General features: G+C 67.1%; 48 protein-coding genes and 2 pseudogenes (1 of these 50 running past the window's edge). 15 read left to right on the forward strand and 35 right to left on the reverse strand.

Annotation, left to right across the window (positions count from 1 at the left end):
• Positions 1–9,073: hemagglutinin repeat-containing protein (locus CHC02_RS03100; protein ID WP_089390056.1), on the forward strand; the 9,073-nt coding region annotated here is incomplete at its 5' end.
• Entirely contained in the window at positions 9,070–9,666 is a 597-nt protein-coding gene (locus CHC02_RS03105; protein ID WP_089390057.1) for a hypothetical protein, read from the forward strand. The genes CHC02_RS03100 and CHC02_RS03105, both read left to right, overlap by 4 nt.
• Before the next feature lie 50 nt (positions 9,667–9,716).
• On the opposite strand, the pseudogene CHC02_RS30460 reads toward CHC02_RS03105, so the two are convergent.
• Positions 9,717–10,046: pseudogene (locus CHC02_RS30460) on the reverse strand (IS4 family transposase); the annotation flags it as partial.
• 487 nt (positions 10,047–10,533) lie between these two features.
• Between CHC02_RS30460 and tnpB the strand changes: the two are divergent.
• The 8 genes from tnpB (at position 10,534) to CHC02_RS03140 (ending at position 15,149) form a co-directional block, all read left to right on the forward strand.
• Positions 10,534–10,746 carry an IS66 family insertion sequence element accessory protein TnpB gene (gene tnpB / locus CHC02_RS03115; RefSeq protein WP_244906817.1) on the forward strand — a complete coding sequence of 71 codons (213 nt, stop codon included), beginning with the start codon at positions 10,534–10,536 and terminating at the stop codon, positions 10,744–10,746.
• A 93-nt stretch (positions 10,747–10,839) separates the two neighbouring features.
• Entirely contained in the window at positions 10,840–11,307 is a 468-nt protein-coding gene (locus CHC02_RS29825; RefSeq protein ID WP_139210169.1) for a hypothetical protein, read from the forward strand.
• Between the two features lie 184 nt (positions 11,308–11,491).
• Positions 11,492–11,953 (forward strand): hypothetical protein, encoded by a 462-nt coding sequence (locus CHC02_RS29830; protein ID WP_139210168.1) that lies wholly within the window; start codon positions 11,492–11,494, stop codon positions 11,951–11,953.
• Between the two features lie 207 nt (positions 11,954–12,160).
• Positions 12,161–12,442 carry a type II toxin-antitoxin system ParD family antitoxin gene (locus tag CHC02_RS03120; protein ID WP_089390058.1) on the forward strand — a complete coding sequence of 94 codons (282 nt, stop codon included), beginning with the start codon at positions 12,161–12,163 and terminating at the stop codon, positions 12,440–12,442.
• Entirely contained in the window at positions 12,439–12,804 is a 366-nt protein-coding gene (locus CHC02_RS03125) for a type II toxin-antitoxin system RelE/ParE family toxin (protein WP_089390059.1), read from the forward strand. Before CHC02_RS03120 ends, CHC02_RS03125 begins: the two co-directional genes overlap by 4 nt.
• Positions 12,805–13,410: 606 nt before the next feature.
• A complete protein-coding gene (locus CHC02_RS03130) occupies positions 13,411–14,088 on the forward strand; it encodes a CsgG/HfaB family protein (RefSeq protein WP_089390279.1) in 678 nt (225 codons plus the stop codon).
• Positions 14,089–14,112: 24 nt separating this feature from the next.
• Positions 14,113–14,490, forward strand: a complete 378-nt coding sequence (locus CHC02_RS03135; RefSeq protein WP_425262372.1) for a DUF4810 domain-containing protein — start codon at positions 14,113–14,115, stop codon at positions 14,488–14,490.
• Positions 14,490–15,149, forward strand: a complete 660-nt coding sequence (locus CHC02_RS03140; protein WP_089390060.1) for a DUF799 domain-containing protein — start codon at positions 14,490–14,492, stop codon at positions 15,147–15,149. The genes CHC02_RS03135 and CHC02_RS03140 overlap by 1 nt, the downstream gene beginning before the upstream one ends.
• Before the next feature lie 259 nt (positions 15,150–15,408).
• Here CHC02_RS03140 and CHC02_RS03145 read toward each other — a convergent pair whose 3' ends face one another.
• The 4 genes and pseudogenes from CHC02_RS03145 to CHC02_RS03155 all read right to left on the reverse strand — a co-directional run bounded on the left by CHC02_RS03145 (position 15,409) and on the right by CHC02_RS03155 (position 19,435).
• Positions 15,409–16,926, reverse strand: a complete 1,518-nt coding sequence (locus tag CHC02_RS03145; protein ID WP_089390061.1) for a hypothetical protein — start codon at positions 16,924–16,926, stop codon at positions 15,409–15,411.
• 175 nt (positions 16,927–17,101) lie between these two features.
• The gene (locus CHC02_RS30890; RefSeq protein WP_425320247.1) at positions 17,102–17,974 is read right to left on the reverse strand and encodes a methyl-accepting chemotaxis protein; all 873 of its coding nucleotides are present in this window, start codon (positions 17,972–17,974) and stop codon (positions 17,102–17,104) included.
• Positions 17,975–18,004: 30 nt separating this feature from the next.
• A pseudogene (locus CHC02_RS30895) lies at positions 18,005–19,021 on the reverse strand (methyl-accepting chemotaxis protein); the annotation flags it as partial.
• Positions 19,022–19,189: 168 nt separating this feature from the next.
• Entirely contained in the window at positions 19,190–19,435 is a 246-nt protein-coding gene (locus CHC02_RS03155) for a DUF6868 family protein (protein WP_089390281.1), read from the reverse strand.
• 251 nt (positions 19,436–19,686) lie between these two features.
• On the opposite strand from CHC02_RS03155, the gene CHC02_RS03160 reads away from it, so the two are divergent.
• Positions 19,687–20,988: an MFS transporter gene (locus CHC02_RS03160; RefSeq protein WP_089390063.1), complete on the forward strand. Its 1,302-nt coding sequence runs from the start codon at positions 19,687–19,689 to the stop codon at positions 20,986–20,988.
• A gap of 69 nt (positions 20,989–21,057) precedes the next feature.
• On the opposite strand, the gene CHC02_RS30900 is transcribed toward CHC02_RS03160, so the two are convergent.
• On the reverse strand, positions 21,058–21,657 hold the full coding sequence (locus CHC02_RS30900; protein WP_089390064.1) for a phage infection protein: 600 nt from the start codon (positions 21,655–21,657) through the stop codon (positions 21,058–21,060).
• A 300-nt stretch (positions 21,658–21,957) separates the two neighbouring features.
• The gene (locus CHC02_RS03170) at positions 21,958–22,491 is read right to left on the reverse strand and encodes a ferritin-like domain-containing protein (RefSeq protein WP_089390065.1); all 534 of its coding nucleotides are present in this window, start codon (positions 22,489–22,491) and stop codon (positions 21,958–21,960) included.
• Positions 22,492–22,700: 209 nt separating this feature from the next.
• Here CHC02_RS03170 and CHC02_RS03175 point away from each other — a divergent pair, with 209 nt between their 5' ends.
• Positions 22,701–24,773, forward strand: coding sequence for an AsmA family protein (locus tag CHC02_RS03175; RefSeq protein ID WP_089390066.1), 2,073 nt, complete (start codon positions 22,701–22,703; stop codon positions 24,771–24,773).
• 1 nt (position 24,774) lies between these two features.
• On the opposite strand, the gene CHC02_RS03180 is transcribed toward CHC02_RS03175, so the two are convergent.
• Positions 24,775–25,230: a GyrI-like domain-containing protein gene (locus CHC02_RS03180; RefSeq protein ID WP_089390067.1), complete on the reverse strand. Its 456-nt coding sequence runs from the start codon at positions 25,228–25,230 to the stop codon at positions 24,775–24,777.
• 113 nt (positions 25,231–25,343) lie between these two features.
• Here CHC02_RS03180 and CHC02_RS03185 point away from each other — a divergent pair, with 113 nt between their 5' ends.
• Positions 25,344–25,598: a hypothetical protein gene (locus CHC02_RS03185; RefSeq protein ID WP_089390068.1), complete on the forward strand. Its 255-nt coding sequence runs from the start codon at positions 25,344–25,346 to the stop codon at positions 25,596–25,598.
• A 17-nt stretch (positions 25,599–25,615) separates the two neighbouring features.
• Here the strand turns inward: CHC02_RS03185 and osmE are convergent, their stop codons facing one another.
• The gene (gene osmE, locus CHC02_RS03190) at positions 25,616–25,966 is read right to left on the reverse strand and encodes an osmotically-inducible lipoprotein OsmE (RefSeq protein ID WP_089390069.1); all 351 of its coding nucleotides are present in this window, start codon (positions 25,964–25,966) and stop codon (positions 25,616–25,618) included.
• Between the two features lie 458 nt (positions 25,967–26,424).
• Positions 26,425–27,690, reverse strand: a complete 1,266-nt coding sequence (locus CHC02_RS03195) for an Hsp70 family protein (protein WP_089390070.1) — start codon at positions 27,688–27,690, stop codon at positions 26,425–26,427.
• A 216-nt stretch (positions 27,691–27,906) separates the two neighbouring features.
• On the opposite strand from CHC02_RS03195, the gene CHC02_RS03200 reads away from it, so the two are divergent.
• Entirely contained in the window at positions 27,907–28,770 is an 864-nt protein-coding gene (locus CHC02_RS03200; RefSeq protein ID WP_089390071.1) for an isocitrate lyase/PEP mutase family protein, read from the forward strand.
• Positions 28,771–28,773: 3 nt separating this feature from the next.
• Here the strand turns inward: CHC02_RS03200 and CHC02_RS03205 are convergent, their stop codons facing one another.
• Together CHC02_RS03205 and CHC02_RS03210 are read right to left on the reverse strand one after the other, a co-directional pair.
• Entirely contained in the window at positions 28,774–29,427 is a 654-nt protein-coding gene (locus CHC02_RS03205; RefSeq protein ID WP_089390072.1) for a hypothetical protein, read from the reverse strand.
• 112 nt (positions 29,428–29,539) lie between these two features.
• Positions 29,540–30,211, reverse strand: a complete 672-nt coding sequence (locus CHC02_RS03210) for a hypothetical protein (RefSeq protein WP_089390073.1) — start codon at positions 30,209–30,211, stop codon at positions 29,540–29,542.
• A 167-nt stretch (positions 30,212–30,378) separates the two neighbouring features.
• On the opposite strand from CHC02_RS03210, the gene CHC02_RS03215 reads away from it, so the two are divergent.
• Complete coding sequence (locus CHC02_RS03215; protein ID WP_089390074.1) at positions 30,379–30,645, forward strand: DksA/TraR family C4-type zinc finger protein; 267 nt, start codon at positions 30,379–30,381, stop codon at positions 30,643–30,645.
• 9 nt (positions 30,646–30,654) lie between these two features.
• On the opposite strand, the gene CHC02_RS03220 is transcribed toward CHC02_RS03215, so the two are convergent.
• The 23 genes from CHC02_RS03220 to CHC02_RS03330 form a co-directional block, all read right to left on the reverse strand.
• Positions 30,655–31,908, reverse strand: coding sequence for an ABC transporter substrate-binding protein (locus CHC02_RS03220; RefSeq protein ID WP_089390075.1), 1,254 nt, complete (start codon positions 31,906–31,908; stop codon positions 30,655–30,657).
• A gap of 278 nt (positions 31,909–32,186) precedes the next feature.
• A complete protein-coding gene (gene ureC, locus CHC02_RS03225) occupies positions 32,187–33,887 on the reverse strand; it encodes an urease subunit alpha (RefSeq protein ID WP_089390076.1) in 1,701 nt (566 codons plus the stop codon).
• 274 nt (positions 33,888–34,161) lie between these two features.
• Positions 34,162–34,467: an urease subunit beta gene (locus CHC02_RS03230; RefSeq protein WP_089390077.1), complete on the reverse strand. Its 306-nt coding sequence runs from the start codon at positions 34,465–34,467 to the stop codon at positions 34,162–34,164.
• Entirely contained in the window at positions 34,464–34,970 is a 507-nt protein-coding gene (locus tag CHC02_RS03235; RefSeq protein ID WP_089390078.1) for a GNAT family N-acetyltransferase, read from the reverse strand. Before CHC02_RS03235 ends, CHC02_RS03230 begins: the two co-directional genes overlap by 4 nt.
• A gap of 50 nt (positions 34,971–35,020) precedes the next feature.
• Complete coding sequence (locus CHC02_RS03240) at positions 35,021–35,323, reverse strand: urease subunit gamma (RefSeq protein WP_089390079.1); 303 nt, start codon at positions 35,321–35,323, stop codon at positions 35,021–35,023.
• 1 nt (position 35,324) lies between these two features.
• The gene (locus CHC02_RS03245; RefSeq protein WP_089390080.1) at positions 35,325–36,158 is read right to left on the reverse strand and encodes an urease accessory protein UreD; all 834 of its coding nucleotides are present in this window, start codon (positions 36,156–36,158) and stop codon (positions 35,325–35,327) included.
• 321 nt (positions 36,159–36,479) lie between these two features.
• Entirely contained in the window at positions 36,480–37,178 is a 699-nt protein-coding gene (gene urtE, locus CHC02_RS03250; RefSeq protein WP_089390081.1) for an urea ABC transporter ATP-binding subunit UrtE, read from the reverse strand.
• Positions 37,179–37,299: 121 nt separating this feature from the next.
• Positions 37,300–38,145, reverse strand: a complete 846-nt coding sequence (gene urtD, locus CHC02_RS03255) for an urea ABC transporter ATP-binding protein UrtD (RefSeq protein ID WP_089390082.1) — start codon at positions 38,143–38,145, stop codon at positions 37,300–37,302.
• A complete protein-coding gene (gene urtC, locus CHC02_RS03260) occupies positions 38,142–39,221 on the reverse strand; it encodes an urea ABC transporter permease subunit UrtC (protein WP_089390083.1) in 1,080 nt (359 codons plus the stop codon). Before urtC ends, urtD begins: the two co-directional genes overlap by 4 nt.
• A gap of 121 nt (positions 39,222–39,342) precedes the next feature.
• A complete protein-coding gene (gene urtB / locus CHC02_RS03265) occupies positions 39,343–40,929 on the reverse strand; it encodes an urea ABC transporter permease subunit UrtB (protein WP_089390084.1) in 1,587 nt (528 codons plus the stop codon).
• Positions 40,930–41,101: 172 nt separating this feature from the next.
• Positions 41,102–42,370: an urea ABC transporter substrate-binding protein gene (urtA, locus tag CHC02_RS03270; protein ID WP_089390085.1), complete on the reverse strand. Its 1,269-nt coding sequence runs from the start codon at positions 42,368–42,370 to the stop codon at positions 41,102–41,104.
• A 260-nt stretch (positions 42,371–42,630) separates the two neighbouring features.
• On the reverse strand, positions 42,631–43,227 hold the full coding sequence (locus CHC02_RS03275) for a MarC family protein (RefSeq protein WP_089390086.1): 597 nt from the start codon (positions 43,225–43,227) through the stop codon (positions 42,631–42,633).
• A gap of 215 nt (positions 43,228–43,442) precedes the next feature.
• Positions 43,443–46,208, reverse strand: a complete 2,766-nt coding sequence (locus tag CHC02_RS03280; protein WP_425320248.1) for a hybrid sensor histidine kinase/response regulator — start codon at positions 46,206–46,208, stop codon at positions 43,443–43,445.
• 186 nt (positions 46,209–46,394) lie between these two features.
• A complete protein-coding gene (gene purD, locus CHC02_RS03285) occupies positions 46,395–47,684 on the reverse strand; it encodes a phosphoribosylamine--glycine ligase (RefSeq protein WP_089390088.1) in 1,290 nt (429 codons plus the stop codon).
• A gap of 101 nt (positions 47,685–47,785) precedes the next feature.
• Positions 47,786–49,393, reverse strand: coding sequence for a bifunctional phosphoribosylaminoimidazolecarboxamide formyltransferase/IMP cyclohydrolase (purH, locus tag CHC02_RS03290; protein WP_089390089.1), 1,608 nt, complete (start codon positions 49,391–49,393; stop codon positions 47,786–47,788).
• A gap of 88 nt (positions 49,394–49,481) precedes the next feature.
• On the reverse strand, positions 49,482–49,802 hold the full coding sequence (gene fis / locus CHC02_RS03295; RefSeq protein ID WP_009613305.1) for a DNA-binding transcriptional regulator Fis: 321 nt from the start codon (positions 49,800–49,802) through the stop codon (positions 49,482–49,484).
• Complete coding sequence (gene dusB, locus CHC02_RS03300; protein ID WP_089390090.1) at positions 49,799–50,797, reverse strand: tRNA dihydrouridine synthase DusB; 999 nt, start codon at positions 50,795–50,797, stop codon at positions 49,799–49,801. The genes fis and dusB overlap by 4 nt, the downstream gene beginning before the upstream one ends.
• Positions 50,798–51,024: 227 nt before the next feature.
• Positions 51,025–52,557 (reverse strand): DUF3426 domain-containing protein, encoded by a 1,533-nt coding sequence (locus tag CHC02_RS03305; RefSeq protein ID WP_089390091.1) that lies wholly within the window; start codon positions 52,555–52,557, stop codon positions 51,025–51,027.
• A 75-nt stretch (positions 52,558–52,632) separates the two neighbouring features.
• Positions 52,633–53,511: a 50S ribosomal protein L11 methyltransferase gene (gene prmA / locus CHC02_RS03310; protein WP_089390092.1), complete on the reverse strand. Its 879-nt coding sequence runs from the start codon at positions 53,509–53,511 to the stop codon at positions 52,633–52,635.
• Between the two features lie 139 nt (positions 53,512–53,650).
• Positions 53,651–55,000: an acetyl-CoA carboxylase biotin carboxylase subunit gene (gene accC, locus CHC02_RS03315; protein WP_089390093.1), complete on the reverse strand. Its 1,350-nt coding sequence runs from the start codon at positions 54,998–55,000 to the stop codon at positions 53,651–53,653.
• 17 nt (positions 55,001–55,017) lie between these two features.
• Positions 55,018–55,488: an acetyl-CoA carboxylase biotin carboxyl carrier protein gene (accB, locus tag CHC02_RS03320; protein WP_089390094.1), complete on the reverse strand. Its 471-nt coding sequence runs from the start codon at positions 55,486–55,488 to the stop codon at positions 55,018–55,020.
• Between the two features lie 25 nt (positions 55,489–55,513).
• Positions 55,514–55,957: a type II 3-dehydroquinate dehydratase gene (gene aroQ, locus CHC02_RS03325; RefSeq protein WP_009613296.1), complete on the reverse strand. Its 444-nt coding sequence runs from the start codon at positions 55,955–55,957 to the stop codon at positions 55,514–55,516.
• Between the two features lie 141 nt (positions 55,958–56,098).
• Positions 56,099–56,507, reverse strand: partial view of a protein-disulfide reductase DsbD gene (locus CHC02_RS03330; RefSeq protein ID WP_089390095.1) — the 3' end only. 1,448 nt of this gene lie beyond the right edge of the window; the window shows 409 of its 1,857 coding nt (coding positions 1,449–1,857); its start codon lies off the right edge, out of view; the stop codon is at positions 56,099–56,101.

Genomic DNA, 56,507 nt, shown 5'->3' on the forward strand with positions numbered 1-56,507 from the left:
GATCGCCGTCGAAGGCGCCGGGCTCAACGCCAGCAACCTCGACCGCTTCGAGCTGATCACCCGCAGCGCCAGGCTCAACGCCGACCTGTACGCCAAGCAACTGACCGTGGTGGCCGGGCGCAACCAGGTGGATGCCGAGACCCTGGCCGCCAGCGCCAAGGCCGACGACGGCCGCGCCAAGCCGCAACTGGCCATCGATAGCGCGGCCCTGGGCGGCATGTACGCCAACACCATCCGCCTGGTGGGCACCGAGCAGGGCGTGGGCGTGAAGCTGGCCGGCAACATGGCGGCCAGCGCCGGCGACATCCGCATCGACGCCAACGGCAAGCTGGAACTGGCCCAGGCCGCGGCCAGCGGCGACCTGGCCCTGAAGGGCCAGGACGTGGCCCTGAACGGCCCGGCCTATGCCGGCGGTAGCGCGAGCGTGCAGGCTGGTGGGGCGTTGAGCAATGCGCAGAGCCTGGCCGCCAGGCAGGGCGTGCAACTGCGGGCCGGCGCCCTGAACAACGATGGACAGATCGTCGCCGGCATCGATGGGGAACAGCGTATCCCCGGGCAGGGCCTGGATATCGTCGCCGAAAGCGTCGGCAACCGTGGCCGGCTGGACGCCACCGGCAACCTCAGCGTGGCCGCCGGCACGCTGGACAATACGGGGCAGGCCTATGCCGACCGCATCGGCGTCGACGCCCGCCAGCAACTGGATAACCGCGGAACACTGCAGGGGCGCGAAGTCTCGCTGCGCACCCGCCAGTTCAACAACCTTGGCGCCAGCGCGCAGCTGATCGGCGAGCAGAGCCTGCTACTCGACGCGCCCGCCATCGTCAACCTGGGCGGGTTGGTCCGCTTCGGCGATGGCCAGGCTGCCGGCCTGAACTTCACCAGCCTGGACAACCGCACCGGTCGCCTGGAAGTGAACGGCGGCAGCCTGACGCTCGCCGGCGGCACGCTGGATAACCGGCAGGGCCGCATCGTCGCTGGCAGCGCCCGTATCGATGCGCAGCGCATCGATAACGCCGATGGTCTGATCGGTACCAGCAGCGGCGACCTGGTCCTGAACAGCCAGGGCGCGCTGAACAACGCCAGCGGCAAACTCCAGGCCGCGCAAGACTTGCGGGCGACAGCCGGGGCCGTGGACAACCGGGCGGGAACCCTGGTCGGCGACTCCATCGAACTCGCCGGCAGCAGCCTGGACAACCGCCAGGGTGGCGTGCTCAGCGCGGAGCAGGGTGACCTCGACCTGCGCCTGAGTGGCGCGTTCGACAACGGAACAGGCCTGGGACAGGCCAGCGGCACCCTGCTGCTGGATGTCGGCAGCGTCGCCAACGCCGCCGGCAAGCTGCTGGCGCAGACGCTTGAACTGACCGCCCGAGGGGCTGTGGACAACAACGGCGGCAGCCTGGCCGCCGAGCGCCTGAGCCTGAATGCCCAGGCCTTGGCCAACCGCAATGGGCGGGTGCAGGCCGACTCGGCCCTGGTCCTCGCCGCTGGCGATCTCGACAACGCCAACGGCCTGCTGCTGGGTGGCACATTGCAGGCCGACCTCGCCAGCATCAGCAGCAACGCCGGCGGCACGCTGAGCGCCGACGGCTTGCTGAAGCTGACCGTGGCGCAGGCATTGAACAACGCACTGGGGCGCCTGCAATCGGTGCAGGGCAACCTGGATGTCACGGCAGGCAGCCTGGACAATCGCCAGGGAGCCCTGGCCGGCGCCCAGTTGCTGCTGCGCGCCGGCGGGACGCTGGACAACCGCGGCGGCCGTATCGTGGGCGACGGTGTCCAGGCGAATGCCGCCAGCATCGACAACAGCGACCAGGGGTTGCTGGTGGCGGGCGCGGAAGGCCTGGTGCTCACGGCGCAGCAGCGCCTGTCCAACGACCAGGGCCGTATCCAGAGCGATGCGGGCCTGCGGCTCGTAGCGCCGCAGCTGGAAAACCGTGGCGGCGTAGTGCTTGGCCAGCGCGTCGAGCTTGAGGGCGGCAACCTGGACAACAGCCAGGGCGGTGCCGTGGTTGGCAATGGCGACCAGGTACGCCTCAGCCTCGATGGCGTCCTGGACAATTCCACCGGGCTGATCGATGCAGGCGACCAGGCCCTGCTGTTCACCCAGGCCGTCGACCAGTTGGACAACCGTGGCGGCACCCTGCGTGGCGAGCGGCTCGAGGTGCTTGCCGGCAGCGTCGACAACTCCGCGTCCGGCCGCTTGCTGGCGGGCGCCGCGGGCCTTTCCCTGACGGCCGCTTCGCTGAACAACCAAAGGGGCCTGGTCCATGCCCAGGGCGGCGACGTAACCGTCGAGCTGGGGGCGGGCAGCCTGCAGAACCAGGCAGGGACCGTGCAGGGCGACAGCGTCGCCATCACAGCCGCGAACCTGGACAACAGCCAGGTCAATGGCGAGGCCGGCATCATCGCCAGCCTGCTCGGCAAGCTCGAACTGGTGGTTGGCAACCTCGTCAACCGGGGCGGCCAACTGTTCGGCGAAGGCGACCTCAGCGTCACCGGCAACACGCTGGACAACGGCGGTGGCCAGCTCAGCGGCAGCCGTGTCGTGCTCGCCAGCAGCGGTACGCTGAACAACCAGGGCGGCCTGATCGAATCGGCCACCACCCTCGAGCTGGACAGCGGGGCCCTGGACAACAGCCAGGGCGGGCGCCTGCGCGCGCTCGGCGGCGACAGCAGCCATATCCGCAGCACCGGCCAGCTGAACAACCAGGGCGGGAACATCGGCATCGCCAGCCAGGCCTTCGAACTGAACAGCGGCACCACCCTGCTCAATGGCCAGGGGCAGATCCAGCATGCCGGTACCGGCCTGTTCCGCCTGGGGGCGGGCAGCCTGGTCGGTGCGGGTTCGCTCACCGGCCTGGGCAACGGGCAATGGCAGCTCGGCAGCCTCTCTGGCGTTGGCCAGATGCGCCTGAACGGCGCCCTCGACCTGCACGTGGACCAGGGGCTGGACCTCGCCGCCGGCGAGCGCATCGCCAGCGCCGGCGGCCTGACCCTGACGGCCGCCTACCTGAACAACCAGGGCGAACTGCTCAGCGATGGCGACCTCGGCCTGACCCTCAGCGGCGACGCCTACAACGCCGGCCTGCTTTCCGCCCAGCGCAACCTCACCCTGAACGCCGGCAACTTCACCCAGCTGGGCGGTCGCCTGGCCAGCGGCCTGGATACCCGGCTCAGCCTCGCCGGCAACCTGAACAACCAGGGCTGGCTGATCGCCAACCAGGCCCTGCGCGCCAGCGCCGCGCAAGTGAACAACAATGGCACCCTCGGCGCCCTGGGGACGCTGGAACTCACCAGCCAGGGCATCGCCAACGGCGCCGACAGCCTGCTGTTCAGCGGCGGCGACATGACCCTGCGCGCGGCCAGCCTGAGCAACCGCTACGGCGACCTCTACAGCCAGGGCAACCTCAGCTTCGCCGGCCAGGACGGCGGGCGGGCGCAGAGCCTGAGCAACCGCTCCGGCACCATCGAGGCGCAAGGCGACATTCATCTCGACGTGGCGAGCCTGGAAAACACCCGCGACGTCTTCGCCTTCGAACAGACCACCAGCTTCGGCGAATTCGACGTGCAGTGCGGCCAGCACTGCGGCGGCCACGACTCCTTCAAGCGCGGCAAGATCGACGTCAGCGAAACCATCGAGGAACGCATCACCCAGAACAGCCCCGCCGCCTGGCTGACCGCCGGGGGCAACCTGACCATCGATGCCGATGCGGTGGAAAACCGCAACAGCACCATTGCCGCCAACGGCGACCTGACCATCAACGCCAACTCGCTGCTCAACCAGGGCAACACCTCGCGCACCGGCAACAAGGTGGTGGTCATCAACGTGGTCCCGGGCGACTACGGCAAGATCCCCACCGGCCAGTGGGATGCCATGGAAAACCTGGCCCGCGCCTTCAACAACAAGATGGCCGCGGGCACCTTCGACCAGGACCTGTACGACCAGCTCTGGGCCATCTACAACGGCGACCGCTGGGCGATCGGCACCCCGGTCGTCAGCTGGAGCGAAGACGGCGCCCAGTCCGCGCCGGCCACGCTGCAGGCCGGCAACCGCGTTACCCTGAACGTGGCGCACAACCTGCAGAACGGCACCGTCAGCGAATACAGCCAGGCCCAGCTCACCGGCCAACTGGCTGGCAGCCTGCTGGGCGGGCAGCTCGGCACGGTCAACCTGACTCTCAACAAGCAGTCCAGCGACGCCCAGGCGCGCGGGCCGCAAACCGTGCAAAGCGTGACGCACACGGCCGCCGACGGCAGCCAGCAGGTCAGCTTCATCCCGGTCGACTACACCGGCGTGCCCTTCGCCGCCGTGGACCCGACGGCGGCCGACACCTTCCGCCTGCCCCAGGGGCAGTACGGGATGTTCATCCGCAGCCCGGACCCGCAGAGCCACTACCTCATCGAAACCAATCCGGCGCTCACCGACCTGGGGCGCTTCCTCAACTCCGACTACCTGCTCGGCAAGCTCGGCTTCGACCCGGACCAGGCCTGGAAGCGCCTGGGCGACGGCGCCTACGAGACCCGCCTGATCCGCGAAGCCATCCAGGCCCAGACCGGCCAGCGCTTCCTCGACGGCCTGACCAGCGACTACGACCAGTTCCAATACCTGATGGACAACGCCCTGGCCGCCAAGGACGCGCTGCAGCTGAGCGTCGGCGTGGGCCTCTCCGCCGAACAGGTGGCGGCGCTGACCCACGACATCGTCTGGATGGAAACCCGCGTCGTCGACGGCCAGCAGGTGCTGGTCCCGGTGGTCTACCTGGCCCAGACCGACGCGCGCAACCTGCGCGGCGGCAGCCTGATCCAGGGCCGCGACCTCAACCTCATGGCCGGCGGCGACCTGACCAACGTCGGCACCCTGCGCGCCAGCGAGGACCTCACGGCGACGGCGGGCGGCAGCATCCTCCAGGGCGGCCTGGTGGATGCCGGTCAACGCGTCAGCCTGCTGGCCGGCGACAGCATCCGCAATGCCCTGGCCGGGCAGATCCGCGGCGACCAGGTCGACCTCACCGCGCTCAAGGGCGACATCGTCAACGATCGCACCGCCGTTACCGCCGGCATCGGCGGCGACGAGTACCGCAGCTTCCTGGACGCCGGCGCGAGCATCAGCGCCCGCAGCGAACTCAGCCTGGACGCCGGCCGTGACATCACCAACCGCGGCAGCCTCGCCAGCGGCGGCGACAGCTACCTCGGCGCCGGCCGCGACATCAGCCTGCAAGCCGTGACCGACGCCAGCCGCCTGCGCGATGTGCAGCAGGGCGGGCACCACGTCACCACCACCACGGTCGCGCAGAACCACGGCTCCAGCCTGATGGCCGGAGGCGACCTGATACTGGATGCGGGGCGTGACCTGAACGTCGTGGGCAGCCAGGCGAGCGCGAAGGGCGACCTGACCGCCGCCGCCGGCCGCGACATCAACCTCCGCGCTGTCGAAGACGCCGCCAGCGTCGAAGTCCGCAGCAAGACCAGCAGCACCCGCACCGTCGAGCAGACCGGACAGACCCGCCAGCTCGGCGCGCAACTGACGGCGGGCGGCGACCTGGTGGCCAGCGCCGGGCAGGACCTGAACCTGACCGCCAGCACCATCAGCGCCAGCAACGAGGCCTACCTTTACGCCACCCGTGACGTGAACCTGCAGGCGGCGGCGGAAACCGACAGCCATGCGCTGAGCAAGACCAAGCGCAGCCATGGGCTGCTCTCCAGCTCGGAGAAAAAGACCGAGGACACTTCCCTCTACACCACCCAGCAAGGCTCGCTGGTCAGCGCCGACAAGGTGGCCATCCGCGCCGGCCAGGACATCGGCGTCAGCGGCAGCGACGTGGCTTCCACCAATGGCACCAGCCTGCTGGCCGGGCGCAACGTGCTGATCGACGGCGCCACCGAAACCAGCGAGACCAGCCACGCCGAGTCGAAGAAGAAATCCGGCGTGATGAGCAGCGGCGGGCTCGGCTTCACCCTCGGTTCGGCCAGCACCCAGGCCACCCAGACCAACCACAACGAACAGACCCGTGGCAGCACCATCGGCAGCGTGCTCGGCAACGTCGACATCCAGGCCGGCAAGGACCTGACCATCCGCGGTTCCGACGTGGTCGCTGGCAAGGACATCAACCTCATCGGGCAGAACGTCGACATCCTCGCCGCGCAGAACGAGAACCGCAGCGAGCAGACCTACAAGAGCAAGACCAGCGGCCTCACCCTGGCGCTCTCCGGCAGTGTCGGCAGCGCCATGGATTCGGGCTACCAGACCGCCAAGCAGGCCAAACACGAGGACGACAGCCGGCTCTCCGCGCTGCAAGGCATCAAGGCCGGGCTGACCGGCGTGCAGGCCTGGCAGGCGGCGCAGCAGGGCACTGAAGGGGGCGGCGTCAGCCAGTTCTTCGGCATCAGCGCCTCGCTTGGCTCGCAGAAGTCCAGCTCGAAGCAGACCCAGGAGCAGAGCGTCAGCCAGGGCAGCAGCCTGACCGCGGGGAACAACCTCAACATCCTCGCCACCGGCGCGGGCAAGGTGGGCCAGGACGGCGACATCCGCATCCAGGGCAGCCAGCTCAAGGCCGGCAACGACGTGCTGCTGGCGGCCAACCGCGACATTATCCTGGAAGCGGCGGCCAACACCCAGAAGCTCGACGGCAAGAACAAGAGCAGCGGCGGCGCGGTTGGCGTGAGCGTGGGGTACTCCGCGGACAACGGGGTGGGCCTGAGCATCTTCGCCAACGCCAACCAGGGCTCGGGCAAGGAAGTCGGCACCGGCACCACCTGGACGGAAACCACCCTGGACGCCGGCAACCAGGTCAAGCTGGTCAGCGGCCGCGACACCACGCTCAAGGGCGCCCAGGTCAACGGCGAGCAGATCATCGCCAACGTCGGCCGCGACCTGACGCTGCAGAGCCTGCAGGACAGCGACTACTACGACGCCAGGCAGAAGAACGTCTCCGCCGAGGCGAGCGTGGCGATCATCGGCTCCGGCGGCAGCGCCAGCGTCAGTGCCAGCCAGAGCAAGATCGACTCCAACTACAAGAGCGTGCAGGAACAGACCGGCCTCTACGCCGGCAAGGGCGGCTTCCAGATCGACGTGGGCAACCACACGCAACTGGACGGCAGCGTCATCGCCAGCACCGCCGAAGCCGACAAGAACCACCTGAGCACCGGCACCCTGGGCTGGAGCAGCATCGACAACAAGGCCGACTACAAGAGCCAGCAACAGAGCGTCAGCCTCAGCAGCGGCAGCGATGGCAGCGGCAAGTTCATCAGCAACATGCCCAGCGGCATGCTGGTGGCCTACAACCACGGCGACAGCGCCAGCGGCACCACCGGCTCGGCCATCTCCAACGGCAGCATAGAAATCCGCGACCAGGCCAACCAGCAGCAGGACGTAGCGAGCCTGAGCCGCGACGTCGAGCACGCCAACGGCAGCATCAGCCCGATCTTCGACAAGGAGAAGGAACAGAACCGGCTGAAGCAGGTGCAGTTGATCGCCGAGATCGGTACCCAGGCGATGGATATCGTGCGGACGCAGGGGGAGATCAAGGCCAGTGATGCGGCGAAAGAAGAGCTAGCCAAGAGTGGGATCCATAACCCGACCCGGGAGCAGATCCAGAACAGTGCTGCCTACAAGGCAGCAATGCAGGACTTCGGCACTGGCGGCAAGTACCAGCAGGTGGCTCAGGCAGTCACGGCGGCGCTGCAAGGGTTGGCTGGCGGCGATATCGGTTCCGCACTGGCCGGAGCCTCAGCGCCATACCTGGCTACCGTGATCAAGGAGCAGACCGCAGGCAACGACGCCGCGAGGATCATGGCCCAGGCGGTATTGGGTGCTGTCGTTGCCCAGGCGCAGGGAAATTCTGCCTCGGCTGGTGCTGCTGGTGCTGCAACCGGCGAGTTAATTGCCGCCCAGCTGTATCCAGGCAAAAAAACCGAGCAATTGACAGAAAGCGAAAAGCAGACGGTCTCGGCGCTTTCTTCCCTCGCCGCCGGATTAATTGGCGGGGCTCTGACAGGTGATAGTGCTGGCGCGATAGCGGGAGCTCAGGCTGGCAAGAATGCAGTGGAGAACAATCACCTTTCCACTGACGAGAAAATCAGCCTGAACCTGAAGGAGGTGCAGTACCAGCGCGATTGCCAGGGAGGTGCGTCTAACAGTGGCCTTTGCCAGCAACTGCGCAAGGACATCCAGGCCCTGCGGGAAAAAGGTCGTAGTGTGTTGGAGACTGAGCTACTCGCTCCCGCGTCAGATATGGGGCCAGAGAATACGGTCAAGACCACGCCTGGGAATATCATTCGTTGCGTGGGTTCGTCGAATGGCTTCTGCCAGGTAACAGACCAAGTGCTGACTACCGATCAGGGCAAGGAGTGGCAACTGGTCCCGGCTTCGGACGAACAGGCTCAGATAGAGGCAGCACGCCAGCAGAGTGTTAGTGCTCAAGCAGATGCTTCTCTTAAGCAATGGACTGCGGATGCATTCGATGTTGGCTGCGGTGGTTTTGGCGTAGCAGCGGTAGCTTGTCAGATTTACCGTGCAGCGGGGGGAGCGAATCCTATATCCGGTGCGGTGCCTAGCACTGGTGAGCAGGTGTTGTGGGGAGCTACGGCTATCCTCAACGGGTTGGGGATTTATGGGACGGTAGCTGATGGTGTCGTAGTAAGCTCGGGGCGACCAAAGACTGAGAAGTATTTCAGGGTTGAAGGTGGTGGTTCGGGAGTGGCCTCAAGTCAGAATCGTATTACAGTTAATGCTGATGGTAGTATAAGAATCAATCCTGGGTGTTCCGGGCAGCTTTGTGTAAGTGTCGGGAACTCTGATCATGCTACCTATTTTTTAAGTAACAAACGTCCGGACGGAACAGTGGTGGTGTTTGAAGTAGATGCCGAGCTTCATAATCAAATAATGTCCAGCGCGATACCTCAACGACCTGTCCCGGGGATCCCGCGAGACCCATCGGCTCCTAAAATTGTGGATCCAAATCAACCGGGCGTTGCATTAGAGCTCCCCAAGGTATGGGAAGCAGTTCTTGAAAAACACTCAAGTAATGCACGTGTGTACTCTCATGATGAATTCTTGCGGGAGTTTGGCAATTGATGAATTGGAAAAAGTTACATGAGGAGTTGTGGAATGGGGAAAAAAGCATTTGCTTTTTTGTTCATTCAGGTAAGTGTTTCTGGGTCGTTGATGAGAAGTTTAATTTTAGCTTGGATGCTGAGAAAGAGTATCGTGCGTATCTAGAAAAGGGTTATATAACTAATGAGCAGTATTCTGAGGCATGTGTGAATTTTAGAGGGGGAATTCTTAAGCTTACTGCTGATAATTTTCTGAGTTACCTGATGGGAAAGGATCGACAGGTGTTATCCTTGGAGGATATTGGGAACTTGTTTCTTCAAAGCGGGTTGAGTAAAGATCTGCATAGAAGGGTTGAGGGCTATCTCTTGTCTGGTGTTGAATTAAGTCAAAAAGATTTTTCTAGTGTGAACTCTGTTGCAGTCGCCCTTCCGAGTTTCTATGTGAATTTTGATAGAGAGATATTTTTCCATATGGATTATGGTAGAGTTCATGAGGACTTGGCTCATTCTGGTTGGAGTGCGAAGTATATAGATTTTTGCTATTTGATCCCTGATGGCGAGAGGTACTGGATGGTTGATGGGAGTGATTACTGGAAGTTTCGCTTCATGCAATAGTTTCTTGGTCAAAACGAAAATTGCCGAAAAGAGGCAGATTTGAATGGCGCTTACTTAGCCCGCCTTGGGTGACCGCTTCGCCTGATTTTGGCGCGCTCAGATTGGCGTGTATGGGTCAGCAATGGATAAGGTTTCGACCTTCGCTTGAGAGCTCGTGGCTCAACCCGCCCAGGCCGCCTGCCAACGCGCTGCTGGGCGATTAAAATGAGTAACCTCTGAAGGCTTTCGTCCATATCCGGACCATCGAACTGTCGCCATGCCAGCCATAGCTGCAGGCTGTGCTTGAAGCTCAGTTCACGCGGCAAATAGTCCGCCATTAATGCCGATTGCACCATGAGTAGCCGGATCAGGTTGTGTGCCAGCAGGTAAACCCAGATTTTAATGGTGCTTACTTAAGCATTAATTGATTGATCCTGAAGAAGAAAAGCTGCTCTTAGTCTACTGTGATAGTTGAAAGAACATACCGAGCCCAAGTAGGAAAGCTGTAGGAGCTGAATGCAACAGGGGGCATCGAGTTGAGCTTTCAAATAGGCACTGCTCTTTAAAAACAACTCAGAGATAAAGACAAAGCCAACTGACTGATCCAGGGCCGTGATGTCAGCCTCACCCTGGCGCTCTTCGGTAGTTCGGGCTACCAGACCGCCAAGCAGGCCAAGCACGAGGACGACAACCGGCTCTCCGCGCTGCAAGGCATCAAGGCCGGCAACGACATGCTACTGGCCGCCAACCGCGACATCACCCTGGAAGTGGCGGCCAACACCCAGAAGCTCGACGGCAAGAACAAGGTAAGCGCTCCACAAACCCCACCTTCATTTGAACTGTCCGCTTGCGGATGCTGGGCTCCCATTTTCCCAGTGAAGCTCCGTCATGATGCGTCCGGACGCCAAGGTCAAAGCTGTCTATCTCTATCCGAAGCCAGTGGACCTCCGTAAGTCCATTGATGGTCTGGCGGCCCTGGTGGAGTTGGATATCAAGGTGGCCGTGTTTGACCCGGTGTTGTTCGTCTTCCTGGAAAGGGGGCCGCTTTATTTTTCCTACTCTAAAGCTGATCACTCAGGCAGGATTAGAGTGCTTAAATAAATCTGTCCCCTTTTCTCGTCCCCTTTTCTCTGGTGGGTGACTTAGAGAAGGTGCTAACTGGTAAAGCCGTTATTGTGAAGGGTAAATAACTCCATGGTTTCTGAAATTTGTGACTTGTATGTTGGACCAGTAGTCGGATCAAAGACTATGTCGCTTGTTAAGCTATTTGACAGGGAATTCATTTTTGACTCTCAGAAATGCTACTCTGGTTACTTGGGGGTGAATGTTGAGAGATTTAGATTGGTGCGAGTGGTTGTTGATCTGCGCAATGAGGGGGTTCGAGTGCTTAGTGTCCCTGTACGATACCGAGATAGCTTGAATATTGATAGGAGGGAGGCATTGGTTTTGGCTAAGGAGTATGCAGAGGCTAAGGGCTTTAAGGTGGCGGGGAATGACTTGAGAGTAGGTAATTTCACTCCGTTGTATTGGAGTTTTTCTATCTCGGATCCTACAGGGGAGAGGGCCGGGGGAAAAATTAGGGTGGATAGAGTGGACGGCCATGTTTGGAGTATGGACGAGTACGACAAGTATATGTATGACTATAATTGTATTTTTGCGTGAGTATGAGCGGAAAGAGGGCGGGTTTATTTTCCATGCTCTAAAGTCAACTGGTTGGGCTGGATTAGAGTGTGAAAAATAAATCTGTCCCATTTTAAAATATTATTGAGCGTGGCTATGACCCTGGACAGGTTGAAGAGGCAATAAAGAAGATCATTGATAGGAGCCGTCAGGCTGGAGTTGTAAAGTGATAAGTGTATGGGATAAATCTATAGCTGCTATTGGTAAGGTTGAGAGATCATCCGATTTTTTAGAGTTGGAGAAAGTTATTGGGGAGGTTCCATGTATTTCGTCTGATCCTGATGAGTATAATGACCCGATAGGGGCGACAAAGTACTATAAATTTACTCGCTCGGGAGTTGAGGTGGGTTTCAGAAGGAAATTACTAAATCATATAAATTTTTATGTTGAGGCTAGTGATGGATACTCTGCCTTCAATGGAGAGTTGTATGGGGGGTTGAATGGTCTATCTACTTGTCAGAGTGTTTTGAGTTTTCTTGGCCAGCCTGCAATGGCAGGTGGTGGAAAAAAAGATTTATTAATTGGCTATGTAGGGAAGTGGCTAAGGTATCAGAAGTGGGGGGTTGTGGTTAATTTTCAGTTTAATGAGAGTGATCTTTTGTGCCGGGTTACAGTCGCTCAGGGGTAAGTGGAGAAGGATAGCGAAAAGAGGATAGATTTATTTCTTCTACTCTAAAACTGATCGGTCAGGCAGAATTAGAGCGCTTAAATAATTTTCTCCTTTTCTCGTCCCCTTCTCTCCCGAAAGGCACCGTGATATAAGGCATACGCCGTTTTTGCATTCCCATAAGCTTCATGGCATAAAACGCCATAGTCGCTTTCCTTGGAGAGTGTCATGGCCACACACAACGTCGTTCTGCCTCAGTCCATGGAGAAATCCATTGATGACCTCGTGAGCGAAGGCCGTTACCAGAATTTCAGTGAGGTCGTGCGTGCCGGCCTACGTCTGCTCCTCGAGCGCGAAGCCGAAGAGTCCGCCAAGCTCGTCGCTCTCCGTAACGCAACATCAAGCGGCATCATGCAGCTCGAGACAGGTCGGTTCGTCGAGATTGCCTCCGAAGCACAGCTCGAGGAATACCTGGAAGAGTTGGGCCAGTTGGCGAACTCCAGGCAGTGAGCGCCACCAGATTCCGCCTGCCTCTGGATGCGCAGACTGACCTCATCGATATCCTTCGCTTCACCCAGGTGAAGTTTGGCGAGGACGTGCGCCGTCGTTACCAGGGGCTTCTACGGGCGGCATTCGTGTCGCTGTCGGCAGAGTCCGAGAGGGCCGGGAGTATCGCTCGGGAGCAGTTGGAGACCGGGCTGCGCAGCCTGCACCTGCTCTACTGCCGCTCCGAGGCTCCAAACGGCCGCGTAGACCGTCCCCGCCACGTCGTTTTCTACAGGCTGGGCAACGACCAGGTCATCGAGATCGTTCGTATCCTTCACGATGCCATGGAGGTCGAAAGGCACCTGCAGAAAGTCCCCGCAGGCTGAATGGCCAAATGGCAAATGGGTTGAATGGTTCTCAAGGATAAAGAGAGCCGCAGACGCCGGCCCGCTATCGGCTGATCACGCCCGGAAGTGCTCGGTCCGGCTCTGCCCCGGCTGTGGATAACGGGTGCTACCGAACTGCATTCGCTTGTGCGGCTGGGGATGGCCAGACACTCCTGCCGGTACCGGCCCTTCCTCGGCAGGTTCTCGCCAGCTCCCTTCGAAGGCCGCTATCACCCGCCTTGTCCCGGGCATACCGGGAATTTCTTGAGACACTTCTGATTTCAGGCACCTGGCATGGATGATGGCGTAATGATTGTGCTCTAATCGCCCACCTCAGGTAACACGATGTTTTCGAAGGATCGACGGGATACGGTTCGTTCCCACAGGCTGGATGCCAGGTCTTGTTTCGCCGCTTCCCGCCCCTCCTGCCGCTACGCCCTGTAACGGCGCCGTTTTCCATCCTCGAGCTTTCCCTTCCTGCGTGTCTTTCGAGCGCGGCTGTGCCGTGCGCAGGAGCTTCGAATCCGTCGTGGCCTTTGACTGGAGGGCGCCGGTGTTTGCCGGCGGCCCGGTTTGGTGGATTTGCGAGGGGAGTGCAACGTGAAGATGAAGATGTCCCAGGGGTTGTTGCTGGGTGTGGCGTCCGCCGCCCTGCTGATGGTCGGCGGTTGTGCCACGGAGAGTTCCAGGGCGCTGCCGGTGCAGCAGGTGGAGAGCGTTGGCAAGCCCTATTCGGGTGTGCGTTCGCCCATTGCGGTGGGCAAGTTCGACAACCGTTCCAGCTACATGCGCGGCATTTTCTCCGATGGCGTCGATCGCCTTGGCGGCCAGGCCAAGACCATCCTGATCACCCATCTGCAGCAGACCAACCGCTTCAACGTGCTGGACCGCGACAACATGAGCGAGATCCAGCAGGAGGCCGCCATCAAGGGGCAGGCCCAGCGGCTCAAGGGGGCGGACTACGTGGTGACCGGCGACGTCACCGAGTTCGGCCGCAAGGAAGTCGGCGACCGCCAGCTGTTCGGCATCCTCGGCCGCGGCAAGACCCAGGTGGCCTATGCCAAGGTGGCGCTGAACATCGTCAACATCAGCACCTCCGAGGTCGTCTATTCCACCCAGGGGGCGGGCGAGTACGAGTTGTCGAACCGGGAGATCATCGGCTTCGGCGGCACCGCCAGCTACGACTCCACGCTCAACGGCAAGGTCCTGGACCTGGCCATGCGCGAGGCGGTGAACAAGCTGGTGAATGCGGTGGACAGCGGCAGCTGGAACCCCGCGCATTAACCCGAGACAGAACAGGGAGTGATGATGTTCATGGGTAGGACCTTTGTTTCCAGGGGCTGCCTCGCGGCCCTGACTTGTGCCGGCCTGGCGCTGCTTTCCGGGTGTTCCTCGCCGAAGACCCTGTACCAGTGGGAAAGCTACCAGTCGCAGGTGCACGACTATTTCACCAGCGATGCCAAGCAAGCGCAGGCCGAGGCGCTGGAGCGCGACCTGCAGAAGATCGCATCCACCGACGGCAAGGTGCCGCCGGGCTACCACGCGCAACTGGGCCTGCTGTATTCGAGCCTGGGCAAGGACGACCAGATGGTCCAGCAGTTCAACACCGAGAAGACATTGTTCCCGGAGTCCGCGGCCTACATGGATTTTCTGCTGAAGAACGCCCGGCAGGGAGGTAGCCAGTGATGTCGAACCCGTTCAAGGCCTTGCTGGCCCTGTTTGCCCTGGTGCTGCTGGCCGGCTGCGCGCCGCAGAAGACCATCGACTATTCCGCGTACAAGCAGGCCCGGCCGCGCTCGATCCTGGTGCTGCCGCCGCTGAACGATTCGCCGGACGTGAAGGCGACCTACAGCATGCTCTCGCAGGTTACCTTCCCGCTCGCCGAGGCCGGCTACTACGTGCTGCCGGTGGCGCTGGTGGCCGAGACCTTCCGCCAGAACGGCCTGGGCACGCCGGCGGACATCCATGCGGTGTCGCCGGCGAAGCTGCAGGAGATCTTCGGCGCGGATGCGGCCCTGTACATCACCGTGACCCAGTACGGCACCAGCTACATGGTGCTGAGCAGCGCCACCGTGGTGACCGCCGGGGCCAAGCTGGTGGACCTGAAGACCGGCGCCACCCTGTGGACGGGCAGCGCCAGCGCCTCCAGCGAAGAGGGCAGCAGCAACAACAACGGCGGCCTGCTGGGCATGCTGATCACGGCGGCGGTCAAGCAGATCATCAGCAGCGCCCAGGAGGATGCGGGCTACCCCATCGCCGGCGTCACCAGCCAGCGCCTGCTCTCCGCCGGGCGGCCGGGCGCGCTGCTGTACGGCCCGCGTTCGCCGAAGTACGGCACCGACTGAGTGATTGCGGGCGTGGTGGCCGCCGCGCCCGCATGACCTGTCGGGGCCTCGCGGTGCCTGGAATACAGGGCCTTGTGGCTTCGCTGCGGTGGGTAAGGACCGGTCCGGCGTCCCTGCCATGGCCGATCCGCTCTCAGCAAGAGCCTGCCCACTTTCGGCCGGGTGGGCTCGTTGGGCAATCAGACGTTTCCGAAGCGCTGCGAAATGGTTGCACGGCCTCTGCGGCAGCTCCGACTGAAGGGCTTGCCGCCCATTCCTCTCATGGGCCCGCTTCGATCCCCAGGGCCAGCCGTCTCAAGCCGAAACAGGGCGCCTCCGCGCCGTTGCCCGTGCTTGCGCCGAGCAGGGCGAGGTAGCGGTCCGCCCCGTCTTCCACCCGCAACTTCTTGCCGCTGGCCAGCGGCAGGCTGGGGCAGAGGATGCGTGTCGTGCCGGCGTCATCCAGCAGCAGGGCGTTGTGGGTGGCGCTTTCCTGCAGCTTGCCGAGCAGGGTGATGCGGCAGGCGCGGGGCTGTTTCGATAGCCAGGCGAGGCTCAGCGTGGCTTGTCCGTTACCCGCCGGGGCCACCTGTTCGACGCGGGCCAGGCGCCAGCCCGCCATGGGCGCGGTGCGGATGCCGAGCAGGTCGCCGGCCGCGGGCCGGGAGGCCGCCTCGCCGCTCCATGTCGCGCAAACGCCCCGGGGACTCTTCGTCATCCCGCTCAGCAGGCCGGGCGGCGGCAGCTCGGGAGTGGTTGGCGTCGATGGGGTGAATTCGATGAGGTCCTCGTGGGGCACCATTTCGTCGAGATCGGCCCGCGTGTTGCCATGGATTGCCCAGACGTCCTGGGGCATGGCCTGGCGGGCGAAGTGGCGGGCATCCAGGGCGGCTTCTTCGCGGGGGGCGCCCAGCTGCGCCAGGATGGCGGCGAAGCCGTGGCAGGCCTCCCAGGTGGGGCCGGGTGCCTCTTCGCTCCAGCAGCGCTGCAGGTGGGCCTTGAGGTCGAAGCCCTGGCCGGCGCCGCCGAAACCCTCGAAATGGCCTATCGCCTCGAGCGCTTCGTCCAGCCGCAGCGCCAGGCGGCCCTCGGGGTTGGCGGGGATGTCGAGGAACGGGCGATCCTGGTCGCTGGCGATGATCCAGCGGTCCGTGCCGCGGGCGCCCGCCAGGCGCGCCGCCGTGGCCAGGGCATCCAGGGATTCGATCAGCCGCCGCAGGCTTTCCCGCGGCATCTCCAGCGGGCCCGAGCCGGCCAGCAGCAGCGCCGCCAGGTAGCCGCGGGCGAGGCTCTGGCTTCGCGCGCCCGGGGCTTGCGGGTCGTCCACCTCGATGGCCTGCAGCGACAACTGGCGGGCCCTGGCGTGCAGGCGGTGGAACAGGCGCCAGAGGCCGGCGGGCGCCTGCTGGCCGTCGAGCAGGGCGCAGCAGTGGATTTCCTGGGCGCTGCGCAGCGCCCGTTGCAGCAGCAATGCGCGCACCTGCGGCTTGGCCCGCTCGGCCTGGGCCAGGCCACAGTAGCCCTGGATCAAGCGGCGGTGCAGGGCGGTGATCAGTTTCGCCGCCTTGTCCGCCCGGCGTTGCTCGCCGACGCCCTGGCGGTGCTGGAGCAAGCCGGCGAGGCCGCGGCCCAGTTCGAAGACTTCCGGCCGCGCGCGCTCCAGCTGCTTCAGGCGCGCGGCTGCCGGAACGGGCGCGGTACACAGGTCGACCAGGTGCTGGTAGAGGGCGCGGGTCCGGTCGGCCAGGTGCTGCCCGTTGAGGGGCGCGGGGTGTCGTTCGGCTGCGTTTTCGTCCATGCGAAGCCCTTGGAATGCGGTTCTCCAGATGCCTTTGGAGACTGCTCGCTTCGCCATGGGCTGGGGTTAGGACGAGTCCGAAAAACGACTGGGAAAGACTCCTTTGTGCTGTGCGTCACGGAACCGGCGGCCGAAAGCGCCACGAGCCCTGGGCTCGTGGCTTCCCTGGCCGGCCTTACACGCGGAAGTGGCTGACCAGCGTCTGCAGCTGCCCGCCCAGGCGCGCCAGCTCCACGCTGGAGGCGGCGACTTCCTCGCTGGCGGCGGCGGTCTGCTCGGAGACGTCGCGCACGCTCGCCACGCTGCGGCTGATTTCCTCGGCCACGGCGCTCTGCTGTTCGGCCGCGGTGGCGATCTGCTGGTTCATCGCCTGGATGTTGGACACGGTGCGGGTGATGCTGCCCAGCGACTCGCCGGCCTGGCGGCTCAGGGCCACGCTGCTGGCGGTCAGCTCGCGGCTGCCGAGCATGGCGCTGGAGACCTGGCGGGTGCCGCTCTGCAGGCCGGCGACCAGGGCCTCGATCTCCTCGGTGGACTGCTGGGTGCGCTGGGCCAGGGCGCGCACCTCGTCGGCCACCACGGCGAAGCCGCGGCCGGCTTCCCCGGCGCGGGCCGCCTCGATGGCGGCGTTGAGGGCCAGCAGGTTGGTCTGTTCGGCCACCGACTTGATCACGTCCATGACCTTGCCGATCTTCTCGCTTTCCTGTTCCAGGCGCTGCATGGCGTCGGCGGAGCGTTCCACTTCCCCGGCCAGGCGCTCGATCTGTTCCACTGCCTGGTTCACCACGCGGTCGCCGTCGTGGGCCTGGCGGTCGGCGGCGGACGCGGCCTGGGAGGCCAGCTCGGCGTTGCGCGCCACTTCCTGCACGGTGGCGGACATCTCGTGCATGGCGGTGGCCACCTGGTCGGTTTCCACCTTCTGGCTGTTGGCGCCGGCGCTGGTCTGCTCGGTGACCGCCGAAAGCTCTTCGGCGGCGCTGGCGATCTGCGTCACGCCATCGCGGATGCCGCCGATCAGCTCGCGCAGGCTGCGGCTCATGCGCTGCATGCTCTGCTGCAGGCGGCCCAGTTCGTCGCGGCGCTCGACCTGGATGTCGCGGGACAGGTCGCCGGCGGCGATGCGGTCGACCACTTCCATGGTGGCGTGCAGCGGGCGGGTGATCTGCCGGGTGATGACCACCGCGGCCAGGCCGCCCAGCGCCAGGGCCAGCAGGGTGAAGAGGACCTGCAGGTTGCGCGCGCGGGCGCTTTCGATGTCGCGGCGGTCCAGTTGCAGCTGGTAGAGGGATTCGCTGAGCTTGACGATGTCCTGGCCCTGGGTGGTCATTTCCTTGCGCGCCTGGACGATGGCGGCCATGTTCGCCCGCAGGGCCTGCACGCCTTCGCGGTAGCCGCGCAGCGCGGTGCCCAATTGCTGCACGCGGGCGGCCTGGTCGGGGCCGAGGGCGCTTTCCAGCGCCGGCAGGCTGGCGAGGCTTTCGTCCAGGTGGCGGGTGACGCCGTCGCCGTCGCGGAGCAGGGCCATGGCCAGGTAGTCGCGCACGTCGTAGCGGGCCTGCAGCAGGTCCTCGCGGGTGCGGCTGATGGCCTGGTAGCGGGCGGCGCGTTCTTCGTCGGCGGGGGCCTTGAGCACGTCTTCCTGGAGCTGCGCGGTCAGCTCGGCGGCGCGGGCGGCGTCGGCCTCCAGGGCGCGGCGGGTGGCGTTGGTGTTCTGGTAGCCGCTGCGCATGGCGGCCAGGGATTTCTCGTAGCCGGCGATGACGCCGCCCAGCTGGTCGAGCATGCGCACGTTCTCGGGGCTGACGAAGTAGCCGCGCAGCTTCTGCTGGTGCGTCTTGAATTTGCCCAGGGCGCCCATGACGGCGCCGGCTTCCTGCTCGCCGCCGTCGGCGATCATGTATTGCAGGCGGGTGATGCGCAGCTTGGTGAGCCGGGAATTGAGCTCGGTGATGTCGCTCATCCAGTTGCTGCGGTCGATCAGCGAGCCCAGGCCGACCCAGCTGACCACGGCGAGGATGGCGGTAAACGCCAGGACCACGCCGAAGCCGAGGGCCAACTTGAGGTTCACGCTCAGGTTGGATATCCAGCTATGCATTGACGATCTCCAGGAAGGGTTCGGAAAAATCAGGCCATTCGGAGATTGTTCTTGTTGAGGCCATGGCGGGGCGGACCACGCCGGTGGCTTATCGGCAGGGCTTGGCGAAACCGTAGGAAGAAGCGAGAAAAATCTGGCGCCAGAAACGAGGCGCCCTTCCGGGGGCGTTCAGCCCCCGGTTATCCACAGCGCCAGCAGCGGCACCAGGTTGAACAGCAGGATGCCGATCTTGTAGACGGCCATGCCGCCGTAGTGCAGGACGTCGAAGGCTTCCCGGCCCAGGTCGAACCAGTGCCTGTGCAGGCGGTACAGGCCCTCGTGGGCCAGGCTGAAGGCGCCGAACCAGAGCAGCAGCACGGCATAGTTGAGCAGCGTGCACCAGAGCAGGAATTCCTGCGGATCTTTCACGTTCATGGCGATCTCCCGGTGTTTTTCCATTCGAGCGCGTCTGCGCCGGACGGTTCCGGGCTGCCGGGCGTCGCGGCCAATGGCGGCGGGCGATGCCGGCGTGGATAATGCGCGGCTTCTGCGCCGGGCTTTCCGGCGTGGCGCCGGCCGGGGTTCGCGCGGTGGTGGTCGCCCTGGTGCGCCCGCGGATGCCGGCCGCCATGAATGACCATTCCCCTTGTCCGCCGTGGCGCCATGACGCCCGGCGAGGTAGCCCCATGTTCAGCCCGCTCGTCACCTTCCCCGCGCTCTACACCGCCACCCTCCTGATGCTGGCCGGCTCCGGCCTGTTCACCACCTACATGGGCCTGCGCCTGACTTCCGAGGGCGCCGGCGACCTGTGGGTCGGCGGCCTGATGGCGGCCTACTACTTCGGCCTGGTCTGCGGCGGCAAGTTCGGCCACAAGCTGATCGCCGGCTTCGGCCACATCCGTTCCTACGTGGCCTGCGCGGGCCTGGCCACGGTGATCGTGCTGCTGCACGCGCTGGTGGACACCCTGGCGGTCTGGGTGGCGCTGCGCTTCGTGATGGGCGCGGTGATGATGAACCAGTACATGGTGATCGAGAGCTGGCTCAACGAGCAGGCCGAGGGCCACCAGCGCGGCAAGGTGTTCGCCGGCTACATGGTCGCGGTGGACCTCGGCCTGGTGCTGGGCCAGGGCCTGCTGGCGGCGAGCCCGGCGCTGGACTACAAGCCGTTGCTGCTGGTGGCCATCTGCTTCTCCGCCTGCCTGATCCCGCTGGCGCTGACGCGCCGGGTGCACCCGGCCAAGCTGGTGGCGGCGCCGCTGGAGATCGGCTTCTTCTGGAAGCGCGTGCCGCAGTCGCTGGGCACCATCTTCGTCGCCGGCCTGATGGTCGGCGCCTTCTACGGCCTGGCGCCGGTGTACGCCAACCGCAACGGGCTGGACACCTCGCAGTCGAGCCTGTTCGTCGGCATGTGCATCGTCGCCGGCTTCTGCGCCCAGTGGCCGCTGGGCTGGCTGTCGGACCGCGTCAACCGCAGCTGGCTGATCCGCGGCAACGCGCTGCTGCTGTGCGTGGCCGCCGCGCCGATGTGGGGGCTGGTCCAGCTGCCCTACTGGGCGCTGCTGGCCAACGGCTTCGTCACCGGCATGCTGCTGTTCACCCTCTACCCGCTGGCGGTGGCCCTGGCCAACGACCACGTCGAGCAGCCGCGGCGCGTGGCGCTCTCGGCCATGCTGCTGACCACCTACGGGGTGGGCGCGTGCATCGGCCCGCTGTTCGCCGGGGCGATGATGAGCCACTTCGGCCCGGGCATGTTCTACATGCTGGTGTCGGCCTATGCGCTGGTGCTGATCTTCTGGGTGCAGCCGCGGCGCGTCACCGGCATCCACCGCGTCGACGAGGCGCCGCTGCACCACGTGGCCATGCCCGACACCGTCAGCCCCATGGCCGCCACCCTCGACCCGCGGGTGGAAGAGGTGCCGGAAGAGCTGGTGGTGGAAGCCCCGCCGAGCATCGGCCGCTCCGACGGCTCGCCCGACCAGGCGAGCTGACCTGCGAGAATGAGAAAGCCCGGCGGGTGCCGGGCTTTTCTTTCACCTTGCGGTGTACTGCGCGTTGCTTCAGACCTGACGGAGGTGGGCGTTGAAGACGGTGTCGCCACCGGATTCGGCAACGCTCATGGCGCCGTGCAGGCGGTCGATGGTGTGGCTGCTGCCGTTCTCGGCTACGCGGGCTTCCTCGCTACCCATCTGCTTGTGCAGGCGGTCGATGGTGTTGGAGCTGCCATTCTCGGCTACGCGGGCCTCTTCGCCCATCTGCTGGTGCAGGCGGTCGATGGTGCGGCTGCTGCCGTTCTCGGCGACGCGGGCTTCTTCACCCATCTGCTGGTGCAGGCGGTCGATGGTGCGGCTGCTGCCGTTCTCGGCGACGCGGGCTCCTTCACCCATCTGCTGGTGCAGGCGATCGATGGTCTGGCTGCTGCCGTTCTCCGAAACGCGGACCTGCTCGCTCAGCTGCTTGTGCAGGCGTTCGATGGTCTGGCCGCTGCCGTTCTCGGCGACGCGGGCCTGCATTTGCTGGTGCAGACGATCGACGCTGTAGGAAGAGCCGCTCTCGGCCACTTGCGCCGGAGCCTGGGCGGAAACGCTGGCCGGGGCGGCGAAAGCGAGGTTGGCGGCGATCAGGGAAAGGGCGAAACCGAAGGTGAGGGTGCGTTTCATGATGTCTGGCTCCTGGAGGAAAGGGGTGTTGTTCTGGACACGGAGCCAGTATCCAATCTGGATTATCGATTTGAAAACGAAGCCGGGTGATGGTCGCTATCGATGCCGATGATGTTTAATTTATACCTTTAAAAACAATAAGTTGATTTAGAATATTGACTTCTATCAATGGCCTCGATGGGGTGTATCGATGTGGTTGTTCATATCTGTCGATTAGATAAATCCATCGACGGGAAAGGCCGCAGCTATCGCCGCAGGCGGCCCGGCGCCTCGCCGAGCCGCGTGCCAGAGCGCTTGCGGCTATTTCAGGTCGGCGAGAATGTCGGCCATGTCGTCGGCGTGCTCCTCCTCCTGGGCGAGGATTTCCTCGAACAGGCGGCGGGTGGTGGGATCGGCCTCGCCGAGGTAGGCGACGATCTCGCGGTAGCTGTCGATGGCGATGCGCTCGGCCACCAGGTTCTCGATCACCATTTCCTTCAGGCTGCTGCCGGCGACGTACTCGGCATGGGAGCGCTGGGTGAGGTGCTGCGGGTCGAAGTCCGGTTCGCCGCCCAGTTGCATGATGCGTTCGGCGAGCAGGTCGGAGTGCTGCAGTTCCTGCTGCGCGTGCTCGAGGAACTCGCCGGCGGCGATGCTCGCCTTGAGCCCGGTGGCCACATGGTAGTGGCGCTTGTAGCGCAGGTAGCAGACCAGCTCGGTGGCCAGCGCCTCGTTGAGCAGGCGCAGCACGGTGGGGCGGTCGGCGTGGTAGCCTTCGGTCACGGCGCCCTGGTCGATGTTCTGGCGGGCGCGCTGGCGCAGGGTCTGGATGTCGGTCAGCGGGGCTTCTCTCATCGGTGTTCCTCCTGGTCAGGCTGTCCTCGGCGCGAATGACGCCGGCGGGCGGCTTCGCGCATCCTTGGGGTGGAGTGCCGCGGCGGCGGAAAAGTTTGATTTTTCCGCCCCGGCGATTTCTCTGGCATTTCGCCGGCGCCCTGCGGTCCAACCCGGTAGCAGCGCCTGCCTGGGCGCTCCCCAACCGACGCGGCGACAAGGAGTTCTGCATGACGCGCGGCGCGAAAATCTGCCTGTTCGGCCTTGCCGGCCTGCTCACCCTGGTGGTGGCGGCGCTGGCGTTCATCGCCACCTTCGACTGGAACCGCGTGCGGCCGTTGATCAACGACAAGGTCTCCGCCGCCATCGGCCGCCCCTTCGCCATCAACGGCGAACTGCAGGTGCTCTGGCAGCGCGAGCCGGAGGAGGGCGGCTGGCGCGCCTGGGTGCCCTGGCCGCACTTCGCCGCCAGCGACATCACCCTGGGCAACCCCGACTGGGCGGTGGGCAAGACCCGCGCGGCCGAGTTCGCCAGCCTCAGGTACGTGGAGTTCCGCCTTTCGCCGCTGCCGCTGCTGTGGCACCAGGTGGTGATCCCGCAGGTGCGCCTGACGCAGCCCAGCGCCGACCTGCTGCGCCTGGCCGACGGCCGCGCCAACTGGACCTTCACCCTGCCGGCCAAGGAAGAGGGCGAGGCCGGGCAGCCCACGCCCTGGTCGCTGGCCATCGGCGAGATCGGCTTCGACAAGGGCCGCGTGGGCTTCGACGACCAGACCCTGAAGACGCGCCTGGAGGTGCTGGTGGACAGCCTCGGCAAGCCGGTGCCCTTCGCCCAGTTGGCCGGCAAGGCGCTGGGCGGCGAGCAGGCGGCGGCCACCCAGGACTACGTGTTCGGCTGGAAGGTGCGCGGCACCTACAAGGGCCTGCCGCTGGCCGGCGAGGGCAAGGTCGGCGGCGTGCTGGCCCTGGAGGACGCCAGCCGGCCCTTCCCGCTGCAGGCCGAGGTGAAGGTGGGCGACACCCGCGCGGCGGTAGTCGGCACCCTCACCGACCCGCTGCACCTGGGCGCCCTGGACCTGCGCCTGAAGCTGGCCGGCAACAGCATGGCCAACCTCTACCCGCTGACCGGCGTGACCCTCCCCGACACCCCGGCCTACGCCACCGACGGCCGCCTGCGGGCGCAGCTGCACGACCCCGCCGGGGCGCGCTTCGAATACCAGAACTTCAACGGCAAGGTCGGCGAAAGCGACCTGCACGGCAGCCTGACCTTCGTCAACGGCCAGCCGCGGCCGAAACTCAGCGGCAAGCTGACCTCCGAGCAACTGCGCATGGTCGACCTGGGCCCGCTGATCGGCGCCGACACCAACGCGCAGAAGCAGGCGCGCGGCCAGAGCACCCGCCAGCCGGCGGACAAGGTGCTGCCGGTGGAGGAGTTCCGCACCGAGCGCTGGCGCGCCATGGACGCCGACGTGGCGTTCGCCGGCAAGCGCATCGTCCACAGCGACAAGCTGCCCATCAGCGACCTGCAGACCCACCTGCGCCTGGAAGACGGCCTGCTGCGCCTGGACCCGCTGCGCTTCGGCGTGGCCGGCGGCAGCCTGACCGCGCAGATCCGCCTGGACGGCGGCAAGACGCCGCTGCAGAGCCGGGTGCAGCTGCAGGCCCGCGGCTTCAAGCTCAAGCAGCTGTTCCCCAGCTTCGCGCCGATGCAGACCAGTTTCGGCGAACTCAACGGCGACGCCGCCCTGAGCGGCACCGGCAACTCGGTGGCGGCCATCCTCGGCGGCGCCGACGGCGAGATCAAACTGCTGGTCAACGACGGGCGGATCAGCAAGGGGCTGATGGAGATCGCCGGGCTCAACGTCGGCAACTACCTGGTGACCAGGCTGTTCGGCGACGACGACGTGAAGATCAACTGCGCGGCGGCCGACGTCGGCATCGCCAAGGGCCTGGCCCAGCCGCGGATCTTCGCCTTCGACACCGAGAACGCCATCATCAACGTCGAGGGCACCAGCAACTTCGCCACCGAGCAGCTGGACCTGGACATCATCCCCCACAGCAAGGGCGTGCGGCTGTTCTCGCTGCGCTCGCCGCTCTACGTGCAGGGCACCTTCAAGAACCCGAAGGCTGGGGTGCACGCCGGCCCGCTGATCGCCCGCGGCGCCGGCATGGTGGCCCTGGGCGTGGCGGCGGGGCCGGCGGCCGGGCTGCTGGCGCTGATCGCGCCGAGCAAGAACGACGACAACCAGTGCGCCGCCCTGCTGGCGCAGATGAAGCAGCCGGCCCGGGCGCCGAAGCGCTGAGTCAGTAGACCGGGATGTACAGGTCGGTTTCCGAGGCGGCGTCGTCCGGCCCGTGGAAGCGCTCGGTGTAGCGCTCGAAGGCCGGCGCCTGGCGCGGCTCCAGCCCGCGCTGGGGCAGCAGCTCGGCGTGGATGCGCTGGAAGCTGTCGGCGATGCCTTCCACCGGCCCGACGTGGGTGAACACCGCGTACTTCTGCGCCGGCACCTCGAACCTCACCATGCCCTCGGGCACCGCGGCGCCTGGCGCCACCGGCAGCCCGGCGATGTAGTGGAAGACGCCGCCGGCGGCCTGGGCGCAGATGCCATAGGCGCTGCGGTCGTCGGCCCGCGCGGCGACCTCGCCCTCGCGCGGCAGGAAGCGCTGCCAGAGCTGGCCGATGCCGCCCTCCTGGCCGTCGCCGCGGTATTCCAGGCCCACCACGCTGAAGGCGGGCAATTCGACGATGTGGTGTTTCATGAGGTCCTCTCCTGTTTTTCCTGCTCGCATGATAGACGGCATCGATATCGCCTGAATATTTTCCGCGGCGCCTGGTCCATTGCTCTGTTCCCCTCTCGCAGAAGGAGATTGCCATGCCGCGCAACGGTACGCAGGGCCACTCGGCACGCCACGAGAAGCAGCGGGCGCACGTTCAGGCGCATTACGGGAAGCTGGGCCTCAGCCCGGAAGAGGTGGACGCCCTGGCCAGGCTCGCCCGGCGCAGCAAGCCGGCCACCGCCAAGCTGCTGGGCATGACGCGCAAGGAACTGCTGGCGCGCGCGGCCCGCGCGGGTGTGCGCGGGCGCTGGCGGATGACCAAGGCCGAACTGGTGGCGGCGCTCAGCTGAGCGCCGCCGGCCGGGCCTCAGGGGTGCGCGTCGCGGTCGTGGCGGTCGCGCTCGGAGCAGCTCAGGAAGCCCGTCCCGTCGACCCTGCCCTGGTCGTCGAAGGTCACGTAGTAGGGCTGCTCGCGGCCTTCCCGGTTGAGGATGTAGCTGTTGCAGCTACCGGCCTTGTACGCCCGCGCCTGGGTGCTGGAAGGCGGGCCGCCGACGCGCAGTACCTCGTCCTTGCTCATGCCGTCGTGCACGTCGCGCACCAGCGGCTCGTCGCGGTAGGTCACCAGGTTGACCGGGTTCTGCACCCGGGTGGATTCATGGGAACAGCCCGCGAGCAGGGCCAGGGCGGTGGCGGTCAGCAGGGCTTGCCGGTACATGGGGCCTCCTTGTCGGCTCGGACCTGTGGGTGGTCCAGTTTCGAGTCGGGGCCTGGGGCGGGAGTTCGAAAAATTGGCGGGGGTGGGGGGGAGGCGCGGGCTTGCGTTCACAGGGGGCACAGGCGCGCAGGATCAACTCCGCTCCCTCTCCCTAACCCTCTCCCTGAAGGGAGAGGGGACCGTTCGGCGTGTTCGGGTGTTCTTGAGTCAGTCGGCTAGCGTAGGGCCTGCCGGCTGAAACTTGCCTTTTCTCGGCACGGACAAGCCCCCTCTCCCTTCAGGGAGAGGGCTGGGGAGAGGGTACGGAGGTAGGTTCAACGCCAGTACATCCGGGAGGCACCCTTCGCGAGCAAGCTCGCTCCTACGAAAAGCAGCAGCCGACTGCCCCCGGCCGATGGCTAAACGGCGGATAACCGCGAACGGTTATCCGCCCTACGGTTGAGGGCGTGCGTAGGAGCTCAGCCGTAACGCTTCTTCGCCTCGATGGCCAGGCCGCTGCCGATGCCGCCGAAGCGGTCGCCGTCGACGTGGCGGGCGTTGGGCAGCATGGCCGCCACGCTCTGGCGCAGGGCCGGCACGCCGCTGGAGCCGCCGGTGAAGAACACGGTGTCGACCCGCGCCGGGTCGAGGTCGGCGTCGCCCAGCAGGCGGGTGATGCCGGCGCGCACGCGTTCCAGCTGCGGCTCGATGGCGCCCTCGAACAGCCCGCGGGTCAGCTCGGCCACCAGGCCCGGCTCGATGCGCGCCAGGTCGATGTCGCGGCGCTGGCTGTCGCTCAGCTCGATCTTGCTGGCCTCCACCTGCATCGCCAGCCAGTGCCCGGCGCGCTGCTCGATGAGGCGGAACAGGCGGTCGATGCCGGTGCCGTCGACGATGTCGTAGCGCATGTTCTTCAGCGCCAGCTGCGACTTCTGCGCGTACACCGCGTTGATGGTGTGCCAGGTGGCCAGGTTCAGGTGGTAGCTGGTGGGCATCAGCGCGTCGGACTTCATCCGGCTGCCGTAGCCGAACAGCGGCATCACGCCCTGCAGGCTGAGCTGCTTGTCGAAGTCGGTGCCGCCGATGTGCACGCCGCCGGTGGCCAGGATGTCGGCCTGGCGCTCGGCCTGCTCGCGGCGCTCCGGGGCCAGGCGCACCAGGGAGAAGTCCGAGGTGCCGCCGCCGATGTCGACGATCAGCACCAGCTCCTCGCGCGCGATGCCGCGCTCGTAGTCGAAGGCCGCGGCCAGGGGCTCGTACTGGAAGGAAATGTCCTTGAAGCCGAGCTTGCGCGCCACTGCCACCAGGGTGTCCTGGGCCTCGCGGTCGGCCTCGGCGTCGTCGTCGACGAAGAACACCGGGCGGCCCAGCACCACGGCCTCGAACTCGCGGCCGGCGACGGCCTCGGCGCGCCGCTTCAGCTCGCCGATGAACAGCCCGAGCAGGTCCTTGAACGGCAGGGCGCTGCCCAGCACCGTGGTCTCGCTCTTGAGCAGGGGCGAGCCGAGCAGGCTCTTCAGCGAGCGCATCAGGCGCCCCTCGTAGCCTTCCAGGTATTCGGCCAGGGCCAGGCGGCCGTAGACCGGGCGGCGCTCCTCGGTGTTGAAGAAGACCACCGAGGGCAGGGTGATCTTGCCGTCTTCCAGTGCGATCAGCGGTTCCGTCCCCGGGCGCCACCAGCCGACGGTGGAGTTGGAGGTGCCGAAGTCGATGCCCAGGGCGCGGGCGTCAGTGGAGTGCAGCATGGCGGAAAGGTCCGGCGAAAAAACGGCCGCGCAGTTTACGCGAGTGCGCATGGCGCTGCTCGACTATCGGCTCATGTGCCGCTGGACGGTGAAGGCGATAGAGTGCTTGGGAAGGCTTTGTAGTTTTGCTACATTTGCCATCCTGTAGTTTTGCTACATGAGTTTACTGATTCCGCAGAGCCCCTTCCCACCTCCAGGTCGCAGTTGGATCCCACCATGCACAGAGCCTCCCACCACGAGCTACGCCAGAGTTTCCGGGCGTTGCTGAACTCTTCCTCCTGCTACCACACGGCATCGGTGTTCGACCCGATGTCGGCGCGCATCGCCGGCGACCTCGGCTTCGAGGTCGGCATCCTGGGTGGTTCTGTAGCTTCGCTACAAGTGCTCGCGGCGCCCGACTTCGCCCTCATCACCCTCAGCGAGTTCGTCGAGCAGGCCACCCGCATCGGCCGCGTCGCGCGCCTGCCGGTGATCGCCGACGCCGACCACGGCTACGGCAACGCGCTGAACGTGATGCGCACCATCGTCGAGCTGGAGCGTGCCGGCGTCGCCGCGCTGACCATCGAGGACACCCTGCTGCCGGCGCAGTTCGGCCGCAAGTCCACCGACCTGATCCCGGTGGAGGAGGGCGTGGGCAAGATCCGCGCGGCGCTGGAGGCGCGGGTGGACCAGGAGATGGCGATCATCGCCCGGACCAACGCCGAGGTAATCGAGGTGGACGACGTGATCCGCCGCACCCTGGCCTACCAGGCCGCCGGCGCCGACGGCATCTGCATGGTCGGCATCCGCGACTTCGAGCACCTGGAGGCCATCGCCCGCCACCTGAGCGTGCCGCTGATGCTGGTGTCCTACGGCAACCCGAAGCTGCACGACGACAAGCGCCTGGCCAGGCTCGGCGTGCGCATCGTGGTGGACGGCCATGCCGCCTACTTCGCCGCCATCAAGGCCACCTACGACTGCCTGCGCGAGCAGCGCGGCGTCGATGCCTCCGACCTGACCGCCTCGGAGCTGGCGAAGAAGTACACCCTGCCGGAGGAGTACCAGATCTTCGCTCGGGAATACATGGAAGTGAAGGAATAGGGCCTAGCCTTCCCGGCCCTCTTCGAGCTTGTGCAGCAGGTACTCGACCTGGGCGTTGAACGGGTAGAGCAGGGTGCCGGCCGGCCGCTCGGTCAGCTGCAGGTAGCGCCAGCGGGCGCGCATGGCCTCGCCCTCGGGGGTTTCCGGCAGGCTGGCGAACTGGGCCGCGATGGCTTCGCGCAGGCCGGCGACCTGCTCGTCCAGGCTCCCGTCGTCCGCCCCCAGCAGCTTGTGGTTGGCGCGCTTGGCCTTGAGCAGCGCCAGGCGCTGCAGGTTGGCCGCCAGGCTCGCTTCGCCCGGCGGCGGCAGCTGCACGCGGAACTCCTGTAGCAGCGCCGAGACCTCCAGGGCCTGGGCGAGGGCCTCGCGCAGCGCCGGGCCGCTCTGCTCGTAGCCGCTTTCCACGCGTTCCACCGTTTCGCCGTAGAGCGACCAGATGTCCTGGAGCGTCTCGCCGTTGCGCTGTTCGGCGACCTGGGCGTGGAAGATCTCGTCGAGCCGTTGCAGGCGCTTGAGGAAACGTTCGTCGCCGGTGGCGCTGTAGAGCAGCAGGTAGCGCTGCGCGGCCTGCAGGGTGGCGTCGAGGTCGTCGGCCCGGGCCATGCCGGGCAGGGTGACGAGCAGGCTCAGCAGCAGGGAAAGGACGAGGCGGTGCATGGGGCGGCTCCTGGCGATGGGGCCGCCATTCTTGGGTGGCCCATCCGGTGCCGCCTATCGGACGATTCCGAGTCTGCGGTAGACCGACTCCGGCCGGGACGGCCGGCCCCGGTCAGGCGCCGGCCAGCTTGCCGAGCATGGCCTCGATCTGCGCGTTGAAGGGGTAGAGCAGTTGCTGGCCATTGCGCTGGCTGACCTGCAGGTAGCGCCAGCGCCTGTCCAGTTCGTCGTGCAGGGCGGGGTTGCTCTGCGCCAGGGCGTCGATGCGCTGCTGGATGCGTTCGTCCAGGGCCTTGACGTTCGCCGCCTCGGCCTCGGCGCGCGGGCCGTCGACCTTCTGCAGGTTGGCCAGGCGGGCGGTGAGCAGGGCGCGGCTGCGCAGGTCGTCGGCCAGGCCCGGCGCGGCCAGCGGGTGGGCCTGCAGGTAGGCGTCCAGGGGCTCGGCCAGCTTCAGGCTGCGGGCCATCTCGCCATTCTGGTCGAGCTTGCGGGCGGCGTGCTCGGCCAGCATCTGTTGCCGGCCCTGCTCGTAGCTGGCCCAGAGCGCGCGCAGCGCCGCGGCGTCCTGGCGCTGCCCGAGGGCGGCCTGCAGGTGCTTGCCGGTGGCGTCCAGGCGTTCGAGGAAGCGTTCGTCGGCGGTTGCGCTGTAGAGCAGCAGGTAGCGGTTGGCGTCGACCAGGTCGGCTTCGACGCTGGTGGCCCCGGAGGCCTGGGCCTGGGCGCCGAGCAGGGCGCAGAGCGCCAGCGGCAGGCCGTGGCGGAGACGGGACGGGAGGATTCGCATCGGGGAACATCCATGACGGGAAAGCGCGCTATTGTTCTCGTTGCGCGGCGCCCGGGGAAGGGGCTTTTCAGCGCACCCCGCCACCTTTTCGCGCAGCCGTTGCCCTTGCAATCGGCCGCCGGGGCGTCCATATCTGCAATCTGTACAAAGTTTGATCGGAGGTTGCCATGGCCAGTGGTTGGGCGAACGACGGCGCCGTGCAGGAACAGATCGACAGCACCATCGAGGACGCCGTCGCCCGGGCGCGCAGCCAGTTGCCCCGCGGCGAGAGCCTGACGCATTGCGAGGAGTGCGATGCGCCCATCCCCGAGGCGCGGCGCAAGGCCGTGCCCGGCGTGCGCCTGTGCGTGAACTGCCAGGCCGCCCACGACCGGGAGCAGGCGGCCTTCGCCGGCTACAACCGGCGCGGCAGCAAGGACAGCCAGCTGCGCTGAGCGCGCCCTTCACATCAGTTGCAGCGGCTTGCCGGCGGCGCGCCGTTCGGCCTGCCATTCCTCCAGGCTGGGGGCGGCCTGGTCGCCGTCGAGCTGGTGGACGATCTCGAAGTAGTCCTGGCGCAAGCGGTCCTTCAGTACCTCGCTGCGGGGCTTCACCCGTACCGCATAGATGCGCTGCACGTTCTGGTGGTCGAAGGCGCGCCAGTACTGCTCGCCCTTGAGCAGGCTGTAGCGGTGGCCCTCCAGGGCCCTGATCAGCGCCTCGCTGTCCAGGCTGTTGGCGCGCCGCGCGGCGTCCGCCCACTGGTAGACGATGCTGTAGGCCGAGGCGGCGGAGCTGGACGGGTACTTCTGGTAGCGCTCGGCGTAGCTGGCGACGAAGGCCTTGCCACGGGCGCTGTTCTCCCGCTCCGGCACGCGCCAGGTCCAGGGCTCGGTGCCGACCACGCCTTCCATGATGCTCGGCCCGGCCTGCTCGACCACGTTCATCGTCAGGTTCGGCGCCACCACCTGCATGCGCCGCGTCAGGCCCAGGTCGTGGGCCACCTGCATGGCGCGCACCAGGTCGCGGCCGAACAGCACCAGGACCAGCACCTGGGCGTCGCTGGCGGCGGCCTGGGCCAGGCTGTCCTGGTAGTGCGACAGGCCGATGGCCGGGAAGGGGATGCGCCGCCCGGGGTGGCGGGCGGGGTCGCGGGTGTCGGTGGTCTGGCGCAGCGAGGCCTCGGTGGTGTGGCCCCAGGTGTAGTCGGAGGTGACGTAGAAGTAGCGGCTGCCCGGGTGCTTCTGCGCCAGGTACTGGCCCAGTACCCGCGCGCTCATCCAGGCGCTGATGCCCTCGCGGAACATGTAGCGGTGGCCGTCCTTGCCGGTGGTGTCGTTGGAGTAGGTGACGGCGCCGAAGTACAGCAGCCCGCGCTCGGCGGCGCGCTTGCCGGCGGCGATGGCCACGGCGCTGGAGGCGCCGCCGAAGAGCATGGCGGCGCCCTCGTCGGCCAGCTTGTCGACGTTGGCCACGGCCTTCTTCGAGCGCGAGGCGCTGTCGTGGCTGGACAGCCGCAGCGAGCGGCCGAGCACGCCGCCGTTGGCGTTGATCTCGTCGATGGCCAGCAGGGCGCCGCGCATCTGGTCGCGCCCTTCGTTCTGGTAGCTGCCGGTGCGGGGGTAGTTGAGGCCCAGGGTGATGGGCGCGGGGGCGGCGGCCTGGGCGCAGGCGCAAAGGCCCAGTGCCAGGGCCAGGGCGGCGGTCAGTCGTTTCATCGGGAGTCCTTGTTGTTCTAGCGGGCACAGAGGCCCTGCCAGCGTAGGGGCTGGACTCCCGGGGGAAATGCGAAGCGCGTCCGGCGGGGGCGGTCTTCTGAATTTTCCCGGTGGATTTCAGCCACCTGTAGGAGCGGGCCCTGCCCGCGAATCGCGCGCAGGGCGCGCTCCTACAGGGGAATGGCGTGGGCGGTGAGGCGTAGGATTGCAGGCTACGCCGTGGCGATGGGTATCGCTTCGCTCAACACCATCCTACGAGGGTGTTCCTGGGCGGGTGCTCAGAACAGGAAATAACGCTGCGCCATGGGCAGCACCTCGGCCGGTTCGCACCACAGCAGCTGGCCGTCGGCGCGCACCTGGTAGTTCTGCGGGTCGACCTCGATGTGCGGCAGGTAGGCGTTGTGGATCAGGTCGGTCTTGCGCAGCGTGCGGCAGCCCTGCACCACGCCGATGGCCTTGTGCAGGCCCAGGCGCGCGTGCAGGCCGGCCTCCCAGGCGGCCTGGCTGAGGAAGGTCAGGCTGGTGGCGTGGCGGCTGCCGCCGAAGCTGGCGAACATCGGCCGGTAGTGCACCGGCTGCGGGGTGGGGATGGAGGCGTTGGCGTCGCCCATCAGGCTCGCCGCGATGGCGCCGCCCTTGAGGATCAGGCTCGGCTTCACGCCGAAGAAGGCCGGGCGCCAGAGCACCAGGTCGGCCAGCTTGCCCACCTCGATGCTGCCCACTTCGTGGCTCACGCCGTGGGTGATCGCCGGGTTGATGGTGTATTTGGCGATGTAGCGCCTGGCGCGGAAGTTGTCGTTGCGCGCGCCGTCGCCGGGCAGGGCGCCGCGCTGCTTCTTCATCTTGTCGGCGGTCTGCCAGGTGCGCGTGATGACCTCGCCGACGCGGCCCATGGCCTGGCTGTCGGAGCTGATCATGCTGAAGGCGCCCAGGTCGTGGAGGATGTCCTCGGCGGCGATGGTCTCGCGGCGGATGCGCGACTCGGCGAAGGCCACGTCCTCGGCGATGCTCGGGTCCAGGTGGTGGCAGACCATGAGCATGTCCAGGTGCTCGTCGATGGTGTTGCGGGTGAAGGGCCGCGTCGGGTTGGTGGAGCTGGGCAGCACGTTGGCGAAGCCGCAGGCGCGGATGATGTCCGGCGCGTGGCCGCCGCCGGCGCCCTCGGTGTGGTAGGTGTGGATGGTGCGGCCGGCGAAGGCGGCCAGGGTGGTCTCGACGAAGCCGGATTCGTTGAGGGTGTCGGTGTGGATGGCCACCTGCACGTCGTAGCGGTCGGCCACGCCCAGGCAGTTGTCGATCGCCGCCGGGGTGGTGCCCCAGTCCTCGTGCAGCTTCAGGCCGATGGCCCCGGCGCACACCTGTTCCTCCAGCGGCAGCGGCAGGCTGGCGTTGCCCTTGCCGGTGAAGCCGATGTTCATCGGGAAGGCGTCGGCGGCCTGGAGCATGCGCGCCAGGTGCCAGGGCCCGGAGGTGCAGGTGGTGGCGTTGGTGCCGGTGGCCGGCCCGGTGCCGCCGCCGATCATGGTGGTCACCCCGCTCATCAGCGCCTCTTCGATCTGCTGCGGGCAGATGAAGTGGATGTGGGTGTCGATGCCGCCGGCGGTGAGGATCATGCCCTCGCCGGCGATCACCTCGGTGCTGGCGCCCAGGGCGATGCCGACGCCGGGCTGGATGTCCGGGTTGCCGGCCTTGCCGATGGCCTTGATGCGCCCGTCCTTCAGGCCCACGTCGGCCTTGACGATGCCCCAGTGGTCGAGGATCAGCGCGTTGGTGATGACGGTGTCGACCACCTCGGCGGCCGGCAGCTGGCCCTGGCCCATGCCGTCGCGGATGACCTTGCCGCCGCCGAACTTCACCTCCTCGCCGTAGACGGTGAAGTCCTGCTCCACCTCGATCCACAGCTCGGTGTCGGCCAGGCGCACGCGGTCGCCGACGGTGGGGCCGAACATGTCGGCGTAGGCTTGGCGGGAAATCTTCATCGGTACCGATCCTGTCCGTAGGATGGGTTAGCCGCGCAGCGGCGTAACCCATCGTTGCGAGTTGATGGGTTTCGCTGTGCTCAACCCATCCTACGAGTCTTTTCCTGAGCCTTTCGCTTGGGGCTCAACCTTTGCCCTCTCCCCCCGCCCTCTCCCTGAAGGGAGAGGGAGCTGTCCGTGCCGGCTGACGTCAAGGTTTCATCCTGCACCGGACGGTCCCCTCTCCCTTCAGGGAGAGGGTTAGGGAGAGGGTGTTCTTGTTGCTGGCACGGATTTACAGCGCGCCCATCACTCGCCCAGCGAAGCCGTAAACCTTTCTCTCGCCAGCCAGCTCCACCAACTCCACCTCGCGGCTCTGCCCCGGTTCGAAGCGCACCGCGGTGCCGGCCGGGATGTTCAGGCGCATGCCGCGGGCCGCTTCGCGGTCGAAGCGCAGGGCGTCGTTGGTCTCGTAGAAGTGGTAGTGCGAGCCGACCTGGATCGGCCGGTCGCCGCTGTTGGCCACCGTCAGGGCCAGCGTGCGGCGGCCGGCGTTGAGTTCGATCTCGCCGGGCTGGACGTCGTATTCGCCAGGGATCATGGGGCGCTCCTTGGGTCGAGGGTCAGTTGCATGAAGGTCAGGTCGAGCCAGCGGCCGAACTTCTGGCCCACCTGCGGCATCTGCCCGGTGACGGCGAAGCCCAGGCGTTCGTGCAGGCGGATGGAGGCGGCGTTGCCGCTCTCGATGGCCGCCACCATCACGTGCAGGCCCTGGGCCCGGGCGCGGTCGATCAGCGCCTGCATCAGCTGCGGGCCCACGCCCTTGCCGCGCTGGTCGGCGCGCACGTAGACCGAGTGCTCGACGGTTTCGCGGAAGCCGTCGAAGGCGCGCCAGGGGCCGTAGCTGGCGTAGCCGAGCACTTGGCCGGCGTCCTCGGCCACCAGCACCGGGAAGCCCTGCTGGGCGCGCAGTTCCAGCCAGGCGCGGCGGTTGTCGAGGTCGATGGCGACCTCGTTCCAGATCGCGGTGGTGTTGAGCACGGCGTCGTTGTAGATGTCGCGCAGGGCTTCGAGGTCGGCGGGCTGGGCATCGCGGATGTGCATGGGGGTTCCTTGGGCAGGTTCAGTCGAAGGTCGCCGGTCTGCGCCGGCTGTCAGGCGATGGGCTGGTGCACGGTGACCAGCTTGGTGCCGTCGGGGAAGGTGGCCTCCACCTGGATTTCCGGGGTCATCTCCGGCACCCCTTCCATCACCTGCTCGCGGCTGAGCAGGGTGGTGCCATAGTGCATCAGCTCGGCCACCGTGCGGCCGTCGCGGGCGCCTTCGAGCAGGGCGGCGGAGATCAGCGCGATGGCTTCCGGGTGGTTCAGCTTCAGGCCGCGGGCCAGGCGCCGTTCGGCCACCAGGCCGGCGGTGAAGATCAGCAGCTTGTCTTTCTCGCGGGGCGTCAAGTCCATCTCAGGTGCTCCAGATTCTCGGGGGAACGGCCTCGCGGCCGAGCAGCGCGGGCCGCAGCCGGCGCCAGAGTTCGATGAGCCAGGCGCGGGCGTGCAGCGCCTCGGCGGCCAGGCAGCGGGCGACCAGCAGGCCGGGCAACTGGGTGAGGTTGCCGCGCCCGCCGCAGGGTAGCGCGCGGCAGGCTTCCAGCAGCTCGGCGTCGATCTGCCCGCTGGCGATCAGGGTGGCCATCACCGGCTGCCCGGCCAGGCCGATGGGCGAGTCCAGCAGGCGGTCGCCGCCGTCGATGCGCTGGCGTTCGTGCCACAGGCGCTGGCCGTCGCGGCGGATGTCCAGCCGCGCGGCGAAGCGGCCCTGGTCGAAGCGCTCGCCGGCGGCGGGGCGGCCGAGGGCGACCAGGTCCCAGTAGAACAGGCGGGCGTCGCCGAGCAACTCGATGTCGCTGCGCAGCTCGGCCCGGGCGCCGGAGAACACGATGGTTTCCTGGGGCAGCCATTCCAGGGTGGCGCCGGGCTCGACGCGGATGCGCAGGCGCTGGCTGGCCGGCGTGGCGGCGCGGTACCACTTGGCCGCGCCGGGGCTGGTGAGCTGCGCCCAGGCGCCGGGGCCGGCATGGATGTCCAGGGCCAGGGTATCGCCCCCGGCGATGCCACCGGGCGGGTGCACCACGATGTGCTGGCAGACCTGCGGGCCCTCGGCGTAGAGGTGCTTCTGCACCCGCAATGGCCCCAGGTGGCGCCGCTTCACCGGCCGCGTGCCGTCGCCGACGCGGGCGTAGGCCAGCTCCAGCTCGGCGTGCCAGGCGGGGTGGAAGAGGGCGGCGGGTGCGTTCATGGGGCTCGGGTTCGGCTGCGGTTGCCCTGGATAGAGCAATTGGCGTGCCTTCTGCGCCAGGATAGTGCGTGGGCGTGGAAAGCCTGGCCCGCGACGGGGGACGGGGTTGTCCGGGTGGTCAGGTATGGGCGCGATTGCGGTGCATCGGCGGGCGCCGTGCACCATCATGGAGCGTAGGGCGTATAACCGTTCGCGGTTATACGCCGATACACCAATCTCCCCGGCCGCTCCGAAGTCGGCCTCGGTGATGTCCAGGTCGACACCGAGCGGCCTGGGGCCAAGGTCAGGCGGCGTATAACGCGGAGCGTTATACGCCCTACGTCAGATGGCGACCAGGCCGCGCACCCCTTGGCTTTCCATGTCCGCGCCACGGCCCTGCTGGACGATCTCGCCGCGGGCCATCACCAGGTACTGGTCGGCCAGCTCGGCGGCGAAGTCGTAGAACTGCTCCACCAGCAGGATGGCCATGTCGCCGCGCTCGGCGAGCTTGCGGATCACCGCGCCGATCTCCTTGATCACCGAGGGCTGGATGCCTTCGGTGGGCTCGTCGAGGATCAGCAGGCGCGGGCGGCTGGCCAGGGCGCGGCCGATGGCCAGCTGTTGCTGCTGGCCGCCGGAGAGGTCGCCGCCGCGGCGCTGCTTCATCTCGCGCAGCACCGGGAACAGCTCGTAGATGAACTCGGGAACCGCCTTGGCCTCTTTCGCGCCGAAGCGCGAAAGCCCCATCAGCAGGTTCTCCTCCACGCTCAGCCGCGGGAAGATCTCGCGCCCCTGGGGCACGTAGGCGATGCCGGCATGCACCCGCTGATGCGGCTTGAAAGCCGTGATGGCCTTGCCCTCCCAGCTGACGCTGCCTTCGCGCGCCGGCACCAGCCCCATCAGGCAGCGCAGCAGGGTGGTCTTGCCCACGCCATTGCGCCCGAGCAGGCAGGTGACTTCGCCGATCTTCACGTCGAACGACAGGCCGCGGAGGATGTGGCTGCCGCCGTAGTATTGGTGCAGCTGTTGGACTTGGAGCACGGTTGGATTCCTCGATTGCTGCAGCTTCAAGCCCCAAGCTTCAAGCCACAAGAAAGAGCGGTCAGCCTCGTTTTGCAGCTTGCAGCTTGCAGCTTGCAGCTTGCAGCTTGCAGCTGGCGCGTCAGCGCCCCAGATAGACTTCGATCACCTGTTCGTTGGCCTGCACTTCTTCCAGCGAACCCTCGGCCAGCACGTGGCCCTGGTGCAGCACGCTGACGTGGTCGGCGATGCTGCCGACGAAGCCCATGTCGTGCTCCACCACCATCAGCGAGTGCTGGCCGGCGAGGGACTTGAAGAGTTCGGCGGTGAACTCGGTCTCGGCGTCGGTCATGCCCGCCACCGGTTCGTCGAGCAGCAGCAGTTGCGGTTCCTGCACCAGCAGCATGCCGATCTCCAGGAACTGCTTCTGGCCGTGGGACAGCAGCCCCGCCGGGCGCCGCCGCGACTCGCCGAGGCGGATGGTGGCCAGCACTTCCTCGATGCGGTCCTTCTGCTCGCCGGACAGCTTCGCCCGCAGGCTGGCCCACACCGACTTGTCGGCCTTCTGCGCCAGTTCCAGGTTCTCGAACACCGAGAGCGCCTCGAACACCGTGGGCTTCTGGAACTTGCGGCCGATGCCGGCCTGGGCGATCTGCACCTCGCTCATGCGCTGCAGGTCGTAGGTTTCGCCGAAGTAGGCCTTGCCGCTGTCGGGGCGGGTCTTGCCGGTGATCACGTCCATCAGCGTGGTCTTGCCCGCGCCGTTGGGGCCGATGATGCAGCGCAGCTCGCCGACGCCGATGTACAGGGTCAGGTCGCGCAGGGCGCGGAAGCCGTCGAAGCTGACGTTGATGTCTTCCAGGGTGAGGATGGTGCCGTGGCGCACGTCCAGGCCTTCGCGCGCGCTGGCGCCCAGGCCGACGGCGTCGCGGCTGGTGCCGCTGGGGTCGAAGGCCGGTTCCAGCATCAGGTGGGGCACGGCTCTCATTGCGCTTTCTCCCGCTTGATCAGCCCGAGGATGCCCCGGGGCAGGTACAGGGTGACGACGATGAACAGGGCGCCGAGGAAGAACAGCCAGTACTCCGGGAAGGCCACGGTGAACCAGCTCTTGGCGCCGTTCACCACGCCGGCGCCGAGCAGCGGGCCGATGAGCGTGCCGCGCCCGCCCAGGGCCACCCACACCGCGGCCTCGATGGAGTTGGTCGGCGACATCTCGCTGGGGTTGATGATGCCCACCAGCGGCACGAACAGCGCGCCGGCCAGGCCGCAGATCACCGCGCTCAGCGTCCAGACGAACAGCTTGTAGCCGCGCGGGTCGTAGCCGCAGAACATCAGGCGGTTCTCGGCGTCGCGCAGGGCGGTGAGCACCCGGCCGAACTTGCTCCGCGCCAGGGCGAAGCCCAGCGCCAGGCTCGCCGCCAGCAGCAGGACGATGGCCAGGAACAGCGCGGCGCGGGTGCCCGGCGCGGTGATCGGGAAGCCGAGGATGCTGCGGAAGCTGGTGAAGCCGTTGTTGCCGCCGAAGCCGGTCTCGTTGCGGAAGAACAGCAGCATGCCGGCAAAGGTCAGGGCCTGGGTCATGATCGAGAAGTACACGCCCTTGATCCGCGAGCGGAAGGCGAAGAAGCCGAACACCAGGGCCAGCAGCCCCGGCGCCAGCACCACCAGGCACAGCGCCCAGAGGAAGTGCTGGGTGCCGGCCCAGTACCAGGGCAGCTCGTTCCACGACAGGAAGGTCATGAACGCCGGCAGGTCGCTGCCTGCGGCCTCGCGCATCAGGTACATACCCATGGCGTAGCCGCCCAGGGCGAAGAACAGGCCGTGGCCCAGGGACAGCAGCCCGGCATAGCCCCAGACCAGGTCCAGGGCCAGGGCGACTATGGCGTAGCAGAGGATCTTGCCGGTCAGCGTCAGGCCGTAGGCCGACAGGTGCAGGGCATTGTCCTCGGGCAGCAGGTGCAGCAGCGGCAGGATCAGCAGCGCGATGAGCGCGGCGCCGACGATGCCGGCGGTGAGTTTCGGGCCGGCCTTCTGCGCGGCCGTCACGGTGAGTGGCTGGTTCATGGACGAGCCTCCACGGCTTCCTGTAGGAGCGAGCTTGCTCGCGAACGGATTCGCTGCGGGGGCTGTTCGCGAGCAAGCTCGCTCCTACGAAAAGCGGCCGTAGCGAGGGTTGGAAGCTGGTTCAATCGATGACCCTCCCTTTCAGAGCGAAGAGCCCCTGCGGTCGTTTCTGGATGAACAGGATGATCAGCGCCAGGATCAGGATCTTGCCCAGCACCGCGCCGATCTGCGGTTCGAGGATCTTGTTCGCCACGCCCAGGCCGAAGGCCGCGCAGACGCTGCCGGCGAGCTGGCCGACGCCGCCCAGCACCACCACCAGGAAGGAGTCGATGATGTAGCTCTGGCCCAGGTCCGGGCCGACGTTGCCGACCTGCGACAGGGCCACTCCGCCGAGCCCGGCGATGCCCGAGCCGAGGCCGAAGGCGAGCATGTCCACGCGCCCGGTGGGCACGCCGCAGCAGGCCGCCATGTTGCGGTTCTGCGTCACCGCGCGGACGTTCAGGCCCAGCCGCGTGCGGTTGAGCAGCAGCCAGGTGAGCGCCAGCACGAACAGGGCGAAGCCGATGATGACGATGCGGTTCCACGGCAGCACCAGGTTCGGCAGCACCTGGATGCCGCCGGACAGCCAGGCCGGGTTGGCCACCTCGACGTTCTGCGCGCCGAACAGCACGCGCACCAGCTGGATCAGCACCAGGCTGATGCCCCAGGTGGCCAGCAGGGTCTCCAGCGGGCGGCCGTAGAGGTGGCGGATCACCGTGCGCTCCAGGGCCATGCCGATGGCCGCGGTGACGCCGAAGGCCACCGGCAGCGCCAGCAGCGGGTAGTACTCCAGTAGGCCTGGGGCGAAGCGCTGCAGCAGCGACTGCACCACGTAGGTGGAGTAGGCGCCGAGCATCAGCATCTCGCCGTGGGCCATGTTGATGACGCCCAGCAGGCCGTAGGTGATGGCCAGGCCCAGGGCCGCCAGCAGCAGGATGGAGCCCAGCGACAGGCCGCTGAAGGCCTGGCCGAGCAGGTCGCCGACCAGCAGCCGGCGCTTGACCTGGGCCAGGCTGGTGGCGGCGGCGGTGCGTACCTGCTCGTCGGCTTCCACGGCCGGGTCGAGCAGGTTCTGCAGGCGCGTCAGGGCCAGCGGGTCGCCGGATTCGCCGAGCAGGCGCACGGCGGAGAGGCGCACCTGCGGGTCGGCGTCGGCCAGTTGCAGGTTGGCCAGGGCCAGTTGCAGGGCGGCCTTCACCTTGTCGTCGGTCTCGGCTTCGCTGCGCTGGGCGAGCAGGTCGCGTTGCGCGGGCTTGGCCGTCTTCTGCAGCTGGCGCGCGGCTTCCAGGCGCAGCGTCGGGTCCTTCGTCACCAGTTGGTGGCTGGCTAGCGCGGTATTCAGCAGGCCGCGCAGGCGGTTGTTCAGGCGCAGCTTGTCGGGCTCGCCGGCGGGGGCGGCGTCGCCTTCGGCGGGGCGGTACTGCTTGTCGTCGCCGAGGAGGAAGGCGTGGTTCTGCGCGTCGACGGCGAAGCGGCCGGCCTGGATGGTCTCGAGCAGCGGCAGGCGCTCGGCCTCGGGGGCGGCGGCCCAGCTTTCGAGCAGGGAGGCGCGGCCGGCATTGTCGGCGGCGGCGAAGTCCTGCGCGGGGCCGGCGAGGGCGGGCAGGGCGAGCAGGGTGGCCAGCGCGAGGGCGCAGGTCTGGAGCAGGCGGTATAGGGCAGTCGGCATGGTGTGGTTCCTGAGAGGCTGGCGCTTGGGCCAGAGCACCCTCTCCCCAGCCCTCTCCCTGAAGGGAGAGGGGGCCGTACGGCACGCGACCGGGAGCATGGAGCTCACTGTCGCGCGTGAGGTTGGCGTGGCGTCCCCTCTCCTGGAGAGAGGGGCTCTGGCGAGCGCCGGCTCAGTTGCTCTTCACCGCGTAGTCCGGCTTCTTGTCGTTGCCCGGGATGAACGGGCTCCACGGCTGGGCGCGGATCGGCTCGGGGGTCTTCCAGACCACGTTGAACTGCCCGTCGTCCTGGATCTCGCCGATCATCACCGGCTTGTGCAGGTGGTGGTTGGTCTTGTCCATGGTCAGGGTGAAGCCCGAGGGCGCCTTGAAGGTCTGCCCGCCCATGGCCTCGCGGACCTTGTCGACGTTGGTGCTGCCGGCCTTCTCCACCGCCTGGGCCCACATGTGGATGCCGACGTAGGTGGCCTCCATCGGGTCGTTGGTCACGGCGGTGGCGTAGTTCGGCAGGTTCTTCGCCTTGGCGTAGGCCTTCCAGTCGGCGACGAACTTCTCGTTCTGCGGGTTCTTCACCGACTCGAAGTAGTTCCACGCGGCCAGGTTGCCCACCAGCGGCTTGGTGTCGATGCCGCGCAGCTCTTCCTCGCCCACCGAGAAGGCCACCACCGGCACTTCGGTGGCTTCCAGGCCCTGGTTGGCCAGCTCCTTGTAGAAGGGCACGTTGGAGTCGCCGTTGACGGTGGAGATCACCGCGGTCTTGCCGCCGGCGGAGAACTTCTTGATGTCGGCGACTATGGTCTGGTAGTCGCTGTGGCCGAAGGGCGTGTAGACCTCCTGGATGTCCTTGTCGGCCACGCCCTTGCTGTGCAGGAAGGCGCGCAGGATCTTGTTGGTGGTGCGCGGGTAGACGTAGTCGGTGCCGAGCAGGAAGAAGCGCTTGGCCGCGCCGCCGTCCTCGCTCATCAGGTATTCCACCGCCGGGATGGCCTGCTGGTTCGGCGCGGCGCCGGTGTAGAAGACGTTGGGCGACATTTCCTCGCCCTCGTACTGCACCGGGTAGAACAGCAGGCCGTTGAGTTCCTCGAACACCGGCAGCACGGATTTGCGCGACACGCTGGTCCAGCAGCCGAAGACCACCGCGACCTTGTCCTGGGTCAGCAACTGGCGCGCCTTCTCGGCGAACAGCGGCCAGTTCGACGCCGGGTCGACCACCACCGGCTCCAGCTTCTTGCCGTTCACCCCGCCCTTGGCGTTGATCTCGTCGATGGTCATCAGCGCCATGTCCTTGAGCGAGGTCTCGGAGATGGCCATGGTGCCGGACAGCGAATGCAGGACGCCGACCTTGATGGTCTCGGCGGCCTGGGAGCTGAAGGGGAACAGGCCGGTGAGCAGCAGCGCGCTCACCGCCAGGGTGCTTTTCAACAGGGGACGACGTTTCATCGCGGCAGCCTCCTTGGCTTCCTGGACCGGGGAGGGTGCCGCGCGGATTCTGGGCCGTCGCCTGTGCAGCCTCCCGAAGTGGGTAGGGGACCCCTGCGGGTCGGGAGGGCTATCGCAGCATCCGTGCCAAACAGAGCAAAGCCCTGTGGCAGAAGGCTTGCGCGGGGTTTTTTGCCGCTTCGGCCAGGGTTTTCGGGGCGCCATCTTGGTGCGCCGGCGGGCTTCGTGGACGAATCGCCCCCAAATGGGGCGCGCCGCGCTCAGCCGGCGGGGAGGAAGTAGCCGCGCACCCCGGTCATGATGATCTGCGCGGCCAGGGCGCAGACGAACAGGCCCATCAGCCGGCTGACGATCTGCAGGCCCTGCTCGCCGAGCATCCGCTCGATGCGGTCGGACAGGTAGAGGGTGGCGCCGAGGGTGAGGCAGGCGAGGAAGATCGCCAGCAGCGCCAGCAGCCTGTCCTCCCAGTGCTGGCCGACGCCCATCACCAGCAGCGCGCCGATGGTGCCGGGGCCGACGGTGATGGGGATGGTCAGCGGGACGATGGTGACGTCCTGCTGCACGTTGTCGCTCTGCACCGCCGAGCGGCCCTGGGCCATGCCCAGAGCGGAGATGAACAGCACGCTGCCGGCGCCGATGCGGAAGGCGTCGGCGGTGATGCCGAAGAGGGTGAAGATGTAGCGCCCGAACAGGTACAGCAGCACGCTGGCGACCAGCGCCGCCAGGGCCACGCGCCAGGCCATGCGCTTGCGGTCGCGCGGGGCGAAGCCGCGGCTCAGGCTGATGAAGCAGGAAAGCACGAAGAAGGGGCTGTAGAGCACCAGCATCTTCAGGTACACGCTGAACAGCACATGCATGGGGAATCTCGTCCGGCTGAGAGGCCTCTGTTTGGGGCTGAAGCATAGCGGGCGCGGCGGGGGCGGTCATTGCGCGGCGGCAATCGTCCGGGGCGGGTGGTGCCCGGAGCCGTAGGGCGAATAACCGTTCGCGGTTATCCGCCGATGGGCCGGGTACGGGAGGTCGATGGCGGATAACGCCGTAGGCGTTATGCGCCCTACGGGGTATTCCGGTGTCAGGACGGCAGCGCCGCGTCGCTCTGCTGGCGCAGGCGGCGTTCGCGTTCGGCTACCCAGTAGGCCACCAGCTCGCGCAGCTGCGACAGTTCCACCGGCTTGGCCATGTGCCCGTCCATGCCCACCAGGCGGGCGCGTTCCTTGTGTTCGCTGAGGATGTGCGCGGTGAGCGCCACCACCGGGGTGTGCGGGCGGTGTTCGCTGGCTTCCCAGGCGCGCAGGCGCTCGGTGGCGGAGAAGCCGTCGAGCACCGGCATCTCGCAGTCCATCAGCACCAGGTCGTACTGGGTGGCCTTCATCGCGGCCAGGGCTTCCTCGCCGTTGCTGGCGGTGTCCGGGTGCAGGTCGAGCTTGCCGAGCATGCCGCGGATGACCTTGGTGGAGATGCTGTTGTCCTCGGCCACCAGCACGCGGAAGTCGCTGGGCGGGCTCAGCGGCGCGGGTTCGCTGGCTGCCGGCAGGTAGTTGGTCACGCCGCTGGGGCCGCGCTGGGCCAGTTCGTCGGCGAGGGTGGCCTTGAGCGTGTAGCCGGCCACCGGCTTGGCCAGGATGCGCTTGATCCCGGCGTTGCGGGCGATGATCTTGCTCGGCGCGTTGCTGATGCCGGTGAGCATGATCAGCAGGATGTCGTGGTTGAGGTTGGGGTCTTCCTGGATCTTGGTCGCCAGCTGCATGCCGGTCATGCCGGGCATGTCCTGGTCCAGCAGGACCACGTCGAAGTACTCGCGCAGGTGCGCCTTGGTGCGCAGCAGGGCCAGGGCCTCCTTGCCGGACGCGACCGCGCTGACGTTCATGCCCCAGGCGCTGCACTGCTGCACCACCACCTTGCGGCAGGTCTGGTTGTCGTCCACCACCAGCAGGCGCGCGCCCTGCAGCGGGCTGTCGAGGTCGGCGGTGGGGTGTTCGAGCATCTGCTGGTCCAGCGGCAGGCTCAGCCACAGGGTGTTGCCGCTGTCGCCGCCGCTGTCCAGGCCGCTCTCGATGCCCAACTGGCCGGACATCAGCTGGATCAGCTGGCGCGCGATCACCAGGCCCAGGCGGCTGCTCAGGCGGGTGGCGGAGAGGAAGTCGCGGCTGTGCAGCTCGGCGGTGAGCAGCGCCTGGCGGTCGTTCGGGTCCAGCGGGCGGCCGCTGTCCTGCACGGCGATGCGCAGGCGCGTCTTGCCCGGCGGGCCGTCGAGGGCCACCACCAGGAGGATCTCGCCTTCCTCGGTCTGCTTGAAGGCGTTGTCCAGCAGGCTCAGCAGCACCTGGCGCAGGCGCGTGGGGTCGCCGCTGATGACCCGCGGCACCTGCGGCTGGGTGAAGCTGATCAGTTCGATCTTCTGCTGCTCGGCGCGCACCCGGAAGATCGCCAGGCAGTCCTCGATCAGCGCGCCGAGGTCGAACTGCACCTCGTCCAGCTCGATCTGCCCGGACTCCAGCTTGGAGATGTCGAGGATCTCGTTGATCAGCGCCAGCAGCTCGTTGCCGGCGCTGTGGATGGTCTGCACGTAGTCGCGCTGCTTGGCCGACAGCGGGGTGCCGAGCAGCAGCTCGGTCATGCCCAGCACGCCGTTCATGGGGGTGCGGATCTCGTGGCTGATCTTGGCCAGGAACTCGCCCTTGGCCTTGAGTTCGGCGCTGCTGGCGGCGCGCTTGCGGCTGGCGTCGAAGCTTTCCTGCTGCAACTGGCGCTGGCGCTCGGCCAGGGCCAGGCTGAGCAGGAAGCCCACCGCCGCGGTCAGCCCGAGCAGGCCGCTGCCCAGCCAGTCGCTGTGCGTCGGCACGTAGCCGAGCAGCGCCGGCAGGCTCAGCAGCCAGGCGCTGACGAACACGCCCATGGCGATGACGAACAGGCGGGCCGGGCGGTAGCCGTGGCGCATGTAGTAGGCGGCGACGAGGAACATGCCCAGGCTGGTGATCGCCACCAGGCCGTAGAGCAGGTCGCTGGTGGGAATCTCCAAGGCCAGGTGCAGCAGCGCGCCGAAGCCCAGCAGGCCGAGGCTGCCCAGCGCCAGCAGGCGGCCCAGCGGCCGACGCGGCGGCTGGCCGTGGAAGAAGCTGGCGGTGTAGCCCAGGGCGCAGGACAGCACCAGCAGCAGGGCCAGCTGGGCGGTCAGCGGCTGCCAGGTCTGGTGCGTGCCGTACCAGGGGCTGAGCAGGCCGAACAGCGTCAGGCAGGCCAGCAGCAGCCCGGCGTGCACGCCGGCCAGCCACAGGCCGCTGCGCACGCGGTTGTAGGCGAAGCGCACCAGGTTGTAGAGCAGCAGCATGCCCAGGCAGCCGAGCAGGATGCCGAACTGCAGAGGGCGCTGCTGGCCGGCGGGGTATTCGGCGCTTTCCAGGCTGATGGTGGGGCGCAGGCTCTGGCTGGAGCTCAGGCGCAGGTAGAGGTCGAGGACTTCCGGGCTGCTGCGCAGCGGCAGCAGGATGTCGCTGTTGAGCAGCGGGCGCTGGCCGGGGTAGAGGTTGCCGGCCTGGCGCTCTTCCAGCAGCTGCGAGCCGTGCAGCAGGTAGAGCTGCAGGCTGTCCAGGCTCGGCGAGAACAGGCGCAGCTGGCGCGGCGCGTCGCTGGCCGGCAGGCGGTAGTGCAGCCAGATGGCGCCGGGGCCGGCGGGGGCGTGCAGGTCTTCGATGTCGAGGGGGCTGAACAGCGGGCGCAGGCGTGCGGAGAGGACGTCCTGCAACTGCAGGCGGCCTTCGCCGTCGTGCAGCTGCGACCAGCCGCCGGCATCCTGCGCCTGGGCGAGGCCGGGGCCTGCGAGCAGGGCGGTCAGCAGCAGGCAGACTAGGAGTCCTGTGGCGTTCCAGAGCCGGCGCACGGCGAATTCCCTTCGGTGGAGAGTGGCCGGATTATAGCCAAGTGCCGACGGGCCCGGAATCCACCCGGGCCCGCGCATGGCCGCCTGCCGACCGCAGGTCGGAAAAGCGGGCGCAAAGGCAGCTCAGGCCCCGCGCCCGCCGGCCGCTCAGCCTTCGCCGCGTTCGCGGGCAATGGCGCGGTAGCCGATGTCCTTGCGGTAGAAGCAGCCGTTCCAGCGGATCTGCTCCGCCAGGCGGTAGGCCTGCTGCTGCGCCGAGGACACGCTCGGGCCGATGGCGGTGGCGCAGAGCACGCGGCCGCCGGCGGTGACCACCTGGCCGTCCTTCAGCGCGGTGCCGGCGTGGAACACCTTGCCGTCGAGCCTGGCGGCTTCGGCCAGGCCCTCGATGACGTCACCCTTGGCGTAGTCGCCCGGGTAGCCGCCGGCGGCCAGCACCACGCCCACGGTGGGGCGCGGGTCCCAGGTGGCTTCGACCTTGTCCAGCGCCCTGGCCAGGGCGGCCTCGACCAGCAGGACCAGGGAGCTTTCCAGGCGCACCATGATCGGCTGCGTCTCGGGGTCGCCGAAGCGGCAGTTGAACTCGATGACCTTGGGCGCGCCGCTCTTGTCGATCATCAGGCCGGCGTAGAGGAAGCCGGTGTAGACGTTGCCTTCCTCGGCCATGCCGCGCACGGTCGGGTAGATCACTTCGTCCATCACCCGCTGGTGCACCTCGGGGGTGACCACCGGGGCCGGGGAGTAGGCGCCCATGCCGCCGGTGTTGGGGCCGCTGTCGCCGTCGCCGACGCGCTTGTGGTCCTGGCTGGTGGCCATGGGCAGCACGTTGTGGCCGTCGACCATGACGATGAAGCTGGCTTCCTCGCCGTCGAGGAACTCCTCGATCACCACGCGCGAACCGGCGTCGCCGAAGGCGTTGCCGGCGAGCATGTCGCGCACGGCTTCCTCGGCCTCGGCCAGGGTCATGGCGACGATCACGCCCTTGCCCGCGGCCAGGCCGTCGGCCTTGATGACGATGGGCGCACCCTGCTCGCGCAGGTAGGCCAGGGCCGGCTCGACTTCGGTGAAGTTGCGGTAGGCGGCGGTGGGGATCCTGTGGCGGGCCAGGAAGTCCTTGGTGAAGGCCTTGGAGCCTTCCAGCTGCGCCGCGCCGGCGGTCGGGCCGAAGATGTCCAGGCCGCGGGAGCGGAACAGGTCGACCACCCCTTTGACCAGCGGCGCCTCGGGGCCGACGATGGTCAGCTGCACGTTCTTCGCGGCGAAGTCGGCCAGTTGCTCCAGGGCCAGCACGTCGATGGCGACGTTCTCGCACTTGGGCTCGGTGGCGGTACCGGCATTGCCCGGCGCGACGAAGACCTTCTCCACCCGCGGGTCCTGGGCGACCTTCCAGGCCAGGGCGTGTTCACGGCCGCCGCTGCCGATGATCAAAACATTCATCAATCTCTCCTTCGGAGAGAGCTGCAAGCTACAAGCTACAAGCCGCAAGCAGAGCGGGGCGCCCTGGCTTGCGGCTTGCGGCTTGCGGCTTGTAGCTCGCTTCAGTGTCTGAAATGGCGCATGCCGGTGAACACCATGGCGATGCCCGCTTCATCAGCGGCGGCGATCACCTCGTTGTCACGCATCGAGCCGCCCGGCTGGATCACCGCGGTGATGCCGGCCTTGGCCGCGTTGTCGATGCCGTCGCGGAACGGGAAGAAGGCGTCCGAGGCCATGACCGCGCCTTTGACTTCCAGGCCGGCGTGCTCGGCCTTGATCGCGGCGATGCGCGCGGAGTTGACGCGGCTCATCTGGCCGGCGCCGACGCCCACGGTCTGGCGGTGCTTGGCGTAGACGATGGCGTTGGACTTGACGAACTTGGCCACTTTCCAGGCGAAGATCAGGTCGTGGATTTCCTGCTCGGTCGGCGCGCGCTGGGTGACGATCTTCAGGTCCGCCTCGGTGATCATGCCGATGTCGCGGCTCTGCACCAGCAGGCCGCCGTTGACGCGCTTGAAGTCCCAGCCCGGGGCGCGCTCGGCCGGCCACTCGCCGCATTCCAGCAGGCGCACGTTGGCCTTGGCGGCGACCACCGCGCGGGCGGCGGCGGAGACTTTCGGGGCGATGATGACTTCGACGAACTGGCGCTCGACGATGGCCTGGGCGGTGTCGCCGTCCAGCTCGCGGTTGAAGGCGATGATGCCGCCGAAGGCCGACTCGGTGTCGGTGGCGTAGGCCAGGTCGTAGGCCTTGCGGATGCCGCCCTCGTCCTCGGGGACCACGGCCACGCCGCACGGGTTGGCGTGCTTGACGATGACGCAGGCCGGCTTGACGAAGCTCTTCACGCATTCCAGCGCGGCGTCGGTGTCGGCCACGTTGTTAAACGACAGTTCCTTGCCCTGCAGCTGCACGGCGGTGGAAACGCTGGCCTCGCCCTTCTTCGCCTCGACGTAGAAGGCCGCGCTCTGGTGCGGGTTCTCGCCGTAGCGCATCTCCTGGGCCTTGATGAACTGGCTGTTGAAGGTGCGCGGGAAGGCGCCGCGGCCTTCGGTGGTGAGGGTGTCGCGGGCCTGGTCGATGGTGCCCAGGTAGTTGGCGATCATGCCGTCGTAGGCGGCGGTGTGCTCGAAGGCCTTCAGGGCCAGGTCGAAGCGCTGGGCGTAGGTCAGGCCGCCGGCTTTCAGGGCCTCGACCACGCCGGCGTAGTCACCGGCGTTGACCACGATGGCGACGTCCTTGTGGTTCTTCGCCGCGCTGCGGACCATGGTCGGGCCGCCGATGTCGATGTTCTCGATGGCGGTCGGCAGGTCGCAGTCGGGCCTGGCCACGGTGGCCTCGAAGGGGTACAGGTTGACCGCCACCAGGTCGATCGGCTTGATGCCGTGCTCGGCCATCACCGCGCCGTCGATGTCGCGACGGCCGAGGATGCCGCCGTGCACCTTCGGGTGCAGGGTCTTGACGCGGCCGTCCATCATTTCCGGGAAGCCGGTGTAGTCGGCCACTTCCACGGCGGCGATGGCGTTGTCCTTGAGCAGCTTGTAGGTGCCGCCGGTGGAGAGGATCTCCACGCCGAGGGCGACCAGCTCGCGGGCGAAATCGACGACGCCGGTCTTGTCGGAGACGCTGATCAGCGCGCGGCGGATGGGCAGGCGGGTGGTTTGGTCGGTCATTACAGGTTCCTAGGGCTGCAGGCTGCAAGCTGCAGGCTTCAGGTCCGGGCGGCTTGCCTGCCGCCGGCGGCCTGTAGCCTGCCGCCGCTTAAAGGAGGTCGTACTGCTTGAGTTTCTTGCGCAGGGTGCCGCGGTTCAGGCCGAGCAGCTCGGAGGCCTTGGTCTGGTTACCCTTCACGTGGTCCATCACGGTTTCCAGCAGCGGTGCTTCCACTTCGCAGAGCACCATGTTGTACACGTCCGTGACCGGCTGCCCATCGAGGTGGGCGAAATAGTTGCGCAGTGCCTTCTCGACGCTGTCGCGCAGGGTATGGCCTTCCTGCGTCGGCGTGTTCAGGTGCTGTTTGAGGTTCGCGTTGTCGCTCACGGGTGTCATTCCACTCACTAAAGTCTCGGTCATCGTTGTCATGCGGCCACCCCTTTTCCGTTGTCGTGGCGCTCGGCGAAGAACTGCCTGACGCTGGCGCTCTGTGCATCCGTGTTCTGCAAACGATTGAACTGGGCGCGGAACTCCGCCGCCCCCGGTAACGTCGCCAGGTACCAGCCCACGTGCTTGCGGGCGATGCGGACACCCAGCTCTTCCCCATAGAAGGCATGCAAGGCGGCGAGGTGCTCCAGCAGGATGCTTTCGACCTCGGCCAGGGACGGCGCCGGCAAGGTCTCGCCGGTGCTCAGGTAGTGCTCGATCTCACGGAATATCCACGGCCGGCCCTGGGCGGCGCGGCCGATCAGCAAGGCGTCGGCGCCGGTGTGCCGGAGCACCTGGCGGGCCTTCTGCGGCGAGGTGATGTCGCCGTTGGCGAACACCGGGATGGACACCGCCTGCTTGATCGCGGCGATGGTTTCGTACTCGGCCTCGCCGGTGTACAGGTCGGCGCGGGTGCGGCCGTGCACCGCCAGGGCCTGGATGCCCGACTGCTCGGCGATGCGCGCGACGTTCAGGCCGTTGCGGTTGTCGCGGTCCCAGCCGGTGCGGATCTTCAGCGTCACCGGCACCTCGACGGCGGCCACCACGGCCTCGAGGATCTCGGCCACCAGCTTCTCGTCGCGCAGCAGCGCGGAGCCGGCGGCCTTGTTGCAGACCTTCTTGGCCGGGCAGCCCATGTTGATGTCGATGATCTGCGCGCCCAGCTCGACGTTGGCGCGGGCGGCCTCGGCGAGCATCTGCGGGTCGCCGCCGGCTATCTGCACCGAACGCGGCTGATCCTCGCCGTCGTGCACCAGGCGCAGGCGCGACTTGCGGCTGTTCCACAGGCGCACGTCGCTGGTGACCATCTCCGAGACCGCCATGCCGGCGCCGAGGCGGCGGCACAGCTGGCGGAACGGGCGATCGGTGACGCCGGCCATGGGAGCCAGGATCAGTCTGTTGGGCAGTGTGTAAGAGCCGATGCGAACCACCGACATCGCTTCCCTGTTATGGGGCGTAATCGCTGAACGCTCCCGCGGGTCGAGGACTCGGGGAGGGTCGGCGAGAGGCCACCGGTGCTTGCAAAAAAGGGAGGGCATGATACCCGCTCTCGATGACCGGATAAAGGCGATTTTGGATAAATTCTGAACAGCCGCCGGCTTATTGCCTGGGGTTGGAAGACGAGCGGAACTGGCGTCGCGCGGGGTTCTGCGCTACGCGGGGGTCACTCCGGGGAATGGAAGCTGAGGCTGTAGTTGACCGCCTTGGGGCCCGGGTCGAGGATGTCCAGCGACACGTGGATGGGCGTCTGCGGCGGCATCTCGCTCTGCCCGGCCAGCTCGCCGCCCAGGTACTCGCTGGGCTTGAAGCTGCGGCTGGCGATCAGCTGGCCGCCCAGGTCGGCGAAGCGCAGCTCCAGCAGCGGGAAGGGCTGCGAGAAGCTGGCGCGGTTGTAGATGATCGCGTCCACCACCAGGGCGCCGCTGAAGTCCGGGTGGCTGCGCACCACCAGGTTGCTGCTGCGGATCTGCTCGACGTCGACCTTCGAGGGCAGGGTGCAGCCCAGTTGCGGGCAGAGTTCGGCGAACCAGGGGCGGTAGGCGTCCTCGCGGGCCAGTTCGTCGAAGTGGTAGGCCACGTACTGCCCGCCCAGGCCGGCCAGGGCCAGGAGGATCAGCAGCAGCCAGAGCAGGCGGCGGCCCCAGCGGCCCTTGGGCTTCTGCCAGTCCAGTTGCAGGGGTTCGTCGCTGAGGTCGTGCAGGGCGGCCTCGCCCAGGCCCGGGTCGGGACGGCGCAGCTCCCTGTCGTCCTCTTCCTCGTCCAGCGGCGCGCCCAGGCGGGGCGTCTCGCGCTGCGCCAGCGGGGGCTCGGCCTCGGGCGCTTGGTCCTGCCCGGCGGCTTCTGCCTCCAGTTCTTCCAGCGGCTCTTCGTCGCGGCGGGCGCTGAAGCTCGGCAGGTCGTCGTCTTCCTCTTCGGCCGCGGCGGCCACGGCTGGCTCGTCGGCCGGCGCCGGCTGCGCCTGGGGCGGCGCGACGGGCGGTTGTTCGGGTTCTGCCTCGATGCGGCCCAGGCTCGGTTCCTGGCGGCCGCCTTCGCCGGCCTGGCGTTCCTCGTCCCGCAGCAGGGCCTCGGCCCAGCGTTCGTCATGCGGGTCGCGCACCACCGGGCGGTTGCCCAGCAGGGCCTCGGCCGGCTTGGGCGCGGACTGCAGCTCGCGGAATTCCTGGGACAGCTCGAATTCGTCGAGCTTGGCCAGCTCTTCGTCGAGATTGAGGCTGTCCAGGTCGAGATCGTCGTGGATCCACAGGGTATCGTCGGCGGGCTTGGCCGCGGCGGGGGCTTCTTCCGCCGGCCTGGCCGCTGCCGGGGCGGGCGGCGCTGCCTGGATGGGGGTGGGCGCAGGGGTTGCGGCCGGGGCCGCCGTGCTGTCGGCGGACGGCCGCGCGCTGTGCGGCGCCAGCGGCCAGCCGAGGGTGGCGACGCCGGGCGCCGGGACGGGGCGCGGGGGCTCGCTCGGCACGGTGGGTGCGACAGGTGCGGCGGGGGCTGCGACCGGTGCCGCAGGCGGCGCCGGCGGCTGCGGCCGGGCGGGCTCGCCCGCGGGCTGCGCGGTGCCGCCCAGCATGTGTTGCGGGGCGTTGAACACCTTGAGGCAGGCGCCGCAGCGCACAGCGCCATTGGCCGCACCCAGCTGCGCCTGGTTGACGCGGAAACTGGTGAGGCAATGCGGGCACTGTGTGATGAAACTGTCGCTCATGCGGCGGTCCGGCGATAAACGGTCGCTTAGTCTAACTCAAGCCTCGGCGTGCGGGCAGTTGGCCGCCACCGCGGTTCAGCGGCGGCGGCCGCTGATGCGTACCCAGCCCTCGCGCTCGGCGGTGGGCTCCAGCTCGAAGGCGTCGGCGTAGGCGGCGCGGACTTCCTCGGCCTGTTCGGCGAGGATGCCCGACAGGGCCAGGCGGCCGCCCGGCTTGACCAGGGAAGTCAGCTGGCCTGCCAGTGAGACCAGGGGACCGGCGAGAATGTTCGCCACCACCACGTCGGCCTGCCCGGCGGGCAGGTCGGCCGGCAGGTAGACGGGGAACAGCGCCGGGTCGATGCCGTTGCGCGTGGCGTTGTCGCGCGAGGCCTCCAGGGCCTGCGGGTCGATGTCGGTGCCCAGCGCCTGCCTGGCGCCCAGCAGCAGCGCGGCGATGGCGAGGATGCCCGAGCCGCAGCCGAAGTCCAGCACGGTGTCGCCGGCCAGCTCCTGGCCGTCCAGCCATTCCAGGCACAGCGCGGTGGTCGGGTGGGTGCCGGTGCCGAAGGCCAGGCCCGGGTCGAGCAGCAGGTTCACCGCGTCCGGCTCCGGGGCCTCGTGCCAGCTGGGCACGATCCACAGGCGGCGGCCGAAGCGCATCGGCTTGAAGTTGTCCATCCAGCTGCGTTCCCAGTCCTGGTCCTCGACCACTTCGACCTGGTGCCGGGGCAGCTCGCCGCCGGTCAGCAGTTGCAGGTGCGCCAGCAGCGCGGCCTCGTCGGTGCCGTCCTCGAACAGGGCGAGCAGGTGGGTGTGGGTCCACAGCGGGGTGGTGCCCAGGTCCGGCTCGAAGATCGGCTGGTCCTCGGCGTCCATGAAGGTCACCGAGACGGCGCCGACTTCCAGCAGCGCGTCCTCGTAGGTGGGCGCCTGCTCCGGGGTGATGGCGAGGCGGACTTGAACCCAGGGCATAGGTTTTCCTTCGGAAAAGGCTTCAAGCTACAAGCTTCAAGCAGCAAGAAAAAACAAGGGAGCGGCCAGGCCGCTCCCTCGGGTTCGCACATGATAGCGCTTGCAGCTTGCAGCTTGCAGCTTGCAGCTTGCAGCTTGCTTAGTGCTTATCCATACCCAGCTTCTTCTCCAGGTAATGGATGTTCACGCCGCCCTTGCAGAATTCCTTGTCGCGGACCAGGTCCTTGTGCAGGTCGATGTTGGTCTTGATGCCGTCGACGATCAGCTCGTCCAGGGCATTGCGCATGCGCGCCATGGCCTCGTCGCGGTCCTTGCCGTAGGTGATCAGCTTGCCGACCAGCGAATCGTAGTTCGGCGGTACGGTGTAGCCGCTGTACAGGTGCGAATCGACGCGCACGCCGTTGCCGCCGGGGGCGTGGAAGTGCTTCACCTTGCCGGGGCTGGGCATGAAGTTGCGCGGGTCCTCGGCGTTGATCCGGCATTCCAGGGCGTGGCCACGGATCACCACGTCCTCCTGGCGTACCGAAAGCTTCTGGCCGGAGGCGATGCGCAGCATCTCCTTGACGATGTCGATGCCGGTGACCATCTCCGACACCGGGTGCTCCACCTGCACGCGGGTGTTCATCTCGATGAAGTAGAAGCGGCCGTTCTCGTAGAGGAACTCGAAGGTGCCGGCGCCGCGGTAGCCGATCTCGATGCAGGCTTGCACGCAGCGGGCCAGGACTTCCTCGCGGGCCTTCTCGTCGATGCCCGGGGCGGGGGCTTCTTCCAGCACCTTCTGGTGGCGGCGCTGCAAGGAGCAGTCGCGGTCGCCCAGGTGGATGGCGTTGCCCTGGCCGTCGGAGAGCACCTGGACTTCCACGTGGCGCGGGTTGGTCAGGAACTTCTCCAGGTAGACCATGGAGTTGCCGAAGGCGGCGCCGGCCTCGGTGCGGGTCAGCTTGGCCGACTTGATCAGCTCTTCCTCGTGGTGCACCACGCGCATGCCGCGCCCGCCACCGCCACCGGCGGCCTTGATGATCACCGGGTAGCCCACTTCGCGGGCGATGGCCAGGGCGGTTTCCTCGTCCTCCGGCAGCGGGCCGTCGGAGCCGGGCACGGTGGGTACGCCGGCCTTCTTCATGGCGTCCTTGGCCGAGACCTTGTCGCCCATCAGGCGGATCACCTCGGCGCTGGGGCCGATGAAGGTGAAGCCGGAGCGTTCGACCTGCTCGGCGAAGTCGGCGTTCTCGGCGAGGAAGCCGTAGCCCGGGTGGATGCCGTTGGCACCGGTGACTTCGGCGGCGGCGATGATCGCCGGGATGTGCAGGTAGGACTGGCCGGCCGGGGCCGGGCCGATGCACACGGCCTCGTCGGCCAGCGACAGGTGCATCAGCTCGCGGTCGGCGGTGGAGTGCACCGCCACCGTCCTGATGCCCAGCTCCTTGCAGGCGCGCAGGATGCGCAGGGCGATTTCGCCGCGGTTGGCGATCAGTACTTTTTCCAACATCGCAGGTTCCCCGCGGCTTAGACGATGGTGAACAGCGGCTGGTCGAACTCGACCGGCTGGCCGTTCTCGACCAGGATCTGGCCGATGGTGCCGCTGGCTTCCGCCTCGATGTGGTTCATCATCTTCATGGCTTCGACGATGCAGAGGATGTCGCCTTTCTTCACGGCCTGGCCGACTTCGACGAAGGAGGCGGCGGTGGGCGACGGCGAGCGGTAGAAGGTGCCGACCATCGGCGAGCGGACCACGTGGCCGTTCAGCTGGGCGGCGGCCGGCGCGGCTTCGGCGGCCGGGGCGGCGGCAGCGGCGACCGGTGCGGGCGCTGCGGCCGGGGCCGGGGCGTAGGCCGGGGCGGCGGCATAGATCGGCTGGGCGGCGGTCTTGCTGTGGCGGCTGATGCGTACCGATTCTTCGCCTTCGCGGATTTCCAGCTCGTCGATGCCGGATTCTTCGAGCAGTTCGATCAGTTTCTTGACTTTACGGATGTCCATTGGCGTTCGCACTCCCAGGTGATGGTCACGGGCGTTCAAGTTGTTCGAGGGCGGACTCCAGGGCCAGGCGATAGCCTGTGGCGCCCAGGCCGCAGATCACCCCTACCGCCACGTCGGAGAAGTAGGAGTGATGCCGGAAAGGTTCACGTTTGTGCACGTTGGACAGGTGCACTTCGATGAATGGGATGCTCACCGCGAGCAACGCGTCACGTAGAGCGACACTCGTATGCGTGAAAGCCGCCGGATTGATGAGGATGAAGTCCACGCCTTCGCCGCGGGCGGCATGGATGCGCTCGATCAGTTCGTACTCGGCGTTGCTCTGCAGGTACATCAGGTGATGGCCGGCCTCGCGGGCGCGGCGCTCCAGGTCCTGGTTGATCTGCTCGAGGGTGACCGAGCCGTAGACGCCGGGTTCGCGGGTGCCGAGCAGGTTCAGGTTGGGCCCGTGCAGGACCAGTAGGGTGGCCATCGGCTTGTTGTTCTCTCGTCGCGCGGATTGGAAATTGGCCGGGACTATGCCGGAAACCGGTCGTGACTGTCCAGTCATGCCGGTTTTGCAGTAGATGTCGGCATGTTGCCTGATGATTGCTGCAGAAATGTGAGGCGCGCTCTAGCGCGCGCCCGCCTGCCGCAGGTGGGCGGCCAGGGTAGCCGCGTTGGTCTCGCCGACGATGCGCAGGTCGCTGTGTTCCTGGCCGTTCGCGGCGAACAGCAGCAGCGCCGGCGGGCCGAACAGGTTGTAGCGGTCGAGCAGGGCGCGCTGCTCGGCGGTGCTCTCGGTCATGTCGAAGCGCAGCAGCCGGTAGCCGGCCAGTTGCGCCTGGACGTCGGCGTCCGGCAGCACCTGGCGCTCGATGATCTTGCAGCTGATGCACCAGTCGGCGTACCAGTCCAGCAGCACCGGGCGGCCGCTGGCGCTGGCCTCGGCCAGGGCGGCGTCGAGCTGCGCCGGGGTGGTCAGGTTCTGCCACTGGCCGGGCGTCGAGCTGGGCGGCCCGGCGTGGCTGGAGGGTTCGGAG

The organism is Pseudomonas delhiensis, from assembly GCF_900187975.1.
Classification (GTDB): Bacteria; Pseudomonadota; Gammaproteobacteria; order Pseudomonadales; family Pseudomonadaceae; genus Pseudomonas; species Pseudomonas delhiensis.

Excerpts from the sequence above, each read along its gene's own strand:
- tnpB (WP_244906817.1), top strand. The coding sequence starts at position 10,534 with ATGATGCGTCCGGACGCCAAGGTCAAAGCTGTCTATCTCTATCCGAAG.
- CHC02_RS29825 (WP_139210169.1), top strand. The coding sequence starts at position 10,840 with ATGGTTTCTGAAATTTGTGACTTGTATGTTGGACCAGTAGTCGGATCA.
- CHC02_RS03120 (WP_089390058.1), top strand. The coding sequence starts at position 12,161 with ATGGCCACACACAACGTCGTTCTGCCTCAGTCCATGGAGAAATCCATT.
- CHC02_RS03130 (WP_089390279.1), top strand. The coding sequence starts at position 13,411 with ATGAAGATGTCCCAGGGGTTGTTGCTGGGTGTGGCGTCCGCCGCCCTG.
- CHC02_RS03135 (WP_425262372.1), top strand. The coding sequence starts at position 14,113 with ATGTTCATGGGTAGGACCTTTGTTTCCAGGGGCTGCCTCGCGGCCCTG.
- CHC02_RS03140 (WP_089390060.1), top strand. The coding sequence starts at position 14,490 with ATGTCGAACCCGTTCAAGGCCTTGCTGGCCCTGTTTGCCCTGGTGCTG.
- CHC02_RS03145 (WP_089390061.1), bottom strand. The coding sequence starts at position 16,926 with ATGGACGAAAACGCAGCCGAACGACACCCCGCGCCCCTCAACGGGCAG.
- CHC02_RS30890 (WP_425320247.1), bottom strand. The coding sequence starts at position 17,974 with ATGCAGCGCATGAGCCGCAGCCTGCGCGAGCTGATCGGCGGCATCCGC.
- CHC02_RS03155 (WP_089390281.1), bottom strand. The coding sequence starts at position 19,435 with ATGAACGTGAAAGATCCGCAGGAATTCCTGCTCTGGTGCACGCTGCTC.
- CHC02_RS03160 (WP_089390063.1), top strand. The coding sequence starts at position 19,687 with ATGTTCAGCCCGCTCGTCACCTTCCCCGCGCTCTACACCGCCACCCTC.
- CHC02_RS30900 (WP_089390064.1), bottom strand. The coding sequence starts at position 21,657 with ATGAAACGCACCCTCACCTTCGGTTTCGCCCTTTCCCTGATCGCCGCC.
- CHC02_RS03170 (WP_089390065.1), bottom strand. The coding sequence starts at position 22,491 with ATGAGAGAAGCCCCGCTGACCGACATCCAGACCCTGCGCCAGCGCGCC.
- CHC02_RS03175 (WP_089390066.1), top strand. The coding sequence starts at position 22,701 with ATGACGCGCGGCGCGAAAATCTGCCTGTTCGGCCTTGCCGGCCTGCTC.
- CHC02_RS03180 (WP_089390067.1), bottom strand. The coding sequence starts at position 25,230 with ATGAAACACCACATCGTCGAATTGCCCGCCTTCAGCGTGGTGGGCCTG.
- CHC02_RS03185 (WP_089390068.1), top strand. The coding sequence starts at position 25,344 with ATGCCGCGCAACGGTACGCAGGGCCACTCGGCACGCCACGAGAAGCAG.
- osmE (WP_089390069.1), bottom strand. The coding sequence starts at position 25,966 with ATGTACCGGCAAGCCCTGCTGACCGCCACCGCCCTGGCCCTGCTCGCG.
- CHC02_RS03195 (WP_089390070.1), bottom strand. The coding sequence starts at position 27,690 with ATGCTGCACTCCACTGACGCCCGCGCCCTGGGCATCGACTTCGGCACC.
- CHC02_RS03200 (WP_089390071.1), top strand. The coding sequence starts at position 27,907 with ATGCACAGAGCCTCCCACCACGAGCTACGCCAGAGTTTCCGGGCGTTG.
- CHC02_RS03205 (WP_089390072.1), bottom strand. The coding sequence starts at position 29,427 with ATGCACCGCCTCGTCCTTTCCCTGCTGCTGAGCCTGCTCGTCACCCTG.
- CHC02_RS03210 (WP_089390073.1), bottom strand. The coding sequence starts at position 30,211 with ATGCGAATCCTCCCGTCCCGTCTCCGCCACGGCCTGCCGCTGGCGCTC.
- CHC02_RS03215 (WP_089390074.1), top strand. The coding sequence starts at position 30,379 with ATGGCCAGTGGTTGGGCGAACGACGGCGCCGTGCAGGAACAGATCGAC.
- CHC02_RS03220 (WP_089390075.1), bottom strand. The coding sequence starts at position 31,908 with ATGAAACGACTGACCGCCGCCCTGGCCCTGGCACTGGGCCTTTGCGCC.
- ureC (WP_089390076.1), bottom strand. The coding sequence starts at position 33,887 with ATGAAGATTTCCCGCCAAGCCTACGCCGACATGTTCGGCCCCACCGTC.
- CHC02_RS03230 (WP_089390077.1), bottom strand. The coding sequence starts at position 34,467 with ATGATCCCTGGCGAATACGACGTCCAGCCCGGCGAGATCGAACTCAAC.
- CHC02_RS03235 (WP_089390078.1), bottom strand. The coding sequence starts at position 34,970 with ATGCACATCCGCGATGCCCAGCCCGCCGACCTCGAAGCCCTGCGCGAC.
- CHC02_RS03240 (WP_089390079.1), bottom strand. The coding sequence starts at position 35,323 with ATGGACTTGACGCCCCGCGAGAAAGACAAGCTGCTGATCTTCACCGCC.
- CHC02_RS03245 (WP_089390080.1), bottom strand. The coding sequence starts at position 36,158 with ATGAACGCACCCGCCGCCCTCTTCCACCCCGCCTGGCACGCCGAGCTG.
- urtD (WP_089390082.1), bottom strand. The coding sequence starts at position 38,145 with ATGAGAGCCGTGCCCCACCTGATGCTGGAACCGGCCTTCGACCCCAGC.
- urtC (WP_089390083.1), bottom strand. The coding sequence starts at position 39,221 with ATGAACCAGCCACTCACCGTGACGGCCGCGCAGAAGGCCGGCCCGAAA.
- urtB (WP_089390084.1), bottom strand. The coding sequence starts at position 40,929 with ATGCCGACTGCCCTATACCGCCTGCTCCAGACCTGCGCCCTCGCGCTG.
- urtA (WP_089390085.1), bottom strand. The coding sequence starts at position 42,370 with ATGAAACGTCGTCCCCTGTTGAAAAGCACCCTGGCGGTGAGCGCGCTG.
- CHC02_RS03275 (WP_089390086.1), bottom strand. The coding sequence starts at position 43,227 with ATGCATGTGCTGTTCAGCGTGTACCTGAAGATGCTGGTGCTCTACAGC.
- purD (WP_089390088.1), bottom strand. The coding sequence starts at position 47,684 with ATGAATGTTTTGATCATCGGCAGCGGCGGCCGTGAACACGCCCTGGCC.
- purH (WP_089390089.1), bottom strand. The coding sequence starts at position 49,393 with ATGACCGACCAAACCACCCGCCTGCCCATCCGCCGCGCGCTGATCAGC.
- fis (WP_009613305.1), bottom strand. The coding sequence starts at position 49,802 with ATGACAACGATGACCGAGACTTTAGTGAGTGGAATGACACCCGTGAGC.
- dusB (WP_089390090.1), bottom strand. The coding sequence starts at position 50,797 with ATGTCGGTGGTTCGCATCGGCTCTTACACACTGCCCAACAGACTGATC.
- CHC02_RS03305 (WP_089390091.1), bottom strand. The coding sequence starts at position 52,557 with ATGAGCGACAGTTTCATCACACAGTGCCCGCATTGCCTCACCAGTTTC.
- prmA (WP_089390092.1), bottom strand. The coding sequence starts at position 53,511 with ATGCCCTGGGTTCAAGTCCGCCTCGCCATCACCCCGGAGCAGGCGCCC.
- accC (WP_089390093.1), bottom strand. The coding sequence starts at position 55,000 with ATGTTGGAAAAAGTACTGATCGCCAACCGCGGCGAAATCGCCCTGCGC.
- accB (WP_089390094.1), bottom strand. The coding sequence starts at position 55,488 with ATGGACATCCGTAAAGTCAAGAAACTGATCGAACTGCTCGAAGAATCC.
- aroQ (WP_009613296.1), bottom strand. The coding sequence starts at position 55,957 with ATGGCCACCCTACTGGTCCTGCACGGGCCCAACCTGAACCTGCTCGGC.